Genomic DNA, 51925 nt, shown 5'->3' with positions numbered 1-51925 from the left:
AAACCCCCGACGAGACCATCACGACAGCCCTTACCGCCTAGCCTGAAACCGGATCACCGAGTGGCCGTCGATACACCACTCCGGCGGACGTGACCAGGAGGCGTCCCTGCATCGCAGCCTCAGAGATCCGGAAGGTCCCGCCGATTCCGACGAGGTCTTCGCCGCCCACGCCGAAGTGCTCGAGTCCTACCGGATCGACCTGTGGTGGCAGTACGAGTCGGACATCGAAGTCGACTGAACCCGGGGAGTCCGCGACGCACCGGCCGAGGGACCGCGCCTGCACATCGTCGTGTGCAGGCGCGGGAACCACTCGCCCCCTCCGCCTGGAGGCCGTGGCGTGTCCCGGTCCGCTCGTCCCGCCGGTCACCAGCGCCCTCACCGGGCCACTCCGTTCGTCGAGGCTCGCATGGCGCGACATCAGGACGTCGGGCACTCCAGGTCGACCCGGCCGGCCCCGGGTGTCGGACTACTCAGGGAAAGGTGAGTACGTGGACTCTGTCCCGGGCCGGGGCCAACAGGGAGGCTGGGGACCATGCGCCGGATGATGCCGAGACTCTTTCCCTTCCTTCTGCTGGTTCTCGTACCGATTGGAGCATGGGCCGCCTGGCTGGGCTGGGACCAGCACCAGGACGTGCACCCCGACGGCTCGGTGTCCGGCCCGTACGAGGCCTGGCAGGTGATCGGGCTGGTGCTGACCCTGCTGGTGCCGGTGTACTGGGCCGCGTCCCGGAACCGCGTCGCGGCTGCCGTGCTGGGCACCACGGCCGGTCTGACTGCCGCCGCCTGGTACGACTGGTCGGACGATGCCAGCGGCCTCTTCGCGATCGGCGTGGGCATGGTGATGGTGGGGAGCCTCGTGGCGACCTCCCTCGTCTCCGCCCCGATCGCCGCTCTGACCCACCGGGGAGGGCCCGCCACCCTGCGGCCGACCGGGGTGTGACCACGGCGCCGGGGACGATCGCGAGGCCGGAGGCGGCCGGGTCGCCGGTCGTCACCGGCGGCGAGCAGACCAAGCCCGGCTTCCTCGCCCATCCGCTCCAGGGGCTGTCCGGCCCGTCCTCCGAGGGGTCGTCATCCCCTTCCGACGGCCACCGGCGGCAGCTGCCCGTCCTCACCGCAGGCCCGTTCCGCTACAAGACCGGTGCCGCCGAGTACCTGCGGGCCGCGCAGCGGCACGCTTCCGTCCCGGTGAAGCAGGCCGTCGCCTGTCCTTTCGGCGCTGAGCCTGCTCGGGATCCGACCCACCGCAGCACACGCAGGGCCCGGACCACCGGTCCGGGCCCTCCCTCGTGTGCCGGGCACCGCCGGTCTGTCCGCCCCGCGCCCGAACGGAGCGGGGCGGACAGACCGGTTCACTGCCGAGCCCGGACATCGGGGATACAGCGGAGTCCTCCCGGCCTGCAGGAAGCCGGCCGGGAGCGCTGTCACATCAGGAAGACCACGTCGATCTGGCCGTCGGTGCGGGTGGTGATAGTCGCCTCACCCGGCCCCTGGGCGGGACTGGTGTTGAGGAAGGCCGCCGCGGCATCCGCGTCCGGCCTCACGGTGTGGCGCCACGTCTTGGTGCCGTCCGCCGTGTTCCTCGCCATCGACCTCTTGAGCTCGACATCGGACTCGTTGAGCTGAGTCATGGACAACTCCTTTCGAACAGTTGACTGATGGAAAACGCCTCTCTGACGAAGCGTCAGAAACCGGATTCCACCAGTGCCGGTCCGATACTCAGAGTGACGGCACACTTCGCCGTTACGGCAGCACACCACTCCGCCAGATGGACGTACGCCCCCCGCCTTGCGAAGCCTGCTCGGCCCCGGCTCAGGCCGCCCGCCCGTACGACGATCTTCCGAGGTCCTCCCGGTGCTCCAGTGGGACTACTGACGACCTGAGACCGGCTCCGCGAGGGCGAGTTCGGTCCACCGCGCCAACTGCCCGGCGTGGCTGCCGGCCTCCGTCGCCCGGGCGACCGCCGCGATCTCCTCAGGTGCGGGCTCGCCTCCGCGGGAGAGCAGATTCAGTGGCCAGGCCGGGGTGCCGAGGCCGCCGACCGGGCCACCCGGTCGGCGGCCTGCGAGGGATCGCGCGTCAGTCCGCGGTGCGGTGGCGGCCCGGGCGCTCGTCGGGCGGGCAGTCGTAGGAGGTGAGGTAGTCGGCGGTCGGGGTGCCGACGCCGGTGACCGGGTCGTAGCCGCGGTCGGCGACGAGCGAGGTGTCGTGGCCCATGGTGCGCAGCGAGGTGGTGGTCCCGTCGCTCGCATCGACCCTGTTGTCGAAGTCCACGCGGACCTGGGCGAGTTCGGTGCCGGGGCCGAAGGGGTGGTCCACCACGTCGTGGTAGGCGGAGGTCCCGTAGCGGGCGTAGATCGCGGGGTTGGCGAAGCCGATCGGCGAGCCCTGGGCCTGCTGGGCGAGTGCCTGGAGGGCGGCGATGACGGGGCAGGCGAGGCTGGTGCCGCCGATCCGGTACTCGCCGTACCGGACGCTCCCGTCGGGGAAGGTCTGGGACTGGCCGACGAGGAAGCCGGTGTTGGGGTCGGCGACGGCGCCGATGTCGGGGACGACCCGGTTGCGGCCGCCGTTCGCGCCGGACAGCGACGGCGGGACGACGCCGCGCTGGTAGTGGGGTTGCGGGAAGCGGGCGCTGGTGCCGCCGCCCGCGCCGCCGTTGAACGTGCCGGGGAGGTCGGTCCAGCCGGTGCCGTCCGCGGAGAGCACGGACTTCAGCGTGCCCCAGCCGGTTTCGAAGCGGTACGCGTCGGAGGCGTCCAGCGCCAGGGAGGTGCCGCCGACGGCGGTGGCCCAGGGCAGTGAGGCCGGCATGTCGGTCTGCTTGGTGCCGGTGGCTCCGAGTTCGTCGCCGGAGTCGCCGCTGGAGAAGTAGAACCCGATGCCGGTGACCGCACCGCGCTTGAACAGGTGCTGGTAGACCCGGTCGAAGGCGGGGTCGCCGGCGTTCTCCGGCGCGCCCCAGGAGTTGGAGACGATGTCGCCCAGGTGCTGGTCGACGACGCGGTCGAGGGCGTCGACGAGGTCCTGGTCGTAGCAGGAGGAGGCGCCGACGTAGGAGATGTCCGCGTCGGGGGCCACCGCGTGCACGGCCTCGATGTCGAGGGTCTGCTCGCCGTACCAGCCGGCCGCGTCGCAGCCGTCCGGGTCCACCTCCGGCGGGGCCGTGTGCGTCCACACCGCCGGGTCGTAGCGCAGCAGTTGGTTCTTGCCGTACGGGGCGTCGCCGTGTTCGGCGGCGTAGCGGGTGACGTCGTCGCCGATGGTCGGGGAGTCGTAGGCGTCGACGACGGCCACCGTGACGCCGCGGCCGGTGAGGCCGGTCGCGCTCGCGCCGTACGCGGTGCGCAGCCGGCTGCCGTTGAGGCCCTGGATCGCGTAGGGCCGGACGGCACCGTACGCCGCGGGGGTGCCGGTGGCCGGATCGGAGCCGAAGTAGGCAGAGAACGGGGGCGAGTTGACGAAGGCGCCGCCCGGGCCCGGCAGGGTGTCCCGGTGCTGCTGCCGGCCGGGCCGGACCTTGCTGGGGGCGGTGTTGAGTCCGGTGACGCTCAGCACGTCGTCGGCCAGGTCGGCGGGCACGGTGACCTCGCCGGCCGGTGCCCGGTAGGTGCGGGTGCCCTTGCGGTAGGTGTGCAGTTCGGTGCCGAAGGCCCGCTCGGCGTCGGCGGCATCGCCCTCGGCGGTGAGGTAGTGGCTGTTGGAGGAGGTGACGTGCATGCCTGAGGAGTGCAGCCAGCTGCCGACCTTGGTGCTCTGCGCGTCACTGCTGCCGAACCGCTCGGCCAGCTGTTGCGGCGTCAGGAAGCGGCCGTACTGGTCGGAGGCGGGGTCGGAGACCTCGCGGGCGAGTGCGTCCAGTCCCTCCTGGTCGCGTCCGGCGAGGTAGACCCGTACGGTGACGGGCGCGTCGGCGCGTTCCCTGCCCTGGTCGGCGGCGGTACGGGTCCAGTTCGGCGCTGTGCCGGGGACGGTCGCGCGTCCCTGTGGTGCCGGGGTGTCCGCGAGCGCCGGGGTGCCGGCCGCGGTGGCGGCCAGGAGCGGCAGCAGGGCTGCGGCGACCAGTCCGGTTCTGGTGCACGACGGGCGGATGCGCATGCAGGAACAGCCTTCCGGTCGGGGGCGGGACCGCGGGTCCGGGTGCTCGGCCGCACCGGCCACGCCGGCCGCCCTCGACGCTAGGTCGCTGCGCTGTCCGACCAGGGCAGCCCGAATGCGACGCACCGTCGGCTTCACCCGCCCGGTGGCCGGGGCGCCTTCCGCAAAGCACGCGTGAACGCCCGGGCCGGCTTCGACGCGCGGGAATCGGAAGTGGGGGTGAAGGGATTGTTCGAGGCTGCGTTTACAACGTTATACAGGCGTCGCGCTCAGACAGGCAAGAGCATTCCCATGCTCCATTCCGGGCGGGCGCCCCTTCGTCACGCCGCTTCTGACGCCACCTCGGCAGCCGCCGCACCCGATGGTCGGCGGCGTGCACTCCCCCGCTGCTTCCGCCGAGCAGTCCAGGCATCTGCCCAGGCCGACGGCATGTCCGACGTGACCGGCGGGCCGGCGGTCCGCCTGGGCGCAGCGCCCGAGGTGGCCGACTTGGCGATACATCGACACATCGTCATGTCCTGCTGCCGCAGGTCGACATCGCGCGAAGTGGGCACGCGGAGGGCTTTCCTACAACGCATCGCTCCGAAGGGGTGGACACGACCTCGGGGTCGTGCTGTCATGCTGGCTGCCCCGATTTTCCAACGTTGGAACGGAACTCCACCCACCCCCTCGCGACACCGGTCCGCCGCCGGTGCCGGGCGCTGCGGCATGCCGTCGCACCGTGGCACACCGCCGCAGTCGCGCCGCCCGGCCGAAGAGCCGGCGGCCGCCCGCTCCCGTTCCGGGCCGACCCCGTCCGTTCTCCGCCACAACTCCCACCCGCCCCCGCCGGGAAGGCACCCGGCCGGGAAGGGGCGGCCCACCCCCTGTGAGGAGCATCCGCTTGAGACGACAGCCAACCCGCCGGCCGTGGCGCGGGATGTGGTCGCTGCTGCTGGCAGCGACGCTCTCGCTGCCCGTGGCCGGCCTGGTCCCCGCCGCTTCGGCGGCCGCACCGGCCGACCGCGCGACCGCCTTCGCCGCAGCCGACCCGGATGCCCAGGTGCACGGCCTGAAGGGCGAGTACTACCGGATGTCGGCCCCCGGCGCCCGCGACTTCGCCGAGCTCGGCGGCACCGCACTCGACCCAGCATCGATCTTCCCGGCCTGGCCGGCACGTTCCAGGAGATGACGGGACGCCAGGAGAACACCACCGCCCGGTGGACCGGGTCGATCACCGCGCTGGTACTACCATGCGGACAAGCTGGGACTGCTGGTCTGGCAGGACTTCGTCTCCGGCGACTACAGCACCGCCGCAGGACGCCAGGCGTTCACCGACGAGGGCGCGGCCGAGATGAAGCTGCTGCACAACTCCCCCTCGGTGATCGGCTGGATCGTCTTCAACGAGGGCTGGGGCGAGTGGGAAAGGACGGAGACCGGCAAGCTGGCCGAGGCGGTCAAGGCGGCCGACCCGTCCCGCCTGGTCAATGCGCACAGCGGCGTCAACTGCTGTGCCTCCAAGGGTGATTCCGGCAAGGGCGACATCATCGACCACCACGACCACGGCAACACCGACCCGGCCTTCCCCGACGCCACCCGGGCCGCGATGGACGGTGAGCACGGCGGCTTCACCCTCCGCTCCCCCTGCCACATGTGGCCCGGCGCCCCGACCGTGATCTACAGCGGCGTGGCCGACAAGGCGGCGCTCACCCGGAGGTACGTCCAGAACACCGAGACGTTCTACCTGGCGGCGGCCGGCGCCGAGCTCTCCGGCTCGGTCTACACACAGGTCACCGACGTGGAGAACGAGCTCAACGGCCTCTGGACGTACGACCGGAGGCAGATCAAGGTCGACGCCGCCCAGGTCCGCGCGGTCAATCTCAAGGTCATCGCGGCCGGCGCCGCCGCGGGCGCCCGCTCCGAGCTGCACGGTGGCGGCTCCTGGACGCTCGACGAGGGCACCGGCGCCACCGCCGCCGACCAGGGCCCCAACCACGCCGACCTCGCCCTGACCGGCGGCACCTCCTGGGCGCCCGGCGTCAGCGGCAGCGCTCTGAAGGTCGACGGCCAGGGCCAGTACGCGCAGACCGCCGGCCCGGTGCTCGACACCACCAGGAGCTACTCGGTGGCGGCCTGGGTGACCCTGGACGCCCTGCCCGGCAACTACGCCTCCGCCCTCAGCCAGGACGGCCGGCGCATCGAGAATCCGTTCTACCTGCAGTACGGCCAGGGGGCGTTCGCCTTCAGCCTGCCCGGCGGCAACCGGGCCCGGCTGCCGATCACCCCGCAGCTCGGCCGGTGGTACCACCTGGTCGGTGTGCACGACGCGGCGAGCTCCACGATCCGGCTGCACGTCGACGGCGTCCTCGCCGCATCCGTGCCCGCCGGCCCGGCCGACGTCAGCACCGGCCCGCTCGCGGTCGGCCGCGCCAAGTACAACGGCCAGAACACCGACTTCTGGAACGGTTCGGTCGACCAGGTCCACGCCTACGACCGGGCCCTGACGGCAGCGGAGGTGAGTGCGCTGCACAGCGCGGAGGCCCCCGCGTAGCGGCGGCACGGCGCTCGGCCCCGGCAGCGGACGTCCGCTGCCGGGGCCGAGGGCCGTGCACGCGGTGCAGCAGTCACGGCGACTCGGGTCCGAGGGCGCTGCGGGCAGCGGCGAAGAGGCGTTCGCAGCGCTGCGCCATCGCGTCCGCGGACTCCTCGGGGTGCTTGATCCACCAGCGGACCAGGGCGGTGGCCAGGCCGCGCCAGGCGTGGGCGAGCGCGTCCGCGTCGAGCAGGTCCGCCTCGGGTGCACCGGTCTCGGGTGCACCGGCTTCGGGCGCGTCCGCGGAGCCCGTCCGGTGGAGGACGTCGAGGGTGCCGATCGCCGCGAGGTCGTCGACGGCGGCCCGGTAGTGGGCGGCGAGCCGGGCGGGTTCGCTGTCGGGCGGCAGCGAGGTGTCGTAGAGGACGAACCAGGCCTCGCGCTGCCCCTCGAGGGCGGTGAAGAGGTTGTGCAGCACGCGCACGGGCGTCGGCGGGCGGGCGTCGCCGGCGGCGTCCATGGCGGTGCGGATGGCCTCCAGCAGTCGGTCGCCGACGGGGGTGAGGCAGGCGAGGTAGAGGTCCTGCTTGGGGCCGAAGTACTGGTGCAGCAGGGTCTTGGTGACGCCGACGCGCGCGGCGACGGCCGCGAGGGAGGTCGCCTCGTAGCCGCGGCGGCCGAACTCCTCGGTGGCGGCCGCGAGGATCTGCCGTTCGCGGTCGGCTCTCGGGACGCCCTTGGTGCCGGCCCGGGAAGGGGGGATTGCCATGCCCTGGATCTTACCTTACGGTAATTTACCGCTTGGTAAATTCCTTTCCCCGCCGCCCGAGGGAGCCCCATGGCCGAGGCCGCCGCACCCCGTACGCACCGCACCCGCTCCTGGTGGGGCTGGGGCTGGGCCGACGCCCACCCCGACGACGCCGAATGCATCGCCATGGGCGCCCTCGTCCCCGGCACCCTGGCCCGCCCGCTGCCCCTGCCGGAGATCGCCGACCTGCGGATCGGCCCGCCGGCCGTCACCCCGCCGATCACGCTGGCCCCCCTGGTCACCGCCGACCCGGCAGCACGCGCCTCGCACACCATGGGCAAGGCCTTCCGCGACGTGGCCCGCGCCCTGCGCGGCCGCCCGGGCCGCATCCCCGACCTCGTCGCCCACCCGCGCTGCGACCAGGACGTCGCGGACCTGCTGGAGTGGGCCGGCGAACACCGCGTGGCCGTCGTCCCCTACGGCGGCGGGTCCTCGGTCGTCGGCGGCGTGGAGTACCGGGGCGAGGAGCACCGCGCCGTGCTCTCCCTCGACCTCACCGCCATGGACCGCGTCCTGGAGATCGACACCGCAGACCGCTCCGCCCTCGTCCAGGCCGGCATCCTCGGCCCGGCCCTGGAGGACCGGCTGCGACCGCACGGCCTGACCCTGCGCCACTTCCCGCAGAGCTTCGAGTTCTCCACCCTCGGGGGCTGGCTCGCCACCCGGGCCGGCGGCCACTACGCCACCGGCCGCACCCGCATCGACGACTTCGCCCAGTCCCTCCGCGTGGTCACCCCCGCCGGCACCGGCACCTCCTGGCGGCTCCCCTCCTCCGGTGCAGGCCCCTCCCCCGACCGGTTCTTCCTCGGCTCGGAGGGCGCCCTCGGCGTCATCACCCAGGCCTGGATGCGGCTGCAGGAACGCCCCGCCCACAAGGCCTCGGCAGCCGTGGCCTTCGCCGACCTCCAGGCCGCGCTGCAGGCCGTGCGCGCCATCGCGCAGTCCGACCTCGTGCCGGCGAACTGCCGTCTGCTCGACGCCGGCGAGGCCGCCCTCTCCGGCGCGTCCCAGGACGGGTCCGCCGTCCTGGTGCTCGGCTTCGAATCCTCCACCGCCCCCGTCGAGGACCGCCTCGCCCTGGCCCTCGAACTGGCCCGCGCCCACGGCGGCACCACCGGGAAGACCGGGGCCGACGCACCGCCGGACGCCGCCGTCGGGGCCTGGCGCAGCGCCTTCCTGCGCATGCCGTACCTGCGCGACGGCCTCGCCCGGATGGGCGCCGTCGTCGAGACCTTCGAGACGGCCGCCACCTGGGACCGCATCCCGGCCCTGATCGACGGCATCCGCAACGGGGTCGGAGTCGCCGCCCGCAAGGCCACCGGCTTCCCCGCCCTCGTCAACTGCCGCCTCACCCACGTCTACCCCGACGGCGCAGCCCCCTACTTCACCGTCGTCGCCGGCGGCCGGCCCGGCGACGAGGCCGCCGTCTGGGACGAACTCAAGGCCGTCGCCGAGGACGTCCTGCACCGCCACCGCGCCACCATCACCCACCACCACGCCGTCGGCCGCGACCACCGCCGGGCCTACGACCGCCAGCGCCCCGAACCCTTCGCCCTCGCCCTCCACGCCGCCAAGCACGCCCTCGACCCGCACGGCATCCTCAACCCGGGCGTTCTCGTCGGCAGTTGACGGCGCGCTGCTCCGGTGCCCCCACGCGCACCGGAGCACGATCTCCACCATGCGCGCCAGGGTGACCACACACCCGGGCGTCTCGGCCGGCCGGCGGAGCGATCGGCTGACCGTCAAGAGCGGCCCCGAGGCCTCGCGAACCCCCGTCGCGGCGAGGCCCGGGGCCGCTCTCCCTCACGGCCCGCCCCGCATGCACGCTGCGCTGGACCGTTGCCGAGCCAGTGCATCACCAAGTGATGGGCACAGTGGCGCGGATCAACTGGACCGTCGCCTGTGCCGTCAGGCGGCCGCCCTCCCCGCCGATCGACCGACAGAACGTGACGATCATCAGGAGGGCGGCTCCCCGGCGCACCTCGAGCGGGGTCATCTCCCAGAGCTCCCGGGCGGGCGGCGCGCCATGCTCCCGGTACGCCGCCCAGATGCCGTAGACGAGACTGGAGACCTGGTCAGGAGCGGCGGCCAGCTTGCGGAGCCTGGCCACGGTCTCATGTTCGCTGAGCCCTGGCTGCGGGCGGGCGACCGTCGGGCCGAGCAGGACCAGCACCCCTCCCACAGCGCGCAGTGAGGAGATCGCCGGACTGGAGCCCGCCCTCGCCGCCCAGACCGGACACCCGGCCGTCGCCGAGGTCGTCGCCCGGGTGATCGAGACCCGGCTCGCCTTCCTGACCGAGCTCTGCACCGACCTCGGGTTCGACCCGCCGACCGACCGCCATCGGACCCTCGCCTCCTACACCGCCTACCTCGGCTGGCTCGAACTGCGCCGGACGGCCCCTCGGCTCGCACCGGAGGCCCTGCCCCAAGACCCCCTCGGCCGCCCTGGACCACCTGGTCGCCATGCTCCTCGCACCGGCCCGGCCGCCGGTCCCCGCAGCCGGGCCGCTGCCCCCGGTGATCCCCGCGGCCGACTGAGGGGATGTCCGGTCCGGACGCTCCGGCGCGACCCCGGCGTCGCGGCAGACGCCGGAGAACCGGACTCTCCGCCGGGGACAGGCGAGCGGTACCCGGGCCGCCGCCCGCGTGTCCTGCGCCCGCCCAGCGCACGGCCGGGGTGGGCGCCGACCGTGCCGTTGCTGCCCAGCGGAAGGCCCGCTCCTCCTCGTCCGGCGCTGGCCCGTGCCGAGCTGGGCGGCGGGCTGGAGCCGGCGCGGATCGGCGCGGCGGTCGCGGCGGCGGTGGCCGAGCTCCGCCGAGGCGGACCACCGCGAGCGGCCGAGGGTCGCCGAGCGGGTGAGCAGGGCCGGTCAGGAGCCGGAGACGGCTACCGTCAGGCCGTCGCCGATGGTGGTGACCACGACGGAGACGGCGCCCTTGGTCGCGGAGACGGTACCGGCCGCGCTGACGACGTCGTAGCCGGCCGCCCGGAGGGCGCTGCCGTAGGCGGCGACATCGGTGCCGGTGTAGGTGAGGACGTAGGCGCCGGCGTCGCCGGTGACCGAGGTCAGCTTGCCGCCGGGGAGCGGCAGGCCGGCCGGGAGGTCGGCGGGCTTGGCGGGAGACTTGCCCGCTGCCGAGGCGGCGGGGCTCGCGGGAGCGGCGGAGACGGTGGCCGAGCCGCCGTTCACCGAGACCGAGCCGCCGTCGCCGTTCACCACCACGCTGGATTCGGACACCGCCGCGGCGGGCTTGGGGGCGGGGCCGGCGTCCTTGGTGCAGGCGGCGGTGCCGAGGCCGCCGACGGTCAGGGCGAGCAGGAAGGCGGAGGTGCGCGCGGTGACGGACATGGTGACGTCCTCTCAGCTGACGGTGAGTCGGATTTACGGACGCAAAGGATGTTGACAGATGAAAACCCTCTTTGACAAGTGAAAACCGGCTACCTAGCGTTGGGACATGGACGAGACCGCAGTGGTGCGCAACCAGGAACTCCAGCGCCAGTGGTACGGAGCGCCACTCGGCGAACTCTGCCGGGACCTGTGCGCGAGCTTCGCGATCACCCAGTCGGCACTCGCCGAGATCCTCGGCATCTCGCCCGCCATGCTCAGCCTGGTGATGCGCGGCCAGCGGGCCCGGATCGCCAACCCGGACGCCGCCGCCCGGTTCGCCACCGTCCTGCAGCTCGCCCAGGACGTACGCAGCGGCGCGGTGCCCGCCGAGCGGGCCGCGACCCGGCTCGACGAGATCCGCTCCCGGACCACCCCCGGGCAGGACTCGTTCGGCGCGCAGGTCGGATCATCCGTGCCGCCGCCGATCGGCGGAAGCGACGAGTCCAGTGAACGGTGGTTCGTCCGCTCGCTGCGCGACCTGCTCACCTCGGCCGCCAGCGCAGCCGAGATCCTCGCCGCCGCCGACACCCTCGAACCGCAGCACCCCGCACTCGCCGAGATCCTCCGGACCTGCGGCGCCGGCCGCACCGACGAGGCGGTGGCGCTCCTGCGCCGATACAACCTGCTCCGCTGACGGCCTCCGGTGGCCACCCGACGGCCCCGGTTTCCGGCTGCGGTCTGTCGGTTCCCGGAGAACCCGCTGCGCCTTCGGCCGTCCATCCAGTCCCTGGCGGTCCGTTGCCTCCCCGGCAGACCGGCAGGCTGGAGGCCAGCTACCCTGATCGCCATGAGAGCAGGGGGGCTTCTCGCCGGCCGGTACACACTCGTGGAACCGCTCGCCGCCGGCGCGCAGGGCACGGTCTGGCGGGCCGTCGACCGCGAGAACGGGACGGACGTCGCGGTCAAGGTGATCGGGGCCTCGGACGTCGGGGCACTGCTCCGGCTGGTCTGCGAACAGTCGGTGCGGCTCGGCCACCCGCACGTGCTGGCGCCGCTGGACTGGTTCGTCCGCGACGGAGAGGCGTGGCTGGTGCTACCGCTCGTGCGCGGCGGGACCTTGGCCGGCCTGCTCGCCGACTACGGCGAACTCCCGCCCCAGGTCGGGTTGCTGCTCGCCGAACAAGTCCTCGACGCTCTGGTGGCGGTACACACCGCCGGGCTGGTCCACCGCGACGTCAAGCCCTCCAACCTGCTGCTGGCGGCCACCGGCACCGGGCGACCGCACCTCTACCTGGCCGACTTCGGAGTCGTGCAGTGCCGACCGCACCTGCGGCTCACCGAGCACCGGCTGGTGGTCGGCACCCCCGACTACCTCTCGCCCGAGGTCCGGGGCGGCGAGGGCAGCTCGCCCGCCCAGGACGTCTACGCGGCCGGCCTGGTCCTCGCGGCGCTCGGGGCGCCTCGCGAGGTGGTCGCCGCGATGACCGCCGACCGCCCGGAGCAGCGACCCACGGCCGCCACCGCGCTGGAGGCCATCGCTTCGGCGCGGGCAGCACTGGGGCCGGAGAGCTGGCCGGTGGTCTGGTGGGGGGAGGAGTTCGGCGTCCTCGACCAGTTGGCTGAGGCGGCGGGCCCTGCCGTTCACGCGGGGGCGCAGCGGGACGACGGACCCGTGTCGTACGAGGGCGGGCAGACCGGGGGAGCGCCCGGAGCTCGGTCGGTGGCCGGGACGACCGGCCGTTCGAAGCGTCAGGGTGGACTGGTTCGGTGGGTGGTCGCCGCTGTCGTGTTGTTGGCGGCGGCGGCGGGTGGGGTGGTGGCCCTGGAACATGGTGCGGACGACGGTCCGGTGGGAGCGTCCGGCTCGACCCGACCCTCGGGGACGACGGCGCCGTCCAGGCCGGGCTCCCAGCCGACCGCCGCGGGCCGTTCCCCGCGCGCGGTGCCGAGCGACGCCGATATCGCCGTCCCGGACCCCGACGGGCCGACGGCCTTCAGCCCGTGCGAGGCCGCCCAGCAGTACCGGGTACGGTTCAGCCCCGAGGGCTACCTGCTGGTGTGCGAGCACCTGCCCGGCAGCCGCGACTACGAATGGACGCCGCAACGCGAGGACTGAACCCCGCAGCGCGGGCTCAGCGGCGGACGCTCGACAGTCGGCGGACTCCGGGCGAACGCGGAGCTTGTCGAGCGCGGCGCCCGCCGGACCCCACCCCGGACCCGGCAGCCGTCGGTGTGGCGGCTCAGGGAAGTTCCACACGTCGATGGCGTTGTAGTTGTCGCGGGCCAGGGTCTTGCCGTCGGGGCTGAACGCCACCGCGTTTGCGGCTCTCCTGCCGACGGTACCCGCGGCCGTGCGGCTGGCCACATTCCAGAGCCGGACGGTGTTGTCGAAGGCGCCGCTGCCGCTGGCCAGGGTCCTGCCGTCCGGACTGAACGCCACCGAGTTCAAAGAGTCGGTGTGGCCGTGAGGGTGAACAGGTGGTGGTCGTCGTCGAGGTTCCTGACGATGAACACGATGCCGGATGCCGCTGCGGCGAGTGCGGTGACGGCACCGAGGACGAGCCGGTGGTGGTGACCGCGGTGCCTTCGAGGGCTTTGGCGATGCCGAAGTCGATGATGCGTGGGCCGTCGTCGGTGATCAGGATGTTGGAGGGCTTCAGGTCACGGTGCACCAGACCGGCCCGGTGGATGGAGGCGAGTGCCTCCGCCAGCCCGGAGCCGAGCTCCCTGACCTGCGGTTCGCCGAGTGGTCTGGAACGCTGGATCACGGTGGCGAGGTCGGGGGCGTCGAGGTAGGCACTGGCCACCCACGGCCGGACGGCGTCGGGGTCGGTGCCGACGTTGGCCCAGCCGGTGTTCGCGGCGAGGTCGTAGATGCCGTACGGGATCGCCTTGCCCGGGCCCTGCCGGTCGAGGAAGTCGTGCGTCTTGACCTGTGGCGGCTCGCCCGCCGGCCGCCACTGGCGGCCGGCGTTCTTGTAGTCGCCGACGAGTTCCTTCTTCTTGGTGTCCACGCTGATCACCGGCTGCCCGGTGTCCATGTGGGCCGTGGCCTGCTCGTTGATGTAGCGGAACTGGGTGTCGCGGTCCGGGTGTTGGGATCCCTCGATGGTCTTGGCGTTGGCCTGCAGGCTGAAGCCTTCCTTCCGCAGCAGGTCACCGACCGTGTCGGCGCCCACCCGGTGGCCCTGCCGGGTCAGCTCGTCGGCGAGTTTCCTGGTCGACTTCGTCGTCCAGCGCAGCGGCGACATCGGATCCCCGCGCTCATCCGGTTCGACCAGGACCAGCAGCGCCGGCCGCAGTGCCGGGTTCACCTCCGAGACCCTCTTCCGACCGCCGCCGGGCCGGCGGACCCGCCCCAGCGGTTCCGCCCCGGACTCCAGCTCGTCCACGCCCCTACGGACCGTGCTCTCGCTGACCTTGGCCGCCTGCGCGACCGCCCGGATCCCGCCGTGACCCAGCAGCCGGGCCTCGGTTGCCATCAGCAGACGCCGCTGCCGCTCATCGAGGTGCGGGAACAACACCTCGAACTTCAGGGCGAGTTGGCCGCGGATCGACTCGGAGATGCGCATACCACGTCAACGAGCCGGACAGCAGGAAGCAACACGTCGATTCTCTGCGAGCCCTAACGCAACGGTGTTGCTGTCGATCACAGACCCCTTTCGCGGCGGGGCTCCACCGGCGGCTCATCGACGATGCGGTCGCGGATCACGTAGCGGTCCCGGTACCACAGGCCGAGGAAGAGCAGAATTCCCAGCGCTCCGACCGCCATGAGGATGATGCCCACCGTGTCGAGGTCGACTTCCGAGACGTGCCAGTTCACGGCAAAGGCGAGAATGGCGCCGGCCGCGAGCAGGAATATGGAGACTCCCAGTCCCATTGCTTGTTCCTCCTGATCTACCGTCGGGCGCGTGAGCGTTGCCACAGTGGTGCCGCGAGTGCGACGACCACTACGGCGAAGCCCACCTGAAGCAGGTGCCGGACCCAGTCCACGCCGCCCGTGCGCTCGACGCCGAGCCAGCCGGCGGTCGCGTTGCCGAGCCAGGCTCCGGCCGCTCCGAGGAGCATCGTCAGCCACCACGGGATCGCCTGCCGCCCCGGCAGGATCAGTTTGGCGATCAGCCCGAGCACGAGTCCGATGAGAAGAATCCACAGAATCTGGAACATCCGTCCCACCTCGCGATCATGGGCCTGCCGATCGAACCGACCATGGTCCTGCAGAATTCGTCTTTCCGGATGCGCGGTTCTTATACCTCTTGTCGATCGGCGACGGGAAGAATCTTTTGCGGGCGGAATCCGTCCGAGTCCCGGGAGGACGCTGCGCGGGAGCCGGAGAGCACTCGCCTGCCGTCCGCGGCACCGCCGGAGAGGCAGAGCCGCCGCGCTGCTGTACGGACCGGCCCTCCTCGCCCAGCCGGCTTCGGCGTGCCCCACCCTGCCCCTGGCCCTGCCCTTCGGTCCGTCGGGGCCGGAAATCGTGTCGTGCCGCGCACCTGACGTGCCGTAGAGTCGTCGTGCCGACGCGGGGTGGAGCAGCTCGGTAGCTCGCTGGGCTCATAACCCAGAGGTCGCAGGTTCAAATCCTGTCCCCGCTACCACCAGGCCGGGCCCGGTACGCCTCGACGTACCGGGCCCGGCCCGTTTCACGTTCACACCCGGACGTCCCGCCGGGGCGTTCCCTAGCGGGTGACCACGGTGTGCACGGGGTAGATCTTCGGTTCTGCGTGCGGGGCGCCGAGCTCGTGCAGGATCGGGACGATGATCTCGCCGAACCGCTGGAAGGCCTCCTCGGACTCCCAGACGTCGACGACGAGCCAGCCGCCCGGAGTGGGCATGGCGGTGTGGGAGATGAGGCCGGGCACGGGCCAGTCGGAGGGCTTCGTAACGGCCCCTTTCCCGCCGGTCACCCTGTCCGCGCTCTGCTCGTACTGGTCCTGGGTCATGCCCTGGACATCGAAGACTGCAGCGATCGCCATCATGGACTCCGTCTCGGATGGACATGGTCCACCCCAGTCGATCACCGCAGTGGGCGGCACACCCGCCGGCCTGCGCCGAACGGACGTCCCGGCGGCCGCGTGCGGTCGCCCACCTGCGCCGCGCGACCGCCTTCATCGAGGACGACGCCCACCGGCCCCTCACCCTCGTCGGGATCGCCGATGCCGCCGTGTCGGGAGGTCCTCGAAGCGGACGTGGCGGAGGATGTCGAGAACGGCCCGGCGGCTCCGTCCCAGGGGCGGATGCGGCCGCCGCGGCCGCGACTCACCGAGGAGACCCGGTATGACGATCCAGCGGATGGACAACGTCCTCATCGTTGTCGAAGACCTTGACGCCGTCGTTTCGTTCTTCGTCGAACTCGGCATGGAGCTGGAGGGCAGGGCGCCGATCGAGGGGCGTTGGGTGGAGCGTGTCATCGGGCTGGACGACGTCCGGCAGGAGGTCGCGATGCTGCGGACCCCGGACGGCCACGGCCGGATCGAGCTGGCGATGTTCCACTCGCCGAAGGCGGTCGGCGCCGGTCCGAAGGACGCGCCGACGAACACGCCGGGCATTCGCCGCATCATGTTCGCCGTCGACGACGTCGAGGACGTCGTTGCCCGCCTGCGCACCCACGGCGCCGAACTCGTCGGCGAGCTGGCGCAGTACGAGGACGTCTACCGGCTCTGCTACGTCCGCGGCCCCGAGGGCATCGTCGTCGGACTCGCCGAGCAGCTCGGCTGAGGACGAGCGGACGAGCCTTCCCGGCAGGTGCGACCCCGTGTCGGCCGAGTGGAAGCCCGGGAGCGGGGTCCGGGTCGGACCGGGTCGGACAGGACCGGCCTTCAGGCCCGTGTCGCGGTGATCAGCCAGGTGGCCGAGGAGCAGAACACACGTCGGACCTCTCGTGGGCACCCAGGGTCGTTCGCAGGGCGGCCAGGGCCGGTCCCTCGGGACCGACGACCCTGACCCGCCTCCACCGCAAGCCGCACCGCCGGAGGCGACGGCCCCGCGCGGGCTACCGGCCCGAGGTCCTGTCTGCGGGTGGTTCCTGCTCGTCCGGTGCATCCGGTGCATCCGGTGGGTCCGGGGGCGGGGCGAGCGGTTTCACCGGGAGCCGGCCCGGGCGCGGCGGTTCGGGCGGGCACGGTGAGGTGTCGGGAATCGGCGGCGTCGGGATGCTCATGCCGGTCCTCTCTGCGTGTCGGCGTCCGGCGGGCGCAGGATCGCGGTGGCCCTGCGATGACCGCGCCGGCTCGCCGCTCTTCTCACCCGGGCCTTCCGGAGCAAACCCGTGCCGCCGGACCTGCGCCTGCCACGACCTCGGACCGGGTGACGGCACCCCGGCGGGCGCGCCGGTGTTCGGCCGCGCGCCCCCGACGGTCGGGACACGCCCCGCATACATCCGGTCGGGCGGGGCAGTTGCAGCCCGCAACGCCCAGTCAGCCAACCGCGAAGGAGACCCACGTGCTTGCCGTTGTCCTGGTCCTGCTGCTCGCCCTGCTCCTGTTCGGCGCCGGATTCGCCTTCAAGGCCCTGTGGTGGGTCGCCGTCCTCGTCCTTGCCGTCTGGCTCATCGGCTTCGTCGCTCGCGGCACCACCGCCGGCGGCGCTCGCGGCCGCTGGTACCGCTGGTGAAACCCGTCCCACGGCGGAGGGCGGCGTCCGGCCGGACGCCGCCCGGTCCCCGGCGGCCCCGCCCGGCTCAGTCGACCGGCCGCGAGTACCGCTCCATCATTGCGAGCACATCGACGGGCCGAGTGCGCACCTCCTCACGGGTCGAGGTCCCGGCGGCGGCCGCGACCTCGTCGGCCGTTACGGACAGGTCGCCGGCCTCGTCGGCGAGGATCACCCGGTCGCCGACCTCCAGCGAGCGGGCGCACCGTTCGACGAGTTCCAGCAGCTTCCGATAGCAGTCGGCGAGCTGTCCGGCCGCAGGGGGTGAGCCGGATCTCCCCGCCGACGTCCGTCGTCATGTCCGCCGCAGTGGGCGAGTGCACGGCCGAGGACCGGAACCGGTCCACGCGGCGGGGGTGGGCCCTGTTCGTGGCGTCGCGGTGCCGTTTGCCGGGCGGCTCCGGTGTCCGCCGGGAGCGGGCCGATCGGGTGGAAGAGCCCTCGCCGGCAGAAGTCGCGGGGCTGGACGGGAACCACTGGGGGTTGGGGCGGGACGGACCCGCCCCGCGCACAGGAGGTGAACGGGATGGGCCACGGAGGGAACGTCGTCGCGGAGCTGAAGGCCGACCACCGCGAGGTCGAGGAGATGTTCGGCCGGATCAAGGCGATGACCACGGGCGGCCAGGAGCTGCGCGACATGGTCGACGAGGTCACGATCGAGCTGGTGCGGCACTCGGTCGCCGAGGAGCAGTACCTCTACCCGGCGGTGCGCGAGCAGCTCGCGGACGGGGACCGGATCGCGGACAAGGAGATCGACGACCACAGCCGTGTCGAAAGAATGCTCAAGCAGCTCGAAGGCATGGACACCGGCGACACCTCGTTCCGGCCCCTGCTGCAGCAGCTCATGGACGAGGTCACCGCCCACGTCCGCGACGAGGAGAACAACCTCTTCCCGATGATGGAGCGGGCCTGTACGGCCGACATGCTGGACGACCTCGGGGACAAGATCCGGCGCGCCAAGGCCATGGCCCCGACCCGGCCCCACCCGGCCGCGCCCAGCAGCCCCACCGCGAGCAAGCTCCTCGCCCCCGGCGCCGGCCTGGTGGACCGGGCCCGCGACTTCGTCACCGGCCGGGGCAAATCCTGACCGACGGCCGCCGTGGCGTTCCTTGCCCGGCGAGCGCCACCGGCGTGCCCGGGGCGGGGCTCCACCCGCCCCGGGCACGCCGGCCGCGGCAGGCCCGGCGTGACCCACGCCATGCCGTCCGTCCCGGTCGGCCGCCTACACTGATCTGCACCCGACGGGGCAGCGCCGCCCCGCGCACCGACCGGCACCACCCCGCGCGGACGGCCGGCACGCCCCCGAGGACGTCTGATGCCCACGGACCTGACCCCCGTCATCGCCGCCTGCACCCGCTGGCTGCTCACCGCCTACCCCCCTCCTCCCGGCGCCTTCTCCCGGGCCACTGCCGAGGCCCAGGCGCGACAGGCCGCCACCGTCGCCGCCGCGCTGCGCCACCCGACCGCCCTGGACGCCGAACTCCTCCACCTCCTCGGCCCCGGCAGCAGCCACCGCCTCGACCACCTCACCGGCACCGACACCGGCACCGGCACCGGCACCGGCACCGAGACAATTGAGGACGCGGAGGACGCCGACTGGCGCACCTGGGTCGACGAGACCGTGGTCAGCTGGGCCGCCTGCCTCCTCGCCGACCCGGCCCTGGCCGCGCGCGCCCACCACGCCCTCGCAGCGACCGAGCACACCGGTGTCGCCGGCGACCCGCGCCGCCTCCTCCTCCCCCGCCAGCGCGACACCGACGCCGCACCGCTCCTGCGTCACCCGGACCTCGTCGAGCCCGTCGCCGCGCTCCACCGCCCCGGGCTCCTCGCCCTCCTCGCCACCGAGGCCAGCCCCGCCCCCTGACAACACGCCGACCGCCCGTGCCGCGCCCGGCGGGAAGAGTGCCGTCCTGCGCCGGGCACTCGGTCCGGTCCGTGTCGGTCGGCGCATCGGCGCCACGGCGGCGGCCGGCGGCGAGGGAAGCGCGGCGACGGCACAGGGTTCTCGCGGGTGGACCCGGGCCGCAGGGTCCGGCGCTGCTCACATGACTTCCCTCCGCCTTCCGACGGAGCCCCGGCGTGCGCAGCCCGGCCCGGCTGGGGCCCGGCCTCCGCCCGGTGCGATGGGGGTTCCCGCTACGGGGTCGTCGGATCCTGCGGCAGGGCGCCGGAGTTGTCGGCAGGCGCCGGGGCCCCGCCTTCGCCGGCGCTTTCGCCGGGGACCGTGGCGGTTCCCTCACCGGTGCCCGCGGTTGTGCCTTCACCGGCGCCTTCACCGGCACCTTCAGTTGCTCCTGCGGCAGTCAGGCGGGCGGCGAGCAGCCGCTTGCCCATCTCCGCGCCCTTCCGGCTGTCGGCCTGCGCCTTGTGGAACAGCTCCGCGAGATCGCCGTCCCCCGCGCGCTCGGCGTCCTCCACGTACGTCTCCAGGCGCAGCGCATTGCTCAGGCACGCCTCGACGTACCAGAGCAGGTCGTAGTCCTTGTCCTTGGTGCCGGTGACGTGACCGGCCTCGTCGCCCATGATCACGACGCTCCTTCCACGCCCGGTGGGCTCCGGCCTCGTCGGCCTGCCGCGGGGCGTGCAGGCGCGTCTACCCGCGTGCGCGGCAGCAATCGTCATCGCGGCACGGTTCACGGTTCAGTGGCCGAAGAGTGGCGCAGCGGCACGGTCTTCTGCACGTTCTCCGTCACCACGTACTTGCGCAGCCGGACCCGGCCGGACTCGACGCGTTCGGTGCCGACGTGCATCTCCTCCTCTGAACGCGTCATCGCCTCGTCCGTGTCACCGCCGCCGCGCAGGCCGGCGCCGATGGCGGTCTCCTGTCTGCCCTCGGCTGTGTAGGCCGTACCGGGGGAAGGGTCGCCCGCTCCGGTGCCGGCTATGCCTTCGGTGTCGGTGCCGGTGTCGGTGTCGCGGGCCCAGCCGTGCTCGCGGGGCTCGCCGGGCTCGTTCGCCCGCTGCCAGGCCTCGTCCCACGACAGGTCGTAGTGCTCGTACAGGCGGTGCTCCTCGTCCGCCGACAGATCGAGCATCGGCTGTTCTCCCGCATCAGCATGAACCGGCGCGGTAGGCCCCTCACCAACCATGACGTCGCCGTGCACAGCGTCGCCGCACCACCACCCGCACGACCTGCGCATCGTGGCCCGCCTCGGGCACGACACCTACGGCACCGGGAACAGGATCACCGAGGCGTGCACGAGCCACGATCCGCTTTGAAGTGCTGGGAGAGGACCCTCGCGCCCTGGTAGGTCGCCCACCCGTTGGATGTGGCCGTGCAGGTCATCGCCCCCAGCCGTTCGGGGGACATGCGGGCCGCATCCGGCGCGTTCCCTGCTCCGCCGGGGCATCCCTGGTGGAACGAAGGGAGACATGGTGCCGCTCTATCTATCAAGGTTCAGCTATACACCGGAGACTTGGGCGAGGCTGATCGTCCACCCCGAGGACCGCACGAAGGCCGCAAAGGCGTACATCGAGTCTGTCGGCGGGAAGCTCCACGGCTTCTGGTACGCCTTCGGCACCCACGACGGCTACAACCTGTGGGAGGCCCCCGACAACGTGTCCATGGCCGCGGTTGCGTTGGCGATCAGCGGGGGCGGCGCGCTCAGCTCGTTCGAGACGACAGTTCTCCTGACCGTCGACGAAACCATGGAGGCCCTGAGCAAAGCCGAACGAGTCCGGTACCGGGCGCCGGGCGCGTAGTGGTCCAGCGGCGCCGCCCCAGCGCCGGCACATCGGGACCGGGCGGCCTGCGGCCATCCGGCACAGGCATCGCACCGCCTCCGCCCCACCTCGGGAGCGCCCGACCCCGCAAGGGAAGCGGACCGGGCCGCGGTCGGCCTCAGGGTCAGCCTTCGACGCCGGTGGAGGTGTGGGCGGCGCCGACGGGCTTGGACTCGGGTGAGCCGCGCTGGCGCAGGTACACGGAGAGGATGGCCATGGATGCGACGGCGAGGAGTTCGGACTGCCAGTTCTGCAGGGTGCGGTTCCAGAAGTCCGCGGACAGCACGTACTGGCCCCAGGCGACGGGTGCCTGCAGGTCGCGCAGTTGGTCGGCGTTGTAGGCGGACCAGCCGGTGATCGACTGCGAGGCCCACGAGCCGAGGAAGAACAGGGCCATGACCAGGCCGAGGGAGCGCGAGTACACGACCAGGCGCACTCCCCTCGTGCGGGCCCACGCCGGTGACTCGCCGGTGGCGTGCGGCCCGATCTTCTGCTCGCGTTCCGACTCCGTGCCGGCCCTGTCCAGGCTCTTGGACTCCGGTGAGCCGCGCTGGAGCAGCCAGACGGTGCCGAAGATGTAGAGGAAGAACTGCAGGTACTCGGACTGCCAGTTCTCCGTGACGTCCACGGCGAACTCGGAGCTGGCCAGATAGCCGGCGACGCCGAGCGGTTGCAGGCCGGCGGCAACGAGCTGGTTGTTGAGGTCGGCCCGTCCGGCCGCGGCCTGTCCGACGAGCGCCAGCAGGAAGGCGGTGCCGAAGGCCAGGGTCAGGCTGTCGTTCCGCAGGAACCGGGTGGCGGCGCTCATCGCTGCAGCAGCCCGATCGTGGTGAAGTACACGAGGCCACCGACCACGACGGTGATGCACAGGGCGAACAGGGCACGCACGGTCAGTCCCCCTTCAGGTCGCACCGGTAGGGCATGCCGGGACGGGGTTCGCAGCCCGCGGCGGTGACCTTCCAGCCGCCGGGAAAGGCGGACAGGAAGACCGTGTCGCCCTGCAGGACGGCGCGGGCCTGCTGCCCGAACACGTCGACCCGGCGAAGGGTCCCCCCGTCCGGCAGGCCGAGCCCGGTCACGGCCTGCTCGCAGTCCGACTCCTCCTGGTCCTCCAGCTCCTCGCGGGTGCCCGGGGCCAGGGCGGCGCACATCGCCGCCCCGTCGCCGCGGGCGGCATCCTGCTCGAAGCGGTTCACCACTGCCGAGGCCGCGTCCTCGCGACCGGACAGCTGCCCGCACCCTGCGGTGCCCGCAACGAGGACCATCGCGAGCACCGCGCTGCGCGACACGCGTCGCCCGGCCCGCACACCCATGCCGGACAGCGCAGCACAGCCGGGGCGCCGGCTCAACGAGGCGCGACCGAAATGCACCCGGCAGTACGGCGCACAGCGCACGGCCGTCGTGGAGCCGGCCGTGCGCCGCCGGCATTCCGTCCATGTGGTCGGGGCCCGGGTGTGACGGTGCGGAGAATTCGGGTACCCGCTGTGACGGGGGTGGAGAAGGAGAACGAGTCATGACAGCCGTGTCCTTGGCGGCCGGGCCCCTGCCGCCGGCGCCGCCCCTCCCGGGACGACCGCCCGGCAGACCGGTGCCGCTCCTGCCCGACCTGCCGCCCCCGCCAGGAATGCCCGACGCCTCCGATCCGCCCCCACGGGTGAGGCGCGTGAAGTCGCCGCCGCCCGGCACGGCCACGAACTGCCCGGTCGGCTGAGCCGATTGCTCCGGGTCGTCCGACAGCGACCGGCCTGGGCGTGCTCGCGGTGACCTGGCCGGCCCTGGGGCTGATCCTGCTGGGCAGCCCGCCCGGGGCACCGGCGACACGGCCGGCCTGGTTCTGACAATCCCGGCCGTCGCAGCCGTCGACGAGCCCGTCGCCTGCGTCGTCCTGCTCACCGCCGCTCTGCTGGTCCTTCTCACCGGCACGTACGAGCACTCCGACGGCACCGGCTGGAAGGTCGCTGCCGGCGTCGCCGACGCGATCGTCACCGCAGTGGCGCCGTACGCCGCGCTCGCACTGGAACTGGAGGGCCGGCGACGCCGTACCGTGCTGCCCACCCTGCGCAGGGGCCCGGGCCCGGTCGCCGAGCAGGCCGAGCCTCGGGCCCGCCGCGATCCTGCCGCCGGGCGACGGCCGCCCCGGTCTCACGACGTCCCCCTGCCTGCGCCCCGCACGACCCGCTGGTCGACCGGCCCGCCTGGGAAGAGCGACACATCGGCCGGAGATCGGCCTCTACGGGATCGCCCCGCGTCGGGCGCCCGGACCGCGCCGTCCGTTCACTCCTCCCGGTGCCGGGAGGACCGGCGCGGCGGGCGTCGCTCCTCGGACACGTCGGGTTCTCGGTCCTCGTCGCTCTCGCGCAGTGTGTCGGTGATCGACTCCACGGCGCTGGCGACGGCCCCCTTGCTCTTCTTCCGGGCCACGCCTTCCACGGCTTTGCCGGTGGTGCCACTGATCATGTCGGTGAGCCTGGCCGGAACGTTGCGACCGGACTCCAGGTCGAGCCGGTTGCAGGCCTCGGCGAACCGCAAGTACGTGTCGACGCTGGCCACGACCACCCGCACGTCGACCTTCAGGATCTCGATCCCGAGCAGCGACACCCGCACGAACACGTCGATGACCAGGCCCCGGTCCAGGATCAGCTCGACAACGTCGTACAACGTCCCCGAACCCGCACCCCCGGTCGCCGCGGCACTGCCTCCACCGCTTCGCGGCATCACGGTCATGACGTCTCCTTTCCACGGCCTCCCAGGTCGGCCCGCCGCAGCCCCGAATACGCGAAGCATCGGAGCGGGCCCGGCTCGCCCCGGTCGCTCAGTGGTCGAACAGCGGGTCCGGGCCGGAGGGAGCCGCTCGGGGTGGGGGGCCCGGTCGGTGGCGGCCCCGGACCACGGTGGAGGGGGAAGGGCACACGGTGGTTCCCGGTCGTAGCCGAAGGTTCCGACCCCGACGTCTACCCCAAGCGCAGCCGCCTACGCGCCGGAGACCGTGGCGGCCCGGCGTGCCGGGCCGCCTCCCGCGGTCTTCAGATCACCCGTCACGCCCGTGCGTTCCTTCCGCCGCCCCGCCGGGACTGCCGCCGGCCTGCCACGGTCACGCCCGAGCGGCGAAATCGGCCGGGCCCGGGCCGCCCCGGCCACGAACCGGCCCGGAGATCACCGTGGGTCGCGGATCCGGCGGTGACGGCTCCGGGCAGGCGGCCGGGCGCGTGGACGTCGGGTCGAACGAGCGGCCCGCGCTGTCGGCGACGGTGGCCGTGCGCGGGTCCGCCCGAACCCGATGCCCCGGCTGCGGGAGCAGCGACCGTGCGATCGGGTCAGCGGGCGCGGCGGGCGTGCCGCGGCCGGGCGGCCCGCTCGCCGCGGACAGCGGTGGCCCGCGGGCCGCGGTGACGGTGGACGGCTGAGGGAGCGGTCGCGGTCAGGACCGCCGCGAGAGCGAGTGGAACCACCAGCAACACCATGGCCATGGTCATGAACGCCTCCAGGTATCGGGCACAGTTCGTCCCTCCCGCCTTCCCCGCCCGACCGGGACCATGTCAGCCGAACCGGAGGCGGGTACCGGTCCCCGTCCCGCTTTCGCAGTCCCCGCCGACGGCGCGCTTCAACGGGCGCCGACTGGGCACGCGCCCCGGGCAGGCCTGGACAGCAGGCCCGCTGCCGGGGACCGTTCGCCGGGTGTCACACTCGTCGGCGGCGGCCCCGGGCACCGTCATCCCGTCCGCCGGAGGCGAACTTCCATGGCCTGGATCCTCTTCCTGGTGCTCGTCGCGATCGTGCTCGGACTCATCGGCGTGACCGCGGACGGCCTGCTCTACCTCCTCTTCATCGGCATCGTCGTCCTCCTCCTCGCCGCCGCCCTCGGCAGCACGCGGCTGCGCAAGAACGGCCGCCGCACCGCACGGTAGCGCCGCACGCGAAAGCACGCCCGCACCGAACAGCCGGCTCGCAACGATGCGCTCGTCGATGGAAGGCCACCGTGTGGTGCTTCCGGGACAGCGCGTGGTCGCGCTCCGCTGTGCCGCCGCCGGGGCGGTCTTCATGGGACCGCCCCGGTGGTCCGGCCTGCAGGGTGATCCGAAGGAGCAGCCCTGGGACCGAGGGGTCCGCCGGCACTCCTCCGACCCCGACGTTCATGCGGACACGGGGCGCTCTTCCCGAGGGACGGACTCCAGCAGCATCTTCGCGGCGACCGCGGCCCCGTCGGTCGCGACCGCGGCGGCCACCGCGGTCGCCCGGGCGCGGGTCTCCGGGGCCAGGGCCACAGCGAGCGCGGCCGACAGGGACTCGAAGGTCGGGTTCGGGCCGTCGTGCGCCGCGCCGATGCCCAGGTCGGTCACGCGGGCGGCCCAGTACGGCTGATCCGCCAGTTGGGGTAGGACCACCTGGGGCGCGCCGGCCCGGGCGGCCGTGGTCGTGGTGCCGGCGCCGCCGTGGTGGACGACGGCGGCGACGCGCGGGAACAGCGCGTGGTGGTTGACCTCGCCGACGGCGAGGCAGTCGTCCTGGTCGTCGGCCACGGCCAGGTCGGCCCAGCCGCGGGAGAGGAGCACGCGGCGGCCCTGCGCGCGGACCGCCTCGACGGCCGCACGGGCCACGTCCTCCTCGTCGCGTACGGGAATGCTGCCGAACCCCACGTACACCGGCGGTTCGCCGGCGTCCAGGAACGCCTCCACGTCGGCCGGCAGCGGGCGGTCGTCCGTCCGGAACCACGCGCCGGTCTGCACCACCTCGAGGTCCGCCGTCTCCTGCCACGGGCTCAGGACCGGGTCGGTGGCCAGCCAGGGGCGATCGGTGAGGACGTGGTCGCGGAAGCGGTCCACCGGCGGCAGGCCGACGGACGCCCGGTGGGTGTTGAGACCGGTCCCGAACAGCACGTTCATGGTCTCGGTGTCCAGGTCCCACAGCGCCCGGTTGTCGGTCACGCCGGGCGGGAACGGCCGGCCCGGCCGCTCGAACGGCGGGTGGTGCGGCGAGGGCAGGTAGGCAGGAAAGTAGGCCACGAACACGTAGGGGATGCCCAGGTGCTCGGCGGCCGTCCGCGCGCCGGCCGCGGCCGGGAGCAGACCGGTCGCCAGGATCACGTCGCATCCCTCGGCCGCCGTGACGACCGCCTCGTACGTCGTGGCGGTCATCGCGGCCGCGCGTGCGGGCAGCCCCTCCGCGGGCGCCTGCGTCTTCCCGGTCAGCACTCCCTTCACGAACGGACGCACCGGCTCGCCGATCGGCACCAGCGGGAGGCCGACGGAGTCGAACAGTTCCGCGAAGTCCGGCGGGGTGCACATCCGCACGTCCGCGCCGAGATCCCGCAGCTGCACCGCGACCGCCACCAGCGGTTCGACGTCTCCACGCGACCCGTAGGCCATCAACAACACGCGCATGTAGTGACTCTCTTCTCGTCGGCGCTGCCGCGACCGGGTGCCGCCGGGCCGGTCGGGGTCGCGTTCGGGGAGACGGTAACGCGGATGCCCGCCGTCCAGAAACCCTGGGTGCGGGAGATCTGCGGTCGCAGGTACTGACCCGTCAGAAGTCCCGGCACACCCGTACGTTCAGCGTGGACGGCATGGACGGCATGGCGGTGGACCGGGCCACCGCGTCTTGTCACCGGGCCCAGTCGGGCCTGGGCAGGAAGGCGGGGTAGCCCGGGTGCTCGACCCACGTCTGGGCGGTCTTGGTCAGCGCCTCCCAGCAGACCGCGACAGTACGGGCGTTGGGCTCGGGGGCCTGGGTCAGCTCGTACAGCGCGGTGCCGCCGAGGTGCACGGTGGCGATGTGGAGGCCGGCCTCGGTCCGGCGGATGCCCTCGGCGGCCTCGCCGCCGACCTCCTCGACGGCGAAGACCCGGTCGCGGGCCTCGCGGGCACAGCGGTCGATGAAGGCGACCACGGTGTTGATCTGCTCGGGGGTGGGGGTGGTGGGCATCGAGCTCCTCGGCTCTCTCATCGGCGCGCTTCCCCGCACGGCGCTGTCCGGTCCTGCGGGAGTTCCCCGACCTGATCACCAGCCGCACGGCAGGGATCAGCATGCCCCGCGTACCCGAGGGGGATGCCGCCCGACGTCCCCCGGTACTCCCGGACGTCCTCGCGAGCGAGTCCGGGTTGGACCGGGTTCGCCGCCACCCCTTCCCGAGTACAGCCGTACGCGCCGGGTGCGGTGGCTTGCCCGGTCCGCTACGGCGTGGTGGTGAAGGCGCGCCGGTAGAAACTGGGAGGTACTCCCCGGCGCCGTACGAACTGCTCGCGCAGCACCGCTGCGCTCTGGTAGCCGACCCGGCGGGCGATCTCCTCGACGGGGAGGTCCGTGGTTTCCAGGAGTTCCTCGGCTCTGCTCAGACGGAGGCTGCGCAGCCAGGCGTGCGGGGTGGTGCCGGTCGCGGCGGTGAAGCGGCGGGTGAAGGAACGTCTGCTCATCATGGCGCGGCGGGCCAGTTCCGTGACCGGCAGCGGCTCGTGGAGGTGCTCGCGGGCCCAGCCCAGGACCTCGGCGAGCCGCTCGTCCCGGCCGTCCTCGGGCACGGGCGCGGCGAGGTACTGGGCCTGCCCGCCGTCGCGGTGGGAGGGCAGCACCACGTCCCGGGCGCCGCCGAAGCGGCGCCCGTCGCGCATCACTCCGTGGTGGGAGGCCGAGGCCTCGAACTTCGAGCCGTCGACGGCGAGCGCCGCCACCTCGACCGGGCCGGCCTCGGCGCAGAGGCCGACCACCTGGCCGAAGAGGTCAGCGAGGGCCCTCTGGTGGCGGACCCGGAAGCGGGCGATCGTGCGTCGTCGGGGGCCCGGTTTGCGCAGGTCACCTGAAGGCGACGCTCTCGCGGCAGCGTCGCTCGATCCCGCACGGGCTTCGCTCGCCGACGCAGTAGGAGTAGCGAGCAGGGGAGCATCGTCTTCGGCTCATGGGCAGCCCGGGCCGTGCCCGTCGGAGCGATGGGCGCCGTAGAAGGGCTCGACGTGGAGCTGATCGATCGCCTCGATCACGAACCGGGCAAGGCGGTCCTCGGGCAGCCAGTCGCGCAGGTCAGGCGGCTGCAGGACTGCAGCAGCGGTCGGTCTCGATCGCATGTGAGGAAGTTCTGAGGCATGCCCAGATGGTCCAAAACGGCCAGGACGGCAAAGGTTTGTGCGACAGCGCCCTTGAGAATCAGGCGCCAGAGTTGTCGACGAACCCCACGATATCGAGGTATTCGATTTTGGGCGGGGCGCCATAAACCCCCGCCACCTTGTCGACGAGCTCCTCCGTGAAGAAGGAGCGTCCTTTCTCCTCGTCATCCCACACGTAGAAGTTCCTTGCCTGAACGCCGTCTTCGTCGAGCATGAAGCTCTTGAAGCGAAGGCCGGCCATGCCTTCGAACGGTCCGCGGAGTTCGCCGGCAATCTTTGCGACAGCTGAACGGTCGAACTTGTCCGTCTGCGTGAAAGTCACGAGCACGCCGATCATCGAGCCTCCTGTCGATTGGGTGAGCAGCGGTCGATCGTGTGATGCTAGCGACGGATCGTAGTACACGCGGCCGGAAATTCTTGTCGTTGAGCCGCGAGTCGGAGGGGCGGTTCGCGGTCGGCGATGCGAGCCAGGAGCGCATCAACATTTGCATGCATAAACTCCCACTCGAACGGGTGGGCGATTATGTGCATATCATTCCGACCAAGGAGCTTTTTCAGATCAGACTTCGAGGGCGCGAGCTCGAGGTTCGGTGCTGCCGGACAAGTGGCGTGACGAACGAGGCTCCCGGTCGGTTCATGGAAATGTCTGAAGTCTCGACTATTCCGCCGGAGAGCCCCGTTGGTCACCTACCTTGCCGCACTTGACCTGCCGCATGCTCCCGTCGAGTGGGCCACCATGCTGATCGTCGCCCAAGAAGGTGACCGCCGGTGCAAGCTCCGGCCTCGCTGCTGACCCGCCGGCCCACGGCCGTGCGCATGCCCTCGGCCTCGTCACCGAGGTGTCCCGCCAGCAGCGCTGGGGGCTGGGCCCACGCCACGAGTTCCTGCTGACGGCCCGGCCGGGCCTGTGGTGTTCGCGTGACGGCTACGCGGTGAACTGGGCCATCGAGGCGTCGCGCCACGCCGTCACCGCCGACACCGCCCTGCTCCTCGGGGTTCTGCACGATCCGGACCCCGAGATCCGCATCCGGGCCTGCGACACCCTGGCCACCGCGCTGGGGAGCGCCGACCGCACCGCCGCCCCCGGCACCGCGGCCGCCGGCCGGGCGGGAGGCGAGGTCCGGGCCTGCTGTCGGATTCCTAGGCCGTGGCCCGCCGGACTCGGTAGGCCCAGTGTGTGAGCGACCTGACGACGGTTTCGGCGCCGATGGGGTTGGCGCTGTGAACGTAGACGGTTCCGATCCGGAAGGGCCGACCGCTGAAGGCGGCTTCTTCCATGAGGGTCACCACGGGCAGGATGCTGTCGTCGCCGCCGAGATCGTGGTCGAGCCACAGCTCGTCGATGAAGCCGTCCCGGTGCTCCTCCAGGAGCTGGATGCCTTCGCGGCTGGTGCGCGCGATCCGCGTGGCTCTGGGGAGTGCCCGGAGGTCGTCTATGCCGAGGATGACGGGTGTCGGTGCGGCCTGGCCCTCTTTCATCTGATCATCATCGCAGGCCGGGCGGCCCCGATTCATTCGGAATTCAGGTCGGGAACTGACCTGAACGATCCCTAGCGTGGTACCTGACCGACGGAGCGAAGACACCGGAAGGCGGACACCTTGAACGAGACCCGGACGATCGACGAGCCCACCACTGCGCCCGCTCCCACCGGCGAGCGCGCCGACCTGCTGGTGGCGCTGGCCAAGCAGCGCAGGTTCCTGCGCTTCACCACCCGCGACCTCACCGACGAGCAGGCCGGCCGGCGGACCACGGACAGCGAACTGTGCCTGGGCGGCCTGATCAAGCACGTCGCCTCGGTCGAGCGGACCTGGGCCGCCTTCATCCAGGAGGGGCCGTCGGCGATGCCCGACTTCACCTCCTGGACCGAGGCCGACTTCGCCCGCCGGGCCGACGAGTTCCGGATGCTGCCCGGCGAGACGCTCGCCGGCGTGCTGGCCGACTACGAGGAGGTCGCCCGCCGCACCGACGACCTGGTCGCCGTGCTCCCGGACCTGGACGCCCGCCGGCCGCTGCCGAAGGCCCCGTGGTTCGCGGCCGACGAGGAGTGGTCGGTCCGCCGCATCCTGCTGCACATCGTCGCCGAGACCGCCCAGCACGCCGGTCACGCCGACATCATCCGCGAATCCCTGGACGGCGCGAAGAGCATGGGCTGACCGCGGCCGCCACCGTGCACGGCCCCGACCGCAAGAAGCGGGACGGGGGTCGTGCACGGTGGCGGCACAGCCGCGGCTCGCGCGGAGCCGGAGCCGAATCAGGTAGGACGAACTGAGCGGGGCTCAGAGGTGTCCCCTCCCATGACGGACTTCGGACAGAGGGGATGCGGACGTGACGACGACCGATGGACACGCGAGTCGCCGGGCGGTCCTGGGCATGGGGGCCGGGACGGTTCTGGCCGCCGCGATGTCGACGGGTGGGCCGGCCCGTGCGGCGAGCAGGACGCCCCGGCGCGGGGACGACGTCCCCCGGGCGCTGGCCGGCCTCGAGCGTGAGCACGGTGCCCGGCTGGGCGTTTTCGCGCGGAACACGGTCATGGGCGCGCAGGTGCTGCACCGTGCGCACGAGCTGTTCCCGATCTGTTCCGTGCACAAGATCGTGACGGTCGCCGCCGTGCTGCGGGACCTCGACCGGGACGGGGAGTTCCTCGCCCGGCGCATCCGCTACACCGGCAAGGACGTCGCCGATGCGGGCTACGCGCCGGTCACGGGCACTCCCGAGCACCTGGCGGCCGGCATGACGATCGCCGAATTGTGCGCCGCGGCGCTCGACCACAGCGACAACGCCGCCGACAACCTCCTGATGCGCGAGCTGGGCGGCCCCTCGGCGATCACCCGCTTCTGCGGGTCACTCGGCGACCGGGTGACCCGCCTGGACCGCTGGGAGCCCGCGCTGAACTCCGCCGAACCGGGGCGCGTGACCGACACGACCAGTCCGGCCGCCATCGCGCGAACACTCGCGCACCTCGTCCTCGGCACGGCACTCGCCCCGAGGGACCGGCGGCGGCTGACCGAGTGGCTGCTCACCAACACCACCGGCGCTGCCCGCCTGCGCGCCGGCCTGCCCGGGCACTGGGCCCTCGCGGACAAGACCGGTACCGGGAGCTACGGAACCACCAACGACGTGGGCATCGCCTGGACCGCCGACGGGACCCCCTTGGTGCTGTCCGTCCTGTCCACCAGGACGGAGTCGGACGCCACCGCCGACGAACCCCTGATCGCCCGCACGGCCGCCCTGCTCGCGCCGGCACTCCGCTGACATCCCGCAGGCCGCCCCGCCCCGGGAGACTGACCCCGCCGGTTGGACACAGACCCGAAGGGTTGCCGGGTCCGTGACCGGGTCGCGGTCCTCACTCACAGCATGACGAGCAGCTTGGTGCCCGGCACCAGCTTCCGGTTGACGGAGGTCGACTGGACGAACACGGTGTACGACGGGTTCTCGCCCGGCTTCACCGAGACCTCCGACGCCGGCAGGCCGAGGAGCCGGCGGGCCGCCGGGCCCGAGAACACCCTGCCCGTCATCCGGCCGGTGGCCGGGTCCTTCTCCGCCACGGCGAGCTGCTTGCTGCCCTGGATCTTCTCCCGCTTGGACAGCTCGTAGAAGGCGCAGCCGGTCTTGTACGGGTACCCGGCGCTGGTGACGAAGTCGCGGATCGGTGTCTGCTCGTCGACCGGGACCAGGATGTACTTGCCGGTGTCCAGGGCGTCGAGATTGGCCTTCACGTCGGCCGTGCTCAGGTCCTGGCCCATGGCGAACAGGTTCCTGGTGCCGCGCACGCCCTGCTCGCGGCCCCGCAGGAAGCTCGTGGCGGCCGACTTGACGGTGCTGATGGCCTCCTCGACGCCCTTGCTGGAGTCCGCGTCCCAGATCGCGATGTTGCCCGCCGGGAAGCCGTACTCCTGAGCGGTGCGCTTGGCCAGGGAGTTCGGGACCAGGATCGCCGAGGTCCAGTGGTCGGGGAGGTCGTCCATGGCGCCCTGGATGCGGCCTATCCAGCTCTTCAGGACGGCGGCGCCCCGGCCGGCGGCCATGCGGGTGTGCATCTGACCGGACTCCGAGCAGCCGGAGGCGTTCTCCTCGCCGTCGGTGACGACGACCTGGAGGAAGGAGTGCTCCCCGTACCCCTCCCAGATGTTCTTCAGGTCGTCGACGGACTTCACGGCCGCCTCGATCAGTGCCGTCGCACCGTTGTTGACCTCGTAGAGGCCCCGCAGGGACGGCAGGTGCTTGACGTCCATGTCCCAGACGAGGTTCTGCACCTCGTGGTCGAAGGCGTAGAGGCTGATGCGCGTCTCGTGGCCGAGCCGGTCGGACTCCTCCTGAAGGCCCTTCACGAACTCGTCCACCACCCGGACGAGCTGCGCCTCGTGCTGGCGCATCGAGCCGGACTTGTCGACCACGAGCGAGACGTGGTTGACCTTGTGCTTGATCCGCTTCGCAGACATGGCTCATCCCCTTTTCCAACGCGCTTTTTCGACGCCTTTCCGGCGCCCCCTCCGACGTTGGTTCCACACTACGGCCGAGCACTGACAGTCCCTCCTGACCTGGTGTCATGAAGGCCTCGAACGCCGGAATTCCGAGAATCGGACACTAACTGACGGGCAGACAGGAGATTCCGGCCCGGACGGGATCCGGCTCTCCGAATCCCCGGCAACGACACACGTGCGCGACCGCCGCGGGACTGCTCCGAGTGGAACCCACGGGTGGTGGCCGTCCGTCCGCGGGCGCAGGCTGGCGTACGCGTGCGCACCCGAACCACCGCGGCGGGCAGAAGCCACGTGGCGTCACCCCGGGCCGCGGGCCCCGGCGGACGTTCAAAGAGATGGGATCACATGACGAAACAGGGCATCAGTTCGGGCCCACGGCAACCCGGAGCGCTTCGCGCAGGCCCGGGCCGGCCCGGGCTGCTCGCCCGAGGACGGACCGGGCCGGCCCCGTCGGATGTCCGCAACACGGACCGGGTGTCAGCCGAGGTGGCGGGTGAAGAACCGGATGTTGCTGTCGAGTTCGAAGGCCGGGACCTCGGCGTGCTTGCCGGGGTTGGCGTGCAGGGTCTTCTCGGTGGAGGCGATGGCGTCGAACAGGGCCAGGCCGGCGGCGCGCGGCGCGCGCTCGTCGTCCCACTGCAGGAGGAACTCCACCGGGACGGTGATCCTCGCGGCGTCCTCGGCCGAGGCCGTCGCCCCGCCCAGGCCCAGCACGGCGGCGCGGATGCGGGGTTCGGCGGCGACGAACGGGACACCGAGCCCGCAGCCCAGCGAGATCCCCCAGTAGCCGACCGGGCCGGCGCCGACGTGCTCGAGCCGCTGGACCGCGTCCAGGACCGACCGCCACTCCGGGACGGTCCGGCGTGCCACGAGGGCCTGGAACTCGGCGATCAGCAGGGCCAGGTCCTCGCCGGCCTCGACGCGGGCCCGGTTCTCGGTCGCGATCCGGTCGAACTCCTCGTCCACCGGCCGGTCGCCGTGGCCGGGTACGTCGACCGCGACCACGGCGAAGCCGCACTCGGTGGCGAAGCGGCGCGCACGGGCCTCGATGTCGGGGTCCTTCTTGTGCCGGCCGCCGCCGTGCCCCATCACGATCAGGGGGCGGAGGCCGGTGGCGTCTTCCGGGGTCCACAGCACACCGGGTACGTCACCCAGGTCGAAGAGCTGTTCGCGGACACCGCGGGACGACGATTCGGAGGTGAAGCGCATGGCGTTCCAAGCCTTTCGGGATGCCTTGTGCGGGCACTCCCTGGGCCATGCGGGGGAGGGAGGCCCGACCTGTGACAGCGTTGATCGGTCTCACCTCCTCGGGTTCGCAGTGGCGCACGGCGGCACAGAAGGTATCACGAAGCACTTCGGCCGCCTACCGCCGAATGCCGGTGGTCCCGGTTGATCTGATGATGCATCGGGCCGGTGGCGGACGGTGCCGACGGTGCGTCAGTGTGCGGGGCTCGCCGCGGAGGTGTCGACGGTCTCCAGAACGGTCCTGAGGTTGGTGAGCCCCGACTTCAGCGTCGCGGCACTCGCCGTGACCGCAGCGGGAACGTTTCCGCTGGTGGACGTCGCGTCCTTGCACGCCGCTGCGCCCTGACCCAGCTGGCCGACGGCGGCCGCCCACGAGTACTGGATCTTCTCGTCCGGCACGGGGGCGTAGGCCTCCGCCTTCTGGACATCACCGACCAGCGCACCGCACCAGGTGTTCAGGCGGGTGAGGCCGACCTGCGTGTAGCCCCCCGAGTTCATCGTCTCGATGCCGTCGAGGACGTGGCCCGTGGTGGTCACCAGAGCGGTGATCCTGTCCTTCCCGCCCGATGCGTACCACTTCGCCGTGCTCTGCCCGGCATTGTCCGCGGAGGGCGACCGGCTACCGCTGCAGGCCGTGAGCAGCGCAGCGGCGGAGACGACGGCCAGTGCGACGGCGCGAACACGCATGGAACCCCCCGAGGTCGAAGGAGGACCACACTGCCAGGTGCCGACCCGTCTGGGAAATCCCGCAGTTCCGTCGCCCTTCGGCGCCCTGCCGGGGACGCCCGTGCTGCAAATACTTTGAAAGTGTTCACGAAACTTTCTGAAAGGCGTTGCCCTCCCGGGGTGGCGTTGCTAGCTTCTGCGCACCCGGCTGCTCCCGCCGGCCACCCACCCCCACCGACCTGGAGCAAACGCGTGCGCAGACATCTCGCACTCCTCGCCGCCACGATCTGCCTGTCCCTCGGCCTGACCGCCTGCGGCTCGGGCTCGTCCTTCGGTTCGTCCGAGGACGCCCCGAACGGGACGCTGGTGATCTGGGCCGACGAGAAGCGCGCCGAGGCGCTCAGACCGTTCGCGGACGCCTTCGCCGCCAAGCACGGCGCCAAGGCGGAGATCGTCGCCGTCACGGAGAACCAGCAGGAGACGTTCATCAGGGCCTCCCGGGCGGGCACGGGCCCGGACGTCATGGTCGGCGCCCACGACTGGATCGGCAACCTCGTACTGAACGGCTTCATAGACCCCATCCTGGTGCTCGACAACAAGATGGAGGACTACGTGGACGTCGCCCGCAGGGCGGTGATGTACAACGGCCAGTTCTACGGCATTCCGTACGCGGTGGAGAGCCTGGTGCTGTTCCGCAACACCGAACTCGCTCCCGGCGCCCCCGGGACCTTCGACGAGCTGGTGGCGACCGGGGAGGCGCTCCGGAAGGCCGGCAAGGTGTCCCAGGCGGTCGGATACACCGTCAGCCAGTCGGACGGGAAGTCCGGTGACACGTACCACATGTACCCGCTGTTCAGCTCCGGCGGCGGCTACCTGTTCGGCGACGACGGGCGGGGCAACGCCAATCCGTCCGACCTCGGCGTCGGGAGCCCCGCGTCGGTCGCCGCGATCGAGAAGATCGCGACGCTGGGAGAGAAGGGGAAGGGGGTCCTGCGCCGCTCCTACACCTCCGAGAACACGGCGGCCGCCTTCACCTCGGGGAAGACCCCCTTCCTGGTGTCCGGCCCGTGGCGCCTGGCGGACGTGCGGGCCGCAGGGACCAAGTACGCCGTCTCCCCCGTGCCCGGATTCGCGGGCGAGGACCCCGCCCGGTCGTTCGTCGGCGTCCAGTCGTTCTTCGTCGCCAGCAAGGGTGCGCACAAGGCGCTCGCCCACGAGTTCGTCCTCTCGACGCTCGGCTCCGTCGAGCTCGCCGACGCCCTGTACAAGGCCGAGCCCAGGATGCCGGCCCTGAAGGAGGCCCTCGCCCACGCGCGCGCCGCCGACCCCGACCTCGCGGCTTTCGAGCAGGCCGCGAAGGCCGGCGTGCCGCTGCCGTCGCTCCCTCAGATGGGCGCCGTCTGGGGACCGTTCAACGCGCTGATCTACTCGGCGGTCAAGGGCGATCCGGTGGCGCCGGCAGTCGCCGCCGCGGACCAGGCCATCAAGGCCCAGCTTCCCGAGTGACCCGGAAGACCTGAACCGGGAACCTCCGGGATCGCACCTCACGCGATCCACCACCCGCGACGACCTCTCCCGCACGGGCGGGAGCCGACGTTCTGCGTGTTCTTCCCGCCGTACGGTCCACGGTGCGGGACGATATGGGAGAAAGGGTACAAATAGACCGATCGAGGAAGAAGGGGCGGACGTGTCCGGCAGCGAGAGCGAGAACCCAGCAATTCCCTCCCCCACCCCCACGTCGACCCGCCCCAGGACGAACCGGGACTGGTGGCCCGCCCAGCTGGACCTCCAGGTGCTGCGCCAGCACTCACCCGGTCCCGATCCGATGGGCGAGGACTTCGACTACGCGGCGGAGTTCGCCACCCTGGACGTGGACGAGCTGAAGCGGGACGTCATCGAGCTGATGACGAAATCGCAGGACTGGTGGCCCGCCGACTACGGCCACTACGGACCGCTGTTCATCCGGATGAGCTGGCACGCCGCCGGCACGTACCGCATCGCGGACGGCCGGGGCGGCGGCGGCAGCGGCGCCCAGCGCTTCGCGCCGCTCAACAGCTGGCCGGACAACGCCAGCCTGGACAAGGCGCGGCGGCTGCTCTGGCCGGTCAAGCAGAAGTACGGCCGGAAGATCTCCTGGGCCGACCTCCTGGTGTTCGCCGGCAACTGCGCCATGGAATCCATGGGATTCAGGACGTTCGGCTTCGGCTTCGGGCGCGAGGACATCTGGGAGCCCGAGGAGATCTTCTGGGGTCCCGAGGACACCTGGCTCGGCGACGAGCGCTACAGCGGCGACCGCAATCTCGCCAATCCGTTCGGCGCCGTGCAGATGGGGCTGATCTACGTCAATCCGGAGGGCCCCAACGGCAACCCGGACCCGCTGGCCGCCGCCCGCGACATCCGGGAGACCTTCGGGCGCATGGCCATGAACGACGAGGAGACCGTCGCGCTCATCGTCGGCGGCCACACCTTCGGCAAGTGCCACGGCGCCGTCGACCCGTCCTACCTCGGCCCGGAGCCCGAGGCCGCTCCCCTCGAGCAGCAGGGCCTGGGCTGGCACAACACGTACGGCAGCGGCAAGGGCGCCGACACGCTCACCAGCGGGCTCGAGGGCGCATGGACCAACGAGCCCACGACGTGGGACAACGGCTACCTGGACAACCTGTTCCGGTACGACTGGGAGCTGACCACCAGCCCCGCCGGGGCCCACCAGTGGAAGCCCACCGACCCCGCGGCGCAGGGCACCGTGCCGGACGCGCACGACCCGTCGAAGCGGCACGCCCCGATGATGCTGACGACGGACCTCTCGCTGCGGGAGGACCCGGTCTACGCGCCGATCTGCAGGCGCTTCCACGAACACCCGGACCAGCTCGCCGAGGCGTTCGCCAAGGCCTGGTACAAGCTGCTGCACCGCGACATGGGCCCGGTGTCCCGTTACCTCGGGCCGTGGGTTCCCGAACCGCAGCTGTGGCAGGACCCGGTCCCCGAAGTCGACCACGAACTGGTCGCCGACGAGGACATCGCCGCCCTCAAGGACCGGATCGCCGACTCCGGTCTGAGCATTCCGCAGCTGGTCGGCACGGCGTGGGCGGCGGCGGCGAGCTTCCGCGGCACCGACAAGCGCGGCGGGGCCAACGGGGCGCGGATCCGGCTGGCGCCGCAGAAGGACTGGGAGGTCAACGACCTGCCCGAGGTGGCCGAGACGGTCCGGCGGCTGGAGGAGATCCAGCGGGACTTCAACGGCGCGCAGACCGGCGGCAAGAAGGTCTCGCTCGCCGACCTGATCGTCCTGGGCGGCTGCGCCGCGGTCGAGCGTGCCGCCCGGAACGCGGGGCACACCGTCACGGTCCCGTTCGCGCCGGGGCGCACGGACGCCTCGCAGGAGCAGACCGACGTCGAGTCGTTCGCCGTGCTCGAACCGCGGGCGGACGGGTTCCGCAACTACCTGCGGGCCGGCGAGAAGCTGTCGCCGGAGACCCTGCTGCTCGACCGGGCGAACCTGCTGACGCTGACCGTGCCCGAGATGACCGTCCTGGTCGGCGGTATGCGGGCGCTGAACGCGGGCTTCCGGGGCTCCCCGCACGGCGTCCTCACGCAGCGCCCGGAGGCGTTGACCACCGACTTCTTCGTCAATGTGCTCGGCATGGGCACGGTGTGGAAGGCGTCGGAGGCGGACACGGACGTCTTCGAGGGACGGGACCGTGCCACGGACGAGCTGAAGTGGACGGCCACCGCCGTCGACCTCGTCTTCGGATCGAACTCCCAGCTGCGCGCCGTCGCCGAGGTCTACGCCTCCGCGGACGCGGACGAGAAGTTCGTGCGCGACTTCGTGGCGGCGTGGAACAAGGTGATGAACCTCGACCGGTTCGACCTGCACTGAGCGGCGGAGCAGCTGTGCTGCGGTGCCCGGTCGGCCCCGGTGGGCCGGCCGGGCACCGTCGTGCACGGGGCCCGGCGGGCGTGACGTGCCGCGCCCGTACGACACGCGTCCCGAGCCGCGCCTCGGCCTCCGTCCCCTGGCACCGGTCCGGGGAGGGGTGTCGGCGCGGAACCGGCGTCAGTCCGCGGCCTGCTCGGGGCGGGTCAGGTTGGTGCCGGTCGCGGGGTCGAAGACGTGGATGCGGGCGGTGTCGATCCACAGCTCCAGCGGGCTGCCCTCGGCGGCCCGGGTGGCGGTGTTCAGCCTGGCGACCACCCGCTGCTCCTGCACGCCCGTGTCCGCCCGTCCCGAGTCTGCGGCGAGTTCGGCGAGCTCCTCGCTACGGGCGGGCCCGCCCTCCTCGGCGAAGTGCACGTACACGTCGGATCCCACCGACTCCCGGACCTCCACGGTGACGGTGTGGGTGATGCCGTGCGCGTGCTCGTCGACCAGCGAGGCGTCCTCGAACGCCTCGGGGCGGATGCCCACGATGAGGTCGCGCGGCGCGTCCGCACGTTCCAGAGCACGTCGGATCCGGTCGTCCAGCGGGACGTCGCCCAGCGAGGTGCGCAGCGCGTTCTGCTCGAGCGTCGCGCCGAGGAAGTTCATGCCGGGCGAGCCGATGAAGCCCGCCACGAACAGGTTCACCGGTGCGTCGTACAGGTGCTGGGGCGAGCCGACCTGCTGCACGACGCCGGCGCGCATGACGACCACCCGGTCGCCGAGGGTCATGGCCTCGACCTGGTCGTGGGTGACGTAGACGGTGGTGGTGCCCAGGCGCCGTTGGAGGGCTGCGATCTGGGTGCGCATCTGGACCCGGAGCTTGGCGTCGAGGTTCGACAGCGGCTCGTCCATGAGGAAGGCCTTCGGGTCCCGGACGATGGCGCGGCCCATCGCGACGCGCTGGCGCTGTCCGCCGGAGAGGTTGGCGGGTCTGCGGTCGAGGTGCTGGGTCAGGTCGAGGATGCGGGCGGCTTCCTCGACCTTGGCGGCGATGGCGGCCTTGTCGACCTTGGCCAGGCGCAGGGCGAAGCCCATGTTGTCGCGGACGGTCATGTGCGGGTAGAGGGCGTAGCTCTGGAAGACCATGGCGATGTCGCGGTCCTTGGGGGCGCGGTCGTTGACGACCTGCCCGCCGATGCTCAGCGTGCCCTCGGTGATGTCCTCCAGCCCGGCGATCATGTTGAGGGTGGTGGACTTGCCGCAGCCGGACGGGCCGACGAGGATGACGAACTCGCCGTCGGCGATGGTGAGGTTGAAGTCTCGGACGGCGAGTGCGCCGTCGGGGTAGCGCTTGGTGATGCCGTCGAGGACGATCTCGGCCACGGTTCGCCTTCCTGGTCCGCCCGGTGGGGCGGTCTCATCCCTTGACTGCGCCGGCGGTCAGGCCGGCGACGATGCGGCGCTGGAACAGCAGAACGAAGATCACGATCGGAATGGTGATGACCACCGCGGCGGCGGCGATGGATCCGGTCGGCTGCTGGAACTGGGAGCTGCCGGTGAAGAAGGCGATCGCCGCCGGGACGGTCCTGGCCCGGGTGGTGGAGGTCAGCGAGATGGCGAACAGGAAGTCGTTCCAGCAGAAGATGAAGACCAGGATCGCCGTGGTGACGACGCCGGGGGCGGCCAGCGGCGCGATGACCATCCGGAAGGCCTGCCACGGGGTGGCGCCGTCCACCTTCGCCGCCTTCTCCAGGTCCCACGGGATCTCGCGGAAGAACGCCGACAGGGTGTAGATCGCCAGCGGCAGCGAGAAGGTCATGTACGGGATGATCAGCCCCAGCCAGGTGTCGAAGATCCCGAGCGCGCGCTCGATGTTGAACAGCGGCGAGACCAGCGAGATCGGCGGGAACATGGCGATCAGCAGGGACACGCCGATCAGCAGCCGCTTGCCGGGGAACCGCAGCCGGGCCACCGCGTAGGCGGCCATGGTGCCGAGGACGACGGCGATGGTGGTGGCGATCACCGAGATGCCGATGGAGTTGACCAGGGCGCGGGTGAACTCCGAGGTCTCGAAGATCCCCTGGTAGTTCTCCCAGGTCCACTCGCGCGGGATGAAGTCGCCGTCGGTGAGGGTGCTCGGCTCCTTGAAGGAGAGCGCCACGATCCACCACACCGGGAAGAGCGCGTACAGCACGACGATCAGGTTGGCGAAGCCCCAGCTCGTCAGGGTGCGGGTGCGGCTGCTCATCGGCGCTCCGGTTCGCCACCCGGCGCGGCGGCGCCGAAGACCTTGATGAAGACGAAGGCGATGATCGCCACGCAGAGGAAGATCAGCACCGAGATCGCCGACCCGATGCCCAGGTTCAGGGCGGTGAAGAGGTTGTCGTAGCCGAGGATCGAGACCGATCCGGTGTCGTTGGCGCCGCCGGTCAGCACGTAGATGTTGTCGAAGATCCGGAAGGCGTCCAGGGTGCGGAAGAGCAGGGCGACCAGGATCGCCGGTTTCATCAGCGGCAGGATCACCAGGCGCAGCCGCTGCCAGAACGTCGCTCCGTCGACCATGGCCGCCCGGACGGTCTCGTCGGGTACCAGGGCCAGGCCGGCCAGCAGGAGCAGGGCCATGAACGGCGTGGTCTTCCACACCTCGGCCAGGATGATCAGGCCGATCGCCTGCCACTGGTCGGTCAGCGGGGCGCTGCCCTCCGGCAGCAGCGCGGCGAGGTAGCCGATGCCCGGTGTCCAGGCGTACTGCCAGGAGTACGCGGCGACCACGGTGACGATGCCGTAGGGGATCAGGACGGCGGTGCGGACGGTGCCTCGGCCGAAGACCGCGCGGTGCATCACCAGCGCGAGCGCCATGCCGAGCACCAGCTCGATCGCCACCGACACCACGGTGATCAGTACGGTGACCCACAGCGCCTGCCACCAGAACGGGGAGCTGAGCACCGCGCCGTAGTTGGACAGGCCCACCCACTCGGCCTGGTTCGGGAACCGCAGGTCGTAGCGCTGCAGCGAGAGGTAGATCGCGTACACGATCGGGTAGGCGGTGACCGCCAGCATCACGATCGCGGCGGGCGCGCACAGCAGCAGGCCCAGTCGGCGCTCCTGGCGCGCGCCCTCGGACAGTTCCGCGGTCTTCTTCCCGGCCTGGTCGCCGAGTGCGGTGGCAGGTGTCACGGGATCAGCCCCTTGGAGCCGAGGGCGTCCTCGATCTGCCCGCGGAGGTCGGCCACGGTGCTCTCCGGATGGATGTCGGCGGGCGGCGAGAGGGTGTGCGAGACGGCGATGGACACGTTCTGGTAGGCGGGGGTCTGCGGCCGCACGCTGGCGGTCTCCAGCGCGGCGAGCACGTCCGCGGCGAACGGGTAGCTCTCGGTGAGCTCGGCCGCCTGGTACAGGCTGCGCAACGACGGCGGCAGGCCGCCCTTCAGCGCGTTGGTGAGCTGGTTCTCCCGGTCCCGCAGGCACAGCGTGGCCTCGTACGCCAGGTCCGGGTGCCGGCCGTACGCGCCGACGGCCAGGTCGATCCCGCCGATCGTCACGCTGGCTGGCCGGTCGGGCAGCACCGCAGGGTACGGCGCCCAGCGGAAGTGCTTGAACAGTTCGGGCTGGTTGGCCTTCATCGACGGGTAGACGAAGGGGTAGTTGAGCTCGAAGGCCGCGGTTCCGGACTCCATCGCCAACCGGTTCTGGTCCTCCATCTGGTTGGGCAGCGAGGGGTCGGCGGCCGACGACGTGGCGGTGTCGTGCATCACCCCGGCGGCGACGACCGCGGGCGGGCCGAGCGAGGGTGCCTGCGCGTCCGGGGTGAGGATCGAGCCGCCGGCGCTGGTGACCAGGGTGTTGAACCACACCGTCAGGCCCTCGTACTGCGCGCCCTGGATCTCCACGTAGTGCGGCTTGCCCTGCTTCGCCAGTGCGTCCGCCTGGGCCAGCATCTCCGCCCAGGTCTTCGGCGGGTTCGGCACCAGATCGTCCCGGTACCACAGCAACTGCGTGTTGGAGTTGTACGGCACCGCGAACAGGCGGCCCTGCCAGGTCGCGGTCTGCACGGCCGCCTCGAGGGTGTCGGCGGTGGCCTGCTCCTTCATCGCCCCGGTCCACTCCCGGATCCACCCGGCCTCCGCGAACTCGGCCGGCCAGGTGACGTCCAGGCCGAGGATGTCCACGCCCGTGTCGTGCGCGGCCATCCGGCGCACCAGCTGCTGGCGCTGGCCGTCGGCGCCGCGCGGCAGCTTGTTGTACTTGATGGTGTAGCGCCCGCCCGACTGCTGACCGCACCGGTCCGCCGCCTGCTGGAGAGCGCCCGAGTCGTCGGGGAAGTTGTACCAGTTCAACGTCACCGGCCCGCCCTGACCGTTGCTCCCGCAGCCGGCCAGGACCGACGCGGCGACGCAGAGCCCCGCGGCCGCGTTCAGCCACCGTGAGCGGAAGGTGCGCATTCCCGGCCTCTCTCCCGATGCGGGGTGTCGGATCATCAGACGCTAACGCGCAGCACCACCGCCCCCGGGGCGCGCCGCGCGGGCGGAACACCCGAACGGACCATCACGACACGCCTTTGGCCGGACGGCGGCAGGTCGCGTGGCCGCCGGCCGCGGGTGGGCTGCGCCCGCTCCGGGAGAGCACCTGCGGCGCCGTACTCGATCACCGCGGCGACGGCGGCGGACCCGTTCCGCCGTCCCGGCGGCACTCCGGGGCCCAACCCCGTGGCGATCGTCGCGATTCGCCACCGCGCCACCTGGAACGGCATCTCGGTACGGAACCCGAGGACCTGCTGCTGCGGTCGTCGTGGGTCGAAATGCTCTCCTCGGCACACGTCGGTCCCGCCGGCGTCGCCCGGGCCGTGGTGGACGCCCCCGTCGCCGACCGACACGGGACGCTCTCGACCCGCCGGGGCACGGGCCGACGGGACGTCGGACGTGCGGCCGCCAACGCCGTGCGGGCCGGATCGTGTTCCCGCAGTGCGGCGGCCTGCCCGGGAGTCCCACGCCGTCGGCGGCCCCGGCGGATCAGCGGCCCGTCTCGGGTGGCGGGGGGAACCGGTCCCAGACGCGGTGGGCGGCGAGGAGGTCGGTGATGCCGCTCAGGACGGCCTCGCCGTCCTCGCCGAGGACGACGCCGGGGGCGTCGGCCGGGATGCCGGCCGCCCGCAGGGCCCGGTCGGCCCCGCCCCAGCCTCCGATGGCCTTGGCGTGGCGCCAGGCCTCGCCCAGCATCAGGGTGATGCGGGGGTCGACGGCGGTACCGGGAGCGGCCGGGCTGCCGGCCTTCGCGTCGCGGCCGCCGTCGGCGTCGGCGCCCGGGGCGGGGGCACCCGCCAGCAGTACGGCGTCGAATTCGATGGAGCGGGCGGTGGCGAAGGTCCGCTGGACGGTCACCGGTTCCGCGTCCCCCGCCGTCAGCTGCCCGCCGGTGGGAGCGACGACCAGCGGCGCCATGTCCGCGGCCAGGATCGCGCGGCGCACCGAGGCGAGCGCCCCGAGGTCACCGTCCGGGTCGGCGACGATGCCGATCACCCGGCCCGTGGTCGGCCAGGTCCGGCCGATCTGGGAGAGTGCCGGGCTGGGCCGCGGATCGGCGAGCGGCTCGGCGGGCTCGGGGGCGGGCAGGCCGAGCCCGCGGGCCACCTCCGCGCACAGGTGCGGGTCGATCTCGGCCAGCACCCGCAGGGTGCGTTCCCTGACGGCCGGCTCGTAGCACTTGGCGAGTTCGAAGGTGTATGCGGCGATGATGTGTTCGCGCTCCGGCGGGCTCATGCTCGCCCAGAACAGCCGCGGTTGGCCGAAGTGGTCGTCGAAGGAGGCCGGTGCCTCGCGGACCTTCGCCGCTGCGGGCAGCGGGAGGGGGTGCTCGATGCGGGCGTGGTCACCGGCGCCGGCGAAGAACGGGCAGCCGCCGTCCAGGGAGTTCGGCTTGTACGGCGCGACGCCGCTGTGCACGGCGTGCTGGTGGAAGCCGTCGCGCAGCATGTCGTTGACCGGGGCGTGGGTGCGGTTGACCGGTATCTGGGCGAAGTTCGGGCCGCCGAGGCGGGTGATCTGGGTGTCGAGGTAGGAGAACAGCCGGCCGGCCAGCAGCGGGTCGTCGGTGACGTCGATGCCCGGGACGAGGTGACCCGGGTGGAAGGCGACCTGTTCGACCTCGGCGAAGAAGTTCGTCGGGTTCGCGTTGAGGGTGAGCAGGCCGATCGGCTCGACCGGGGCCAGCTCCTCGGGGACGATCTTCGTCGGGTCGAGCAGGTCGATGCCCTCGAAGGTCTGCTCCGGGGTGTCGGGGAGCACCTGGATACCCAGCTCCCACTGCGGGAAGGCGCCCGACTCGATGGCGTCGTAGAGGTCGCGGCGGTGGAAGTCCGGGTCCGCCCCTGCGATCAGCTGTGCCTCCTCCCAGACCAGGGAGTGCACGCCGAGCTTCGGTTTCCAGTGCCACTTGACCAGGGTGGTGCGGCCCTCGGCGTCGATCAGGCGGAAGGTGTGCACGCCGAAGCCCTCCATCGTCCGGAACGATCGGGGGATGCCGCGGTCGGACATGTTCCACAGGGTGTGGTGGGTGGCCTCGGTGTGCAGGGAGACGAAGTCCCAGAAGGTGTCGTGGGCGGACTGCGCCTGCGGGATCTCCCGGTCGGGGTGCGGCTTGGCGGCGTGGACCACGTCCGGGAACTTGACCGCGTCCTGGATGAAGAACACCGGGATGTTGTTGCCGACCAGGTCGAAGACGCCCTCGCCGGTGTAGAACTTGGTGGCGAAGCCGCGGGTGTCGCGCACGGTGTCCGCCGACCCTCGGGACCCGAGCACGGTGGAGAACCGCACGAACACCGGCGTCTCGACGTCCTGGGCGAGGAACGCCGCCCTGGTGAGGCCCGCGGCGCTGCCGTAGCTGCGGAAGACGCCGTGCGCGGCGGCACCGCGGGCGTGCACGACGCGTTCCGGGATGCGCTCGTGGTCGAAGTGGGTGATCTTCTCCCGCAGGTGGTGGTCCTGCAGCAGGACGGGTCCGCGCGGCCCGGCCTTGAGGGAGTGGTCCGAGTCCGGCAGGCGTGCACCCTGTGCCGTGGTGAGGAACTCCCCGTTCTGGGCGCGCACACCGGGGTCCGCGCCGTCCGCCCGGCCGGTCGCCGAGACGGGGCGCGGGGCGGCCTGTTCGCGTTTCGGCGGCAGCGGTGGCCGCGGCTCGGTGGGCTCCGCCACCTGCGGCGGCTCGGGCCCGGGCGCCCCTGGTACCTCGGGCGGTGACTCCGGCAGGACCTCCTCCGCCGCCTCCACCGCCTTCTCGACGATCTTCTTGATCGGTCCGGGCTGGTTCATGTCGTCCTCCTGGTTGCCTTCGCTCCTGCACGGCGACGGCTCCGGCACGTCTCGCCGCGGCGGCCGGCCGTCACACGCTGCCGAGCAGTTGCGGGGAGAGGGTCTTGATCATGGTGTTGGTCCAGCGCATCTGACGCAGCGTCTGCGGGTGGCAGGCGGTGGCCAGGTCGAGCAGTCTGCTGTCGTCGGTGGCCTGTGCCAGCTGGGCGAGCATCTCCCAGCGGAGGGAGTTCTCGGTGGCGGTGAGGTGGAGGTCGCACAGGTCGTACAGCAGGAGCAGGCCGATCTCGGAGCGGCGGCCGAGGGCCTCGGCGGCCTTCTCCCGCACGGCCGCCATCAGGCCGGGGCCCGGGTCTCCGTCCGGACCGGACAGGTCGAGGCCGTAGTGCTGTGCGGCGCGGGCGATGCGGTGGGCGTGCTCGTGGGACCAGCGGGCGACGTCGGTGGCGACGTGGTGCACTTCGTGGTCCGCTCGGTGGCGCCGGGCGACGACGAGCAGGTCGTGCTCCAGCCTTCGCTCGCCGTCGTGCAGCGCCTGCAGGGTGATGGAGGCTCCGCTCACCGTCCGTCTCCTTCCGGGGGTGCGGCGGTCTGGGCGGCCACAGCGGCCGGGCCCCCGGTGGTCGGCGGGGCGGCGTGCGGGTCGACGGGGGCGGAGGCGGTGGTGGTGGGCGCCGGGGAAACGGCTCCGTCGGCCCGCTCGACCAGCGTGAGACGGGCGGCCGCGGCCTTGAGGAGCGGCTGTTTGGACACCGGGTCCCAGTCGCTGATCGTCGTCTCGTTGGCGGCCCGCCCGCCGGTCCGGCCGGGGCGGTGGCCTTCGGGGGTGTCCCAGTAGCCGTAGTGGAAGGGCAGGAAGACCATGCCGTCGCGGATGCCGGTGATCCGCAGGCGGCCGCGCACCGAGCCGCGCGGAGTGGCGACCTCGACCAGGTCGCCCTCCGCCACGCCGTGCCGCTGCGCCTCGCCGGCGGAGAGCTCGGCCCACACCTCGGGCGCGGCGGCATCGAGTTGCGGTGCCCGGCCGGTCTTGGTGCGGGTGTGGAAGTGGTACAGCGTGCGGCCGGTGTTCAGCTGGAGCGGGTACTCCTCGCCGGTGTCCTCGTGCGGGGGCAGGTACTCGGCGGCCCTCAGCACCGCCTTGCCGTCGGGATTGAGCGCCCGGTACTCGGCCCCGGAGACGGAGGCCCCGGTGACCAGGTCCTTGCCGTAGGTCTCGCAGTCGTCCGCCCCGGCCCAGGTGATGCCGTCGGTGTAGAGCCTCTCGGTGCCGTCGGGCGCGTCCTCGGTGCAGGGCCACTGGATGCCGCTTCCGCCGCGCAGCCGGTCGTGGGTGAGGCCGGTGTAGTCGCAGGGCCGGCCGCGGCTGCACTCCTTCCACGCCTCGAACGCCGACGGTGCGTCGTGCCAGCCGATCAGCGGGCCGCCGTCCTTGTCGCGGAATCCCATCCGGCGGGCGAAGTCGAGGAGGATGTCGAGGTCGGGACGGGCTTCGCCGGGCGGGTCGACGGCCTTCTCGGAGAGGTGCACGGTGCGGTCGGCGTTGGTGAACGCCCCGGTCTTCTCGCCCCAGGTCGCGGCCGGCAGCACGACGTCCGCCAGTTGCGCGGTCTCCGTGGCGTACAGGTCCTGAACGACCGTGAACAGCCGTTCCTGGCCGAGGACGTCCCGGATGCGGTGCAGTTCGGGCAGGGAGACGGCCGGGTTGGTGCCGGAGATCCACAGCATCCGGATCGAGCCCTGCTCGGCGTAGCGGAAGATCTGCATGGCCGGGGTCGGCGGCCCGTAGTGCGGGATGCGCGAGGGTTCGACGTTCCAGACCTTCGCGAGGTCGGCGACGTGCCGGTCGTTCTCCCAGTTGCGGAAACCCGGGAGGTCGCCGTCGGCGCCGCATTCCCGGGTGTTCTGGGCGGTGGGCTGGCCGTTCATCTGGAGGACCCCGCAGCCGGGCCGTCCGAGCATGCCGCGGATCAGCTGGAGGTTGTTGACCTGGCAGGCGGCCGCGGTCGCCTGGTGGGACTGGTAGACGCCCTGCAGCACCGTGGACAGCAACCGCTCGGCGCCGCCCAGGATTTCGGCGGCCCGCTCGATGTCCGCGGCCGGTACGTCGCAGATCCCGGCGGCCCATCCGGGCGTGCAGCGGGCGACCTGAGCGGCGAGTTCGTCGAAGCCGACGGTGCGGTCGGCGACGAAGTCGCGGTCGATCCGGCCGGTGCGGATGACCTCGTGCAGCAGCGCGTTGAGGAGGGCCACGTTGGTGCCGGAGCGCGGCGCCAGGTGCACGGCGGCACGACGTGCCACCGGCGTGGGGCGGGGGTCGACGCACACCAGCTGCGGCGGATCGGCGCCCTCGAGGCGGTCCAGGACCCGCATCCAGAGCACCGGCTGGGTCTCGGCCATGTTGTGGCCGAACAGGGCGATGACGTCGGCGTGGTCGACGTCCGTGTACGAGCCGGGCTGGCCGTCGCTGCCGAAGGTCTCCTTCAGCGCCTCGCCGGCCGTGGCGGTGCACAGCCGGGTGTTGCCGTCCAGGTGGTTGGTGCCGATCCCGGCCCGGGCGATCACCGTGAGGGTGTAGTACTCCTCCAGGAACAGCTGCCCGGTCGTGTAGAAGCCGATCGAGCCGGGCCCGCGCTCGCGCAACAGGTGCTGCGCCTCGGCGACGACCCGGGCCATGGCGGTGTCCCAGTCGCAGGCGACCAGCCGACCGTCCCGGCGCATCAGCGGGGTGGTCAGCCGGTCGGCGGAGTGGTTGGCCTGCCAGCCGAACAGGTCCTTCGGCCCGAGCCGGCCGCGGTTCACCCGGTCGCCGGAGCGGCCGCGCACCCCCACGATCCGCCCGTCGGCGACGGCGATGTCCATCGCGTCCCCGTTGGAGTGCAGCAGTGACGCGCTCTGCGCCCAGTGCTCGACGCTCTCCGTCCCGACGCCGGGTGCCAGGAAGGAGTCGACCCGCGCCGGCCACGGCTCCCCGCGGGCGTACGGGGTGCGGCCGCCCCAGGGCTGCGCGATCCGATCCACTTCCGGTTCCATCGCCGGCCTCCGTGCTCGTCCTCCTCGGACGTGCCGCGTGTACCCGGCCGACCGCCGGCTACGCGGACCGGTACCGCCCGCCGCGGGAGAGCCGCGCCCGGTGTCACCGCACCCGGACGACGCTCTTTCCGCGGGTGGCACCGCTCGCCAGGTGGTCGATCGCGGTCCCCACGTCCGCGAGTTCGTACTCGGCGGTGATGTCGATGCGTACCGAGCCGTCGGCCACCAGCGCCAGGGCACGGGCGGCGCCGGCGGCCAGCCGGACGGGGTCGGTGCGGCTCAGCAGGTGGCTGTTGTAGGTGATCAGCGACTGCCCGTTCATCAGCAGGTCGTTCACCGGGACGTCGACGGGCTCGAAGGTGGCGAGGTTGCCGTAGACGGCGAGCCGCCCGTGCGGCGCCAGGTGTGCCAGGTTCGCGGTGCGGGTCGCACCGCCGACGGGGTCGAGGATCGCGTCGAAGGTCTCCCCGGCAAGGGCGTCCGGGAACTCCGCCCGGGTCAGCACCTGGTGGTAGCCGAAGCGGCGGGCGTAGCCGGCCCGGTCGGCGTTGCCGGCCACGCCGACGATGCGCCGCGCGCCCGCCGCGGCGGCGAACTGCGCGGCCAGGGTGCCGACCGCACCGGATGCCGCGTGGATCAGGACACTGTCCCCGGCCTCGACCCCCGCGACGGTGTTGATCAGGTCGTAGGCGGTCGGGGCGGTCCAGCCGAACCCCGCCGCGGTGCGCACGTCGACGCTCTCCGCAGGAACGGCCAGTGCGGCCGGCGCGAGCGCGACCTGCGCGTAGCCGCCTCCGCCGATCAGCGCGAGGACCTGCTCCCCGAGGCGGCCCTCGTCCACGCCGTCACCGACCGCGACGATGTGGCCCGCGGCCTCGAAGCCGGGCACGAACGGCCGCGGGATCGGGAAGTGCCCCTGGCGCGCCAGCACATCACCCCACTGGACACCCGCGCAGGCGACCCGTACCGCCACTTCGCCCGGCCCGGGGACCGGTTCCGCGGTCTCGGTCAGACGGAACCGGTCGTCGGCGCTCAGAACAACGGCCTTCATCGAGTTTCAACCCCCTGTGTTGACTCAGTAACCTGATACTGAAAACGCTAATGAGTATCAGGTAGTTGAGTCAAGTAAGGAAGTTGAGAGATGGTCGAGGCGCCCGTCGAGGAACACCTCTGCACCCGCATCCGCCGCGCCGAGCAGGCGCTGATGGCCCACCACGAAGCGGTGCTGCGCACCTACGGGCTGACCATGACCCAGTACACGGTGCTGCTCGCCCTCTCCCGCGAGGACGGCCGTTCCGGCGCCCAACTCGCCCGCGCCTGCGGCGTCTCCCAGCAGAGCATGGCGACCGTCCTGAACGGCATGCAGACCAAGGACCTCATCGACCGCACAGCCTCCCCCGCCCACGCCAAGGTCATGATCGCCACCCTCACCGACGCCGGACGGGACCTGCTCGACCGCGCCTACCAGGAGGTCATCGTGCTCGAACGCGCCCTGACCGAACGTTTCAGCACCGACGAGCACCGCCGTTTCTGCGAGTTCCTCGACCGTGCCACCGCCACCCTCGTCGAACAGACACCCACGAGCCCGGCACGCTGACGGCAGAACGGCAGACCGGCAGCCTGGGGACAGCGCCCTGCCGTTGCACCGGTTCCGGTCGGGTAGCTTGATCGGCATGGACCAGGGGCGGGTGATCGAGGCGTTCGGTGTCGAGGCCGGGCGACTCGTGCAGGAGATGACCGGGGTGTCGCAGGCCGAGTGGCGGCTGCCCACACGATGTGCACCGTGGACGGTGGCCGAGCTGCTGGGGCACGTCCAGGTGGTGATCGCCTGGCTGCCCGGCATGCTGGCCGTGCCGGCACCGGCCTGCGCCGAGGTGTCGGCATCGGAGTACTACCGGGCCGACAGCCGTTTCGCCCCGGACACCAACGCGGCTCGGATCGCGCTGGCACAGGACCGTGCGGCCCGGCAGGCCGGCGGAGCCCGCCCCGTCGAGGGTTTCGACGCCACCTGGCGGGAGGCGGACCGCCTGTGCCGTGCCGAGGCGGACGGGCGTGTCGTCCGTACCCGGCACGGCGATCCGATGCTGCTGTCGGAGTTCCTGGTGACCCGGGTGGTCGAGGTCGCCGTACACGGTCTGGACCTGGCCGATGCCCTGGGACGCAAGCCGTGGCTGACTCCGCAGGCCGCGGACGTGCTGCAGGATCTCCTGCTCGGCCCGGACGGTGGAGCAGCGCTGGAGGAGCTGGACTGGGACCGGCTTCGCTTCCTGCGCAAGGCGACGGGACGCGATCCCCTCACCGGGGAGGAAGCGGCGGAGGTCGACCGCCTGGGCATCCGGTGGCTCACGCTGGGTTGAGCACGTCCCTGCAGTGCTCCGGCCGGTGCGGCACGACGGCCGGCTCACTGCAGGTCGAGATCCACGATGCCCTGCAGCGCCGTCCCGGTGGCCCGGGCCTCCTCCAGGCGGTCCTCGAAGGCCTCGGCGCGGCGGTCGGGCGGGAGGCCGGCGAGGCCGGGCGGCCAGGTGCCGGGGCGCACCACGGTCACCAGTACGCCACCGGCCTCGGCCGCGGCCGACAGCCATGCCGGCGGCGCCTCCATCACGGGTCTCGGCTCCCACCCCTCGCGGCCGCCGACCAGCAGCAGCCCCACGAACCGGTCGCCGCGGACCCGCACCGACCCGGTGGTCACCGGGGCGTCGCCGGCCGCCACGAAGCCGCTCTCCCAGGCATCCGTCGCCAACGCGCCGTAGTGGCCCTCGTCGACCTCGACGACGATCTCCGCCACCATGCCGTCGTCCGTCTCCCGCACCACCAGCGCCCACAGCACCGGCCCGTCGCCCGCAGCACCCGTCACGCCGGGTCCAACGAGCCGGGGCCGCAGAGCGCACGCCCCTCCGTGCCCGGCCGGCGCCCGGCTCGGGCGTACCGGCCCGGGGTGGTGCCCAGGACGCGCTTGAAGTGCCGGGTGAGATGGGACTGGTCGTAGAAGCCGGCGGCGGTCGCGACCTCGCCGGGCGGCCGGCCGGCGAGCAGCAGTCGGCGGGCGAGGTCGACGCGACGGGACATCACGTACTGGTGGGGTGCGATGCCGAAGGCGGCGCTGAACGCGCGCACCAGGTGC

50 protein-coding genes, 1 tRNA gene and 7 pseudogenes are annotated in these 51925 nt (G+C 72.2%); 21 read left to right on the top strand and 37 right to left on the bottom strand.

The annotated features are described in order from the left end of the window. Positions 1 to 541: 541 nt before the first annotated feature. On the top strand, positions 542 to 940 hold the full coding sequence (locus tag AB0M03_RS31310) for a hypothetical protein (protein ID WP_363497564.1): 399 nt from the start codon (positions 542 to 544) through the stop codon (positions 938 to 940). Positions 941 to 1424: 484 nt separating this feature from the next. Here AB0M03_RS31310 and AB0M03_RS31305 read toward each other — a convergent pair whose 3' ends face one another. Together AB0M03_RS31305 and AB0M03_RS31300 are read right to left on the bottom strand one after the other, a co-directional pair. Beyond that, positions 1425 to 1631 (bottom strand): hypothetical protein, encoded by a 207-nt coding sequence (locus AB0M03_RS31305; RefSeq protein ID WP_363497561.1) that lies wholly within the window; start codon positions 1629 to 1631, stop codon positions 1425 to 1427. Positions 1632 to 2079: 448 nt separating this feature from the next. Further along, positions 2080 to 4098, bottom strand: a complete 2019-nt coding sequence (locus AB0M03_RS31300; RefSeq protein ID WP_363497558.1) for a S53 family peptidase — start codon at positions 4096 to 4098, stop codon at positions 2080 to 2082. 883 nt (positions 4099 to 4981) lie between these two features. Here AB0M03_RS31300 and AB0M03_RS31295 point away from each other — a divergent pair. Both AB0M03_RS31295 and AB0M03_RS31290 read left to right on the top strand, forming a co-directional pair. Further along, positions 4982 to 5269 carry a hypothetical protein gene (locus AB0M03_RS31295; protein WP_363497555.1) on the top strand — a complete coding sequence of 96 codons (288 nt, stop codon included), beginning with the start codon at positions 4982 to 4984 and terminating at the stop codon, positions 5267 to 5269. Positions 5270 to 5311: 42 nt separating this feature from the next. Continuing rightward, positions 5312 to 6628: pseudogene (locus AB0M03_RS31290) on the top strand (LamG-like jellyroll fold domain-containing protein); the annotation flags it as partial. A gap of 73 nt (positions 6629 to 6701) precedes the next feature. On the opposite strand, the gene AB0M03_RS31285 reads toward AB0M03_RS31290, so the two are convergent. After that, complete coding sequence (locus tag AB0M03_RS31285; RefSeq protein WP_363497553.1) at positions 6702 to 7379, bottom strand: helix-turn-helix domain-containing protein; 678 nt, start codon at positions 7377 to 7379, stop codon at positions 6702 to 6704. A 69-nt stretch (positions 7380 to 7448) separates the two neighbouring features. On the opposite strand from AB0M03_RS31285, the gene AB0M03_RS31280 reads away from it, so the two are divergent. Then, positions 7449 to 9047, top strand: a complete 1599-nt coding sequence (locus AB0M03_RS31280; RefSeq protein ID WP_363497551.1) for an FAD-binding oxidoreductase — start codon at positions 7449 to 7451, stop codon at positions 9045 to 9047. A 226-nt stretch (positions 9048 to 9273) separates the two neighbouring features. Here the strand turns inward: AB0M03_RS31280 and AB0M03_RS31275 are convergent, their stop codons facing one another. Then, a complete protein-coding gene (locus AB0M03_RS31275; protein ID WP_363497548.1) occupies positions 9274 to 9591 on the bottom strand; it encodes a hypothetical protein in 318 nt (105 codons plus the stop codon). A 697-nt stretch (positions 9592 to 10288) separates the two neighbouring features. Then, on the bottom strand, positions 10289 to 10768 hold the full coding sequence (locus AB0M03_RS31270; protein ID WP_363497545.1) for a hypothetical protein: 480 nt from the start codon (positions 10766 to 10768) through the stop codon (positions 10289 to 10291). A gap of 106 nt (positions 10769 to 10874) precedes the next feature. Here AB0M03_RS31270 and AB0M03_RS31265 point away from each other — a divergent pair, with 106 nt between their 5' ends. After that, entirely contained in the window at positions 10875 to 11441 is a 567-nt protein-coding gene (locus AB0M03_RS31265; RefSeq protein ID WP_363497542.1) for a helix-turn-helix transcriptional regulator, read from the top strand. A gap of 153 nt (positions 11442 to 11594) precedes the next feature. Beyond that, positions 11595 to 12863, top strand: coding sequence for a protein kinase (locus AB0M03_RS31260; protein WP_363497539.1), 1269 nt, complete (start codon positions 11595 to 11597; stop codon positions 12861 to 12863). 448 nt (positions 12864 to 13311) lie between these two features. Here AB0M03_RS31260 and AB0M03_RS31255 read toward each other — a convergent pair. The 4 genes and pseudogenes from AB0M03_RS31255 to AB0M03_RS31240 all read right to left on the bottom strand — a co-directional run. Next, positions 13312 to 13554, bottom strand: a pseudogene (locus AB0M03_RS31255) (protein kinase); the annotation flags it as partial. Positions 13555 to 13569: 15 nt separating this feature from the next. Further along, positions 13570 to 14319: pseudogene (locus AB0M03_RS31250) on the bottom strand (ISAzo13 family transposase); the annotation flags it as partial. Positions 14320 to 14396: 77 nt separating this feature from the next. Continuing rightward, complete coding sequence (locus AB0M03_RS31245) at positions 14397 to 14627, bottom strand: DUF6458 family protein (protein WP_363497536.1); 231 nt, start codon at positions 14625 to 14627, stop codon at positions 14397 to 14399. A gap of 17 nt (positions 14628 to 14644) precedes the next feature. Beyond that, entirely contained in the window at positions 14645 to 14914 is a 270-nt protein-coding gene (locus tag AB0M03_RS31240) for a GlsB/YeaQ/YmgE family stress response membrane protein (protein WP_363497533.1), read from the bottom strand. A 354-nt stretch (positions 14915 to 15268) separates the two neighbouring features. Between AB0M03_RS31240 and AB0M03_RS31235 the strand changes: the two genes are divergently transcribed. Further along, a tRNA-Met gene (locus AB0M03_RS31235) sits at positions 15269 to 15345 on the top strand. Positions 15346 to 15426: 81 nt separating this feature from the next. On the opposite strand, the gene AB0M03_RS31230 is transcribed toward AB0M03_RS31235, so the two are convergent. Beyond that, positions 15427 to 15723 (bottom strand): hypothetical protein, encoded by a 297-nt coding sequence (locus AB0M03_RS31230; protein WP_363497530.1) that lies wholly within the window; start codon positions 15721 to 15723, stop codon positions 15427 to 15429. A 301-nt stretch (positions 15724 to 16024) separates the two neighbouring features. On the opposite strand from AB0M03_RS31230, the gene AB0M03_RS31225 reads away from it, so the two are divergent. After that, on the top strand, positions 16025 to 16465 hold the full coding sequence (locus AB0M03_RS31225) for a VOC family protein (protein ID WP_363497527.1): 441 nt from the start codon (positions 16025 to 16027) through the stop codon (positions 16463 to 16465). Positions 16466 to 17188: 723 nt separating this feature from the next. Continuing rightward, a complete protein-coding gene (locus AB0M03_RS31220) occupies positions 17189 to 17359 on the top strand; it encodes a hydrophobic protein (RefSeq protein ID WP_363497524.1) in 171 nt (56 codons plus the stop codon). Positions 17360 to 17426: 67 nt separating this feature from the next. Here the strand turns inward: AB0M03_RS31220 and AB0M03_RS31215 are convergent, their stop codons facing one another. Continuing rightward, on the bottom strand, positions 17427 to 17573 hold the full coding sequence (locus AB0M03_RS31215) for a hypothetical protein (RefSeq protein WP_363497521.1): 147 nt from the start codon (positions 17571 to 17573) through the stop codon (positions 17427 to 17429). Positions 17574 to 17924: 351 nt separating this feature from the next. On the opposite strand from AB0M03_RS31215, the gene AB0M03_RS31210 reads away from it, so the two are divergent. Both AB0M03_RS31210 and AB0M03_RS31205 read left to right on the top strand, forming a co-directional pair. Further along, positions 17925 to 18485 carry a hemerythrin domain-containing protein gene (locus tag AB0M03_RS31210; protein WP_363497519.1) on the top strand — a complete coding sequence of 187 codons (561 nt, stop codon included), beginning with the start codon at positions 17925 to 17927 and terminating at the stop codon, positions 18483 to 18485. Between the two features lie 228 nt (positions 18486 to 18713). Beyond that, positions 18714 to 19262 (top strand): hypothetical protein, encoded by a 549-nt coding sequence (locus tag AB0M03_RS31205; RefSeq protein WP_363497517.1) that lies wholly within the window; start codon positions 18714 to 18716, stop codon positions 19260 to 19262. 440 nt (positions 19263 to 19702) lie between these two features. Here AB0M03_RS31205 and AB0M03_RS31200 read toward each other — a convergent pair. Both AB0M03_RS31200 and AB0M03_RS31195 read right to left on the bottom strand, forming a co-directional pair. After that, positions 19703 to 19921, bottom strand: a pseudogene (locus AB0M03_RS31200) (hypothetical protein); the annotation flags it as partial. A gap of 110 nt (positions 19922 to 20031) precedes the next feature. Further along, entirely contained in the window at positions 20032 to 20169 is a 138-nt protein-coding gene (locus tag AB0M03_RS31195; RefSeq protein WP_363497575.1) for a DUF2382 domain-containing protein, read from the bottom strand. Positions 20170 to 20773: 604 nt separating this feature from the next. Between AB0M03_RS31195 and AB0M03_RS31190 the strand changes: the two genes are divergently transcribed. Further along, positions 20774 to 21100, top strand: coding sequence for a GYD domain-containing protein (locus AB0M03_RS31190; RefSeq protein WP_363497572.1), 327 nt, complete (start codon positions 20774 to 20776; stop codon positions 21098 to 21100). A gap of 145 nt (positions 21101 to 21245) precedes the next feature. On the opposite strand, the gene AB0M03_RS31185 is transcribed toward AB0M03_RS31190, so the two are convergent. From AB0M03_RS31185 to AB0M03_RS31170, 4 genes are all read right to left on the bottom strand, one after another. Beyond that, entirely contained in the window at positions 21246 to 21929 is a 684-nt protein-coding gene (locus AB0M03_RS31185; protein ID WP_363497514.1) for a DUF6766 family protein, read from the bottom strand. A gap of 82 nt (positions 21930 to 22011) precedes the next feature. After that, positions 22012 to 22386, bottom strand: a complete 375-nt coding sequence (locus AB0M03_RS31180; RefSeq protein WP_363497512.1) for a hypothetical protein — start codon at positions 22384 to 22386, stop codon at positions 22012 to 22014. 1009 nt (positions 22387 to 23395) lie between these two features. Then, positions 23396 to 23845 (bottom strand): gas vesicle protein GvpJ, encoded by a 450-nt coding sequence (gene gvpJ / locus AB0M03_RS31175; RefSeq protein ID WP_363497509.1) that lies wholly within the window; start codon positions 23843 to 23845, stop codon positions 23396 to 23398. Positions 23846 to 24435: 590 nt separating this feature from the next. Next, positions 24436 to 24594, bottom strand: a complete 159-nt coding sequence (locus tag AB0M03_RS31170; protein WP_363497506.1) for a hypothetical protein — start codon at positions 24592 to 24594, stop codon at positions 24436 to 24438. A gap of 264 nt (positions 24595 to 24858) precedes the next feature. Between AB0M03_RS31170 and AB0M03_RS31165 the strand changes: the two genes are divergently transcribed. Further along, on the top strand, positions 24859 to 25026 hold the full coding sequence (locus AB0M03_RS31165; RefSeq protein ID WP_363497503.1) for a hypothetical protein: 168 nt from the start codon (positions 24859 to 24861) through the stop codon (positions 25024 to 25026). Between the two features lie 225 nt (positions 25027 to 25251). Here the strand turns inward: AB0M03_RS31165 and AB0M03_RS31160 are convergent, their stop codons facing one another. The 6 genes and pseudogenes from AB0M03_RS31160 to AB0M03_RS31135 all read right to left on the bottom strand — a co-directional run bounded on the left by AB0M03_RS31160 (position 25252) and on the right by AB0M03_RS31135 (position 28549). Continuing rightward, the gene (locus AB0M03_RS31160; RefSeq protein WP_363497501.1) at positions 25252 to 26499 is read right to left on the bottom strand and encodes a glycosyltransferase; all 1248 of its coding nucleotides are present in this window, start codon (positions 26497 to 26499) and stop codon (positions 25252 to 25254) included. Between the two features lie 220 nt (positions 26500 to 26719). Continuing rightward, positions 26720 to 27040 carry a hypothetical protein gene (locus AB0M03_RS31155; RefSeq protein WP_363497498.1) on the bottom strand — a complete coding sequence of 107 codons (321 nt, stop codon included), beginning with the start codon at positions 27038 to 27040 and terminating at the stop codon, positions 26720 to 26722. Between the two features lie 248 nt (positions 27041 to 27288). Continuing rightward, a pseudogene (locus AB0M03_RS31150) lies at positions 27289 to 27696 on the bottom strand (helix-turn-helix domain-containing protein); the annotation flags it as partial. A 33-nt stretch (positions 27697 to 27729) separates the two neighbouring features. Beyond that, positions 27730 to 27879 (bottom strand): annotated as a pseudogene (locus AB0M03_RS31145) (IS5/IS1182 family transposase); the annotation flags it as partial. A gap of 126 nt (positions 27880 to 28005) precedes the next feature. Then, a complete protein-coding gene (locus tag AB0M03_RS31140) occupies positions 28006 to 28173 on the bottom strand; it encodes a hypothetical protein (protein WP_363497495.1) in 168 nt (55 codons plus the stop codon). A 79-nt stretch (positions 28174 to 28252) separates the two neighbouring features. Further along, positions 28253 to 28549, bottom strand: a complete 297-nt coding sequence (locus AB0M03_RS31135; RefSeq protein WP_363497492.1) for a hypothetical protein — start codon at positions 28547 to 28549, stop codon at positions 28253 to 28255. Positions 28550 to 28891: 342 nt separating this feature from the next. On the opposite strand from AB0M03_RS31135, the pseudogene AB0M03_RS31130 reads away from it, so the two are divergent. Together AB0M03_RS31130 and AB0M03_RS31125 are read left to right on the top strand one after the other, a co-directional pair. After that, a pseudogene (locus tag AB0M03_RS31130) lies at positions 28892 to 28996 on the top strand (IS5/IS1182 family transposase); the annotation flags it as partial. Beyond that, positions 28971 to 29393: a hypothetical protein gene (locus tag AB0M03_RS31125; RefSeq protein ID WP_363497578.1), complete on the top strand. Its 423-nt coding sequence runs from the start codon at positions 28971 to 28973 to the stop codon at positions 29391 to 29393. The pseudogene AB0M03_RS31130 and the gene AB0M03_RS31125, both read left to right, overlap by 26 nt. On the opposite strand, the gene AB0M03_RS31120 is transcribed toward AB0M03_RS31125, so the two are convergent. Continuing rightward, complete coding sequence (locus AB0M03_RS31120; protein ID WP_363497489.1) at positions 29353 to 29691, bottom strand: cyclic-phosphate processing receiver domain-containing protein; 339 nt, start codon at positions 29689 to 29691, stop codon at positions 29353 to 29355. The genes AB0M03_RS31125 and AB0M03_RS31120 overlap by 41 nt on opposite strands. A 120-nt stretch (positions 29692 to 29811) precedes the next feature. Between AB0M03_RS31120 and AB0M03_RS31115 the strand changes: the two genes are divergently transcribed. Both AB0M03_RS31115 and bla read left to right on the top strand, forming a co-directional pair. Continuing rightward, positions 29812 to 30366 carry a DinB family protein gene (locus tag AB0M03_RS31115; RefSeq protein ID WP_363497486.1) on the top strand — a complete coding sequence of 185 codons (555 nt, stop codon included), beginning with the start codon at positions 29812 to 29814 and terminating at the stop codon, positions 30364 to 30366. A gap of 217 nt (positions 30367 to 30583) precedes the next feature. Next, positions 30584 to 31465, top strand: a complete 882-nt coding sequence (bla, locus tag AB0M03_RS31110; protein ID WP_363497570.1) for a class A beta-lactamase — start codon at positions 30584 to 30586, stop codon at positions 31463 to 31465. A gap of 95 nt (positions 31466 to 31560) precedes the next feature. Here the strand turns inward: bla and AB0M03_RS31105 are convergent, their stop codons facing one another. The 3 genes from AB0M03_RS31105 to AB0M03_RS31095 form a co-directional block, all read right to left on the bottom strand. Further along, the gene (locus AB0M03_RS31105) at positions 31561 to 32652 is read right to left on the bottom strand and encodes a vWA domain-containing protein (RefSeq protein ID WP_363497483.1); all 1092 of its coding nucleotides are present in this window, start codon (positions 32650 to 32652) and stop codon (positions 31561 to 31563) included. Positions 32653 to 33171: 519 nt separating this feature from the next. After that, a complete protein-coding gene (locus AB0M03_RS31100; protein WP_363497480.1) occupies positions 33172 to 33903 on the bottom strand; it encodes an alpha/beta hydrolase in 732 nt (243 codons plus the stop codon). Positions 33904 to 34131: 228 nt separating this feature from the next. After that, positions 34132 to 34626 (bottom strand): hypothetical protein, encoded by a 495-nt coding sequence (locus tag AB0M03_RS31095; RefSeq protein ID WP_363497478.1) that lies wholly within the window; start codon positions 34624 to 34626, stop codon positions 34132 to 34134. A gap of 231 nt (positions 34627 to 34857) precedes the next feature. Here AB0M03_RS31095 and AB0M03_RS31090 point away from each other — a divergent pair, with 231 nt between their 5' ends. Beyond that, positions 34858 to 36111 carry a maltose ABC transporter substrate-binding protein gene (locus tag AB0M03_RS31090; RefSeq protein ID WP_363497475.1) on the top strand — a complete coding sequence of 418 codons (1254 nt, stop codon included), beginning with the start codon at positions 34858 to 34860 and terminating at the stop codon, positions 36109 to 36111. A gap of 211 nt (positions 36112 to 36322) precedes the next feature. After that, on the top strand, positions 36323 to 38482 hold the full coding sequence (gene katG, locus AB0M03_RS31085) for a catalase/peroxidase HPI (RefSeq protein ID WP_363497567.1): 2160 nt from the start codon (positions 36323 to 36325) through the stop codon (positions 38480 to 38482). Positions 38483 to 38659: 177 nt separating this feature from the next. Here the strand turns inward: katG and ugpC are convergent, their stop codons facing one another. The 8 genes from ugpC to AB0M03_RS31045 form a co-directional block, all read right to left on the bottom strand. After that, on the bottom strand, positions 38660 to 39847 hold the full coding sequence (ugpC, locus tag AB0M03_RS31080) for a sn-glycerol-3-phosphate ABC transporter ATP-binding protein UgpC (RefSeq protein WP_363497472.1): 1188 nt from the start codon (positions 39845 to 39847) through the stop codon (positions 38660 to 38662). A 34-nt stretch (positions 39848 to 39881) separates the two neighbouring features. Next, the gene (locus AB0M03_RS31075) at positions 39882 to 40712 is read right to left on the bottom strand and encodes a carbohydrate ABC transporter permease (protein ID WP_363497470.1); all 831 of its coding nucleotides are present in this window, start codon (positions 40710 to 40712) and stop codon (positions 39882 to 39884) included. Continuing rightward, positions 40709 to 41641, bottom strand: a complete 933-nt coding sequence (locus AB0M03_RS31070; RefSeq protein ID WP_363497467.1) for a sugar ABC transporter permease — start codon at positions 41639 to 41641, stop codon at positions 40709 to 40711. Before AB0M03_RS31070 ends, AB0M03_RS31075 begins: the two co-directional genes overlap by 4 nt. After that, positions 41638 to 42906: an ABC transporter substrate-binding protein gene (locus AB0M03_RS31065; RefSeq protein ID WP_363497464.1), complete on the bottom strand. Its 1269-nt coding sequence runs from the start codon at positions 42904 to 42906 to the stop codon at positions 41638 to 41640. Before AB0M03_RS31065 ends, AB0M03_RS31070 begins: the two co-directional genes overlap by 4 nt. Positions 42907 to 43473: 567 nt before the next feature. Continuing rightward, positions 43474 to 45768: a catalase gene (locus AB0M03_RS31060; protein WP_363497461.1), complete on the bottom strand. Its 2295-nt coding sequence runs from the start codon at positions 45766 to 45768 to the stop codon at positions 43474 to 43476. Between the two features lie 70 nt (positions 45769 to 45838). Continuing rightward, on the bottom strand, positions 45839 to 46330 hold the full coding sequence (locus tag AB0M03_RS31055; RefSeq protein ID WP_363497458.1) for a hypothetical protein: 492 nt from the start codon (positions 46328 to 46330) through the stop codon (positions 45839 to 45841). Beyond that, entirely contained in the window at positions 46327 to 48801 is a 2475-nt protein-coding gene (locus AB0M03_RS31050) for a nitrate reductase (protein WP_363497455.1), read from the bottom strand. Before AB0M03_RS31050 ends, AB0M03_RS31055 begins: the two co-directional genes overlap by 4 nt. A gap of 103 nt (positions 48802 to 48904) precedes the next feature. After that, positions 48905 to 49852 carry a zinc-binding alcohol dehydrogenase family protein gene (locus AB0M03_RS31045; RefSeq protein ID WP_363497452.1) on the bottom strand — a complete coding sequence of 316 codons (948 nt, stop codon included), beginning with the start codon at positions 49850 to 49852 and terminating at the stop codon, positions 48905 to 48907. A 90-nt stretch (positions 49853 to 49942) separates the two neighbouring features. On the opposite strand from AB0M03_RS31045, the gene AB0M03_RS31040 reads away from it, so the two are divergent. Then, positions 49943 to 50398, top strand: a complete 456-nt coding sequence (locus AB0M03_RS31040; RefSeq protein ID WP_363497449.1) for a MarR family transcriptional regulator — start codon at positions 49943 to 49945, stop codon at positions 50396 to 50398. A gap of 76 nt (positions 50399 to 50474) precedes the next feature. Then, complete coding sequence (locus AB0M03_RS31035; RefSeq protein ID WP_363497446.1) at positions 50475 to 51158, top strand: maleylpyruvate isomerase N-terminal domain-containing protein; 684 nt, start codon at positions 50475 to 50477, stop codon at positions 51156 to 51158. Between the two features lie 44 nt (positions 51159 to 51202). Here AB0M03_RS31035 and AB0M03_RS31030 read toward each other — a convergent pair whose 3' ends face one another. After that, positions 51203 to 51658 carry a hypothetical protein gene (locus AB0M03_RS31030; protein ID WP_363497444.1) on the bottom strand — a complete coding sequence of 152 codons (456 nt, stop codon included), beginning with the start codon at positions 51656 to 51658 and terminating at the stop codon, positions 51203 to 51205. Then, positions 51655 to 51925, bottom strand: a 271-nt coding sequence (locus AB0M03_RS31025) for a helix-turn-helix transcriptional regulator (protein WP_363497441.1), incomplete at its 5' end; no start/stop codon positions are given. The genes AB0M03_RS31025 and AB0M03_RS31030, both read right to left, overlap by 4 nt.

Source organism: Kitasatospora sp. NPDC051914 (assembly GCF_040680995.1).
Classification (GTDB): Bacteria; Actinomycetota; Actinomycetes; order Streptomycetales; family Streptomycetaceae; genus Kitasatospora.
Note: the sequence above shows the minus strand (reverse complement) of the source record. Positions and strands in the feature narration are given on the sequence as shown.

What these genes read in the sequence shown, in the direction of transcription:
- AB0M03_RS31310 (WP_363497564.1), top strand. Translation starts at nt 542, where the DNA reads ATGATGCCGAGACTCTTTCCCTTCCTTCTGCTGGTTCTCGTACCGATT.
- AB0M03_RS31305 (WP_363497561.1), bottom strand. Translation starts at nt 1,631, where the DNA reads ATGACTCAGCTCAACGAGTCCGATGTCGAGCTCAAGAGGTCGATGGCG.
- AB0M03_RS31300 (WP_363497558.1), bottom strand. Translation starts at nt 4,098, where the DNA reads ATGCGCATCCGCCCGTCGTGCACCAGAACCGGACTGGTCGCCGCAGCC.
- AB0M03_RS31285 (WP_363497553.1), bottom strand. Translation starts at nt 7,379, where the DNA reads ATGGCAATCCCCCCTTCCCGGGCCGGCACCAAGGGCGTCCCGAGAGCC.
- AB0M03_RS31280 (WP_363497551.1), top strand. Translation starts at nt 7,449, where the DNA reads ATGGCCGAGGCCGCCGCACCCCGTACGCACCGCACCCGCTCCTGGTGG.
- AB0M03_RS31270 (WP_363497545.1), bottom strand. Translation starts at nt 10,768, where the DNA reads ATGTCCGTCACCGCGCGCACCTCCGCCTTCCTGCTCGCCCTGACCGTC.
- AB0M03_RS31265 (WP_363497542.1), top strand. Translation starts at nt 10,875, where the DNA reads ATGGACGAGACCGCAGTGGTGCGCAACCAGGAACTCCAGCGCCAGTGG.
- AB0M03_RS31260 (WP_363497539.1), top strand. Translation starts at nt 11,595, where the DNA reads ATGAGAGCAGGGGGGCTTCTCGCCGGCCGGTACACACTCGTGGAACCG.
- AB0M03_RS31245 (WP_363497536.1), bottom strand. Translation starts at nt 14,627, where the DNA reads ATGGGACTGGGAGTCTCCATATTCCTGCTCGCGGCCGGCGCCATTCTC.
- AB0M03_RS31240 (WP_363497533.1), bottom strand. Translation starts at nt 14,914, where the DNA reads ATGTTCCAGATTCTGTGGATTCTTCTCATCGGACTCGTGCTCGGGCTG.
- AB0M03_RS31230 (WP_363497530.1), bottom strand. Translation starts at nt 15,723, where the DNA reads ATGGCGATCGCTGCAGTCTTCGATGTCCAGGGCATGACCCAGGACCAG.
- AB0M03_RS31225 (WP_363497527.1), top strand. Translation starts at nt 16,025, where the DNA reads ATGACGATCCAGCGGATGGACAACGTCCTCATCGTTGTCGAAGACCTT.
- AB0M03_RS31210 (WP_363497519.1), top strand. Translation starts at nt 17,925, where the DNA reads ATGGGCCACGGAGGGAACGTCGTCGCGGAGCTGAAGGCCGACCACCGC.
- AB0M03_RS31205 (WP_363497517.1), top strand. Translation starts at nt 18,714, where the DNA reads ATGCCCACGGACCTGACCCCCGTCATCGCCGCCTGCACCCGCTGGCTG.
- AB0M03_RS31195 (WP_363497575.1), bottom strand. Translation starts at nt 20,169, where the DNA reads ATGACGCGTTCAGAGGAGGAGATGCACGTCGGCACCGAACGCGTCGAG.
- AB0M03_RS31185 (WP_363497514.1), bottom strand. Translation starts at nt 21,929, where the DNA reads ATGAGCGCCGCCACCCGGTTCCTGCGGAACGACAGCCTGACCCTGGCC.
- AB0M03_RS31180 (WP_363497512.1), bottom strand. Translation starts at nt 22,386, where the DNA reads ATGGTCCTCGTTGCGGGCACCGCAGGGTGCGGGCAGCTGTCCGGTCGC.
- gvpJ (WP_363497509.1), bottom strand. Translation starts at nt 23,845, where the DNA reads ATGACCGTGATGCCGCGAAGCGGTGGAGGCAGTGCCGCGGCGACCGGG.
- AB0M03_RS31170 (WP_363497506.1), bottom strand. Translation starts at nt 24,594, where the DNA reads ATGACCATGGCCATGGTGTTGCTGGTGGTTCCACTCGCTCTCGCGGCG.
- AB0M03_RS31165 (WP_363497503.1), top strand. Translation starts at nt 24,859, where the DNA reads ATGGCCTGGATCCTCTTCCTGGTGCTCGTCGCGATCGTGCTCGGACTC.
- AB0M03_RS31160 (WP_363497501.1), bottom strand. Translation starts at nt 26,499, where the DNA reads ATGCGCGTGTTGTTGATGGCCTACGGGTCGCGTGGAGACGTCGAACCG.
- AB0M03_RS31155 (WP_363497498.1), bottom strand. Translation starts at nt 27,040, where the DNA reads ATGCCCACCACCCCCACCCCCGAGCAGATCAACACCGTGGTCGCCTTC.
- AB0M03_RS31140 (WP_363497495.1), bottom strand. Translation starts at nt 28,173, where the DNA reads ATGCGATCGAGACCGACCGCTGCTGCAGTCCTGCAGCCGCCTGACCTG.
- AB0M03_RS31135 (WP_363497492.1), bottom strand. Translation starts at nt 28,549, where the DNA reads ATGATCGGCGTGCTCGTGACTTTCACGCAGACGGACAAGTTCGACCGT.
- AB0M03_RS31120 (WP_363497489.1), bottom strand. Translation starts at nt 29,691, where the DNA reads ATGAAAGAGGGCCAGGCCGCACCGACACCCGTCATCCTCGGCATAGAC.
- bla (WP_363497570.1), top strand. Translation starts at nt 30,584, where the DNA reads ATGGGGGCCGGGACGGTTCTGGCCGCCGCGATGTCGACGGGTGGGCCG.
- AB0M03_RS31105 (WP_363497483.1), bottom strand. Translation starts at nt 32,652, where the DNA reads ATGTCTGCGAAGCGGATCAAGCACAAGGTCAACCACGTCTCGCTCGTG.
- AB0M03_RS31100 (WP_363497480.1), bottom strand. Translation starts at nt 33,903, where the DNA reads ATGCGCTTCACCTCCGAATCGTCGTCCCGCGGTGTCCGCGAACAGCTC.
- AB0M03_RS31095 (WP_363497478.1), bottom strand. Translation starts at nt 34,626, where the DNA reads ATGCGTGTTCGCGCCGTCGCACTGGCCGTCGTCTCCGCCGCTGCGCTG.
- AB0M03_RS31075 (WP_363497470.1), bottom strand. Translation starts at nt 40,712, where the DNA reads ATGAGCAGCCGCACCCGCACCCTGACGAGCTGGGGCTTCGCCAACCTG.
- AB0M03_RS31065 (WP_363497464.1), bottom strand. Translation starts at nt 42,906, where the DNA reads ATGCGCACCTTCCGCTCACGGTGGCTGAACGCGGCCGCGGGGCTCTGC.
- AB0M03_RS31060 (WP_363497461.1), bottom strand. Translation starts at nt 45,768, where the DNA reads ATGAACCAGCCCGGACCGATCAAGAAGATCGTCGAGAAGGCGGTGGAG.
- AB0M03_RS31050 (WP_363497455.1), bottom strand. Translation starts at nt 48,801, where the DNA reads ATGGAACCGGAAGTGGATCGGATCGCGCAGCCCTGGGGCGGCCGCACC.
- AB0M03_RS31045 (WP_363497452.1), bottom strand. Translation starts at nt 49,852, where the DNA reads ATGAAGGCCGTTGTTCTGAGCGCCGACGACCGGTTCCGTCTGACCGAG.
- AB0M03_RS31040 (WP_363497449.1), top strand. Translation starts at nt 49,943, where the DNA reads ATGGTCGAGGCGCCCGTCGAGGAACACCTCTGCACCCGCATCCGCCGC.
- AB0M03_RS31035 (WP_363497446.1), top strand. Translation starts at nt 50,475, where the DNA reads ATGGACCAGGGGCGGGTGATCGAGGCGTTCGGTGTCGAGGCCGGGCGA.